This window comes from Paenibacillus lycopersici, from assembly GCF_010119935.1.
GTDB classification, from domain to species: Bacteria; Bacillota; Bacilli; order Paenibacillales; family Paenibacillaceae; genus Paenibacillus_Z; species Paenibacillus_Z lycopersici.
The window spans coordinates 540,001-597,671 of record NZ_CP048209.1 but is presented as its reverse complement, the minus strand read 5'-3'; the positions used below and the strand labels follow the sequence as shown (position 1 = coordinate 597,671).

At 59.0% G+C, this 57,671-nt stretch carries 47 protein-coding genes, 15 tRNA genes, 1 rRNA gene and 1 riboswitch (2 of these 64 only partly in view); of the genes, 15 read left to right on the top strand and 48 right to left on the bottom strand.

Features of this window, described 5'->3' with window-relative positions:
* Positions 1-955 carry the 5' portion of an MATE family efflux transporter gene (locus GXP70_RS02735; protein ID WP_404822306.1) on the bottom strand. The gene continues 437 nt to the left of window position 1, outside the view, so the window shows 955 of its 1,392 coding nt (coding positions 1-955); the start codon lies at positions 953-955; its stop codon lies off the left edge, out of view.
* A 258-nt stretch (positions 956-1,213) separates the two neighbouring features.
* On the opposite strand from GXP70_RS02735, the gene GXP70_RS02730 reads away from it, so the two are divergent.
* On the top strand, positions 1,214-2,131 hold the full coding sequence (locus GXP70_RS02730; protein ID WP_162355047.1) for an aldo/keto reductase: 918 nt from the start codon (positions 1,214-1,216) through the stop codon (positions 2,129-2,131).
* Between the two features lie 163 nt (positions 2,132-2,294).
* On the opposite strand, the gene GXP70_RS02725 is transcribed toward GXP70_RS02730, so the two are convergent.
* Entirely contained in the window at positions 2,295-3,698 is a 1,404-nt protein-coding gene (locus GXP70_RS02725) for an MATE family efflux transporter (protein ID WP_162355046.1), read from the bottom strand.
* Positions 3,699-3,878: 180 nt separating this feature from the next.
* On the opposite strand from GXP70_RS02725, the gene GXP70_RS02720 reads away from it, so the two are divergent.
* Positions 3,879-4,418, top strand: coding sequence for a YecA family protein (locus GXP70_RS02720; protein WP_225442640.1), 540 nt, complete (start codon positions 3,879-3,881; stop codon positions 4,416-4,418).
* Positions 4,419-4,575: 157 nt separating this feature from the next.
* Here the strand turns inward: GXP70_RS02720 and GXP70_RS02715 are convergent, their stop codons facing one another.
* Complete coding sequence (locus tag GXP70_RS02715) at positions 4,576-5,994, bottom strand: transglutaminase domain-containing protein (protein ID WP_162355045.1); 1,419 nt, start codon at positions 5,992-5,994, stop codon at positions 4,576-4,578.
* A gap of 246 nt (positions 5,995-6,240) precedes the next feature.
* Here GXP70_RS02715 and GXP70_RS02710 point away from each other — a divergent pair, with 246 nt between their 5' ends.
* From GXP70_RS02710 to GXP70_RS02685, 6 genes are all read left to right on the top strand, one after another.
* Positions 6,241-7,248: a phosphotransferase gene (locus GXP70_RS02710; protein ID WP_162355044.1), complete on the top strand. Its 1,008-nt coding sequence runs from the start codon at positions 6,241-6,243 to the stop codon at positions 7,246-7,248.
* 272 nt (positions 7,249-7,520) lie between these two features.
* Positions 7,521-8,258, top strand: coding sequence for a polyprenyl diphosphate synthase (uppS, locus tag GXP70_RS02705; RefSeq protein WP_162355043.1), 738 nt, complete (start codon positions 7,521-7,523; stop codon positions 8,256-8,258).
* Between the two features lie 13 nt (positions 8,259-8,271).
* Positions 8,272-8,796, top strand: a complete 525-nt coding sequence (locus GXP70_RS02700) for a P-loop nucleotide/nucleoside kinase family protein (protein WP_162355042.1) — start codon at positions 8,272-8,274, stop codon at positions 8,794-8,796.
* A 35-nt stretch (positions 8,797-8,831) separates the two neighbouring features.
* Positions 8,832-9,485: a zinc dependent phospholipase C family protein gene (locus tag GXP70_RS02695; RefSeq protein WP_162355041.1), complete on the top strand. Its 654-nt coding sequence runs from the start codon at positions 8,832-8,834 to the stop codon at positions 9,483-9,485.
* Positions 9,486-9,551: 66 nt separating this feature from the next.
* On the top strand, positions 9,552-9,737 hold the full coding sequence (locus GXP70_RS02690) for a hypothetical protein (RefSeq protein ID WP_162355040.1): 186 nt from the start codon (positions 9,552-9,554) through the stop codon (positions 9,735-9,737).
* 833 nt (positions 9,738-10,570) lie between these two features.
* Entirely contained in the window at positions 10,571-10,906 is a 336-nt protein-coding gene (locus GXP70_RS02685; RefSeq protein ID WP_162355039.1) for a YrdB family protein, read from the top strand.
* A gap of 28 nt (positions 10,907-10,934) precedes the next feature.
* Here GXP70_RS02685 and GXP70_RS02680 read toward each other — a convergent pair whose 3' ends face one another.
* From GXP70_RS02680 to GXP70_RS02610, 14 genes are all read right to left on the bottom strand, one after another.
* Positions 10,935-11,996 (bottom strand): cation diffusion facilitator family transporter, encoded by a 1,062-nt coding sequence (locus tag GXP70_RS02680; RefSeq protein WP_225442639.1) that lies wholly within the window; start codon positions 11,994-11,996, stop codon positions 10,935-10,937.
* 245 nt (positions 11,997-12,241) lie between these two features.
* Positions 12,242-15,004 (bottom strand): alpha-mannosidase, encoded by a 2,763-nt coding sequence (locus GXP70_RS02670; RefSeq protein WP_162355038.1) that lies wholly within the window; start codon positions 15,002-15,004, stop codon positions 12,242-12,244.
* Positions 15,005-15,069: 65 nt separating this feature from the next.
* Positions 15,070-18,225 carry an alpha-amylase family protein gene (locus GXP70_RS02665; RefSeq protein ID WP_162355037.1) on the bottom strand — a complete coding sequence of 1,052 codons (3,156 nt, stop codon included), beginning with the start codon at positions 18,223-18,225 and terminating at the stop codon, positions 15,070-15,072.
* Positions 18,218-19,543 (bottom strand): glycoside hydrolase family 125 protein, encoded by a 1,326-nt coding sequence (locus GXP70_RS02660; protein ID WP_162355036.1) that lies wholly within the window; start codon positions 19,541-19,543, stop codon positions 18,218-18,220. The genes GXP70_RS02665 and GXP70_RS02660 overlap by 8 nt, the downstream gene beginning before the upstream one ends.
* A gap of 208 nt (positions 19,544-19,751) precedes the next feature.
* Positions 19,752-21,035 carry a GTPase HflX gene (gene hflX, locus GXP70_RS02655; protein WP_162355035.1) on the bottom strand — a complete coding sequence of 428 codons (1,284 nt, stop codon included), beginning with the start codon at positions 21,033-21,035 and terminating at the stop codon, positions 19,752-19,754.
* A 641-nt stretch (positions 21,036-21,676) separates the two neighbouring features.
* Positions 21,677-22,291 carry a glycerol-3-phosphate acyltransferase gene (locus GXP70_RS02650; RefSeq protein ID WP_162355034.1) on the bottom strand — a complete coding sequence of 205 codons (615 nt, stop codon included), beginning with the start codon at positions 22,289-22,291 and terminating at the stop codon, positions 21,677-21,679.
* A complete protein-coding gene (locus tag GXP70_RS02645; protein WP_162355033.1) occupies positions 22,288-23,394 on the bottom strand; it encodes a glycosyltransferase in 1,107 nt (368 codons plus the stop codon). Before GXP70_RS02645 ends, GXP70_RS02650 begins: the two co-directional genes overlap by 4 nt.
* Positions 23,395-23,805: 411 nt before the next feature.
* Complete coding sequence (locus tag GXP70_RS02640; protein WP_162355032.1) at positions 23,806-24,483, bottom strand: FadR/GntR family transcriptional regulator; 678 nt, start codon at positions 24,481-24,483, stop codon at positions 23,806-23,808.
* Between the two features lie 44 nt (positions 24,484-24,527).
* The gene (locus GXP70_RS02635) at positions 24,528-25,703 is read right to left on the bottom strand and encodes a trans-sulfuration enzyme family protein (protein ID WP_162355031.1); all 1,176 of its coding nucleotides are present in this window, start codon (positions 25,701-25,703) and stop codon (positions 24,528-24,530) included.
* 32 nt (positions 25,704-25,735) lie between these two features.
* A complete protein-coding gene (locus GXP70_RS02630; RefSeq protein ID WP_162355030.1) occupies positions 25,736-26,563 on the bottom strand; it encodes a carbohydrate ABC transporter permease in 828 nt (275 codons plus the stop codon).
* Position 26,564: 1 nt separating this feature from the next.
* Positions 26,565-27,494 (bottom strand): carbohydrate ABC transporter permease, encoded by a 930-nt coding sequence (locus GXP70_RS02625; protein WP_162355029.1) that lies wholly within the window; start codon positions 27,492-27,494, stop codon positions 26,565-26,567.
* 82 nt (positions 27,495-27,576) lie between these two features.
* On the bottom strand, positions 27,577-28,917 hold the full coding sequence (locus GXP70_RS02620) for an ABC transporter substrate-binding protein (protein WP_225442638.1): 1,341 nt from the start codon (positions 28,915-28,917) through the stop codon (positions 27,577-27,579).
* Between the two features lie 275 nt (positions 28,918-29,192).
* Positions 29,193-31,154: a cellulase family glycosylhydrolase gene (locus GXP70_RS02615; RefSeq protein ID WP_162355028.1), complete on the bottom strand. Its 1,962-nt coding sequence runs from the start codon at positions 31,152-31,154 to the stop codon at positions 29,193-29,195.
* A gap of 243 nt (positions 31,155-31,397) precedes the next feature.
* Entirely contained in the window at positions 31,398-31,793 is a 396-nt protein-coding gene (locus GXP70_RS02610; protein WP_162355027.1) for a hypothetical protein, read from the bottom strand.
* A gap of 215 nt (positions 31,794-32,008) precedes the next feature.
* Here GXP70_RS02610 and GXP70_RS02605 point away from each other — a divergent pair, with 215 nt between their 5' ends.
* The gene (locus GXP70_RS02605) at positions 32,009-32,638 is read left to right on the top strand and encodes a YfbR-like 5'-deoxynucleotidase (protein WP_162355026.1); all 630 of its coding nucleotides are present in this window, start codon (positions 32,009-32,011) and stop codon (positions 32,636-32,638) included.
* A 110-nt stretch (positions 32,639-32,748) separates the two neighbouring features.
* On the opposite strand, the gene GXP70_RS02600 is transcribed toward GXP70_RS02605, so the two are convergent.
* The gene (locus GXP70_RS02600; RefSeq protein WP_162355025.1) at positions 32,749-33,198 is read right to left on the bottom strand and encodes a YdeI/OmpD-associated family protein; all 450 of its coding nucleotides are present in this window, start codon (positions 33,196-33,198) and stop codon (positions 32,749-32,751) included.
* A 260-nt stretch (positions 33,199-33,458) separates the two neighbouring features.
* Between GXP70_RS02600 and GXP70_RS02595 the strand changes: the two genes are divergently transcribed.
* Both GXP70_RS02595 and GXP70_RS02590 read left to right on the top strand, forming a co-directional pair.
* Positions 33,459-33,878, top strand: coding sequence for a MarR family transcriptional regulator (locus GXP70_RS02595; protein WP_162360260.1), 420 nt, complete (start codon positions 33,459-33,461; stop codon positions 33,876-33,878).
* 5 nt (positions 33,879-33,883) lie between these two features.
* Positions 33,884-34,318, top strand: a complete 435-nt coding sequence (locus GXP70_RS02590) for a flavodoxin domain-containing protein (RefSeq protein WP_162355024.1) — start codon at positions 33,884-33,886, stop codon at positions 34,316-34,318.
* A gap of 68 nt (positions 34,319-34,386) precedes the next feature.
* Here the strand turns inward: GXP70_RS02590 and GXP70_RS02585 are convergent, their stop codons facing one another.
* The 6 genes from GXP70_RS02585 to GXP70_RS02560 form a co-directional block, all read right to left on the bottom strand.
* Entirely contained in the window at positions 34,387-34,896 is a 510-nt protein-coding gene (locus tag GXP70_RS02585; RefSeq protein ID WP_162355023.1) for a GNAT family N-acetyltransferase, read from the bottom strand.
* 38 nt (positions 34,897-34,934) lie between these two features.
* The gene (locus tag GXP70_RS02580; protein WP_162355022.1) at positions 34,935-35,546 is read right to left on the bottom strand and encodes a VC0807 family protein; all 612 of its coding nucleotides are present in this window, start codon (positions 35,544-35,546) and stop codon (positions 34,935-34,937) included.
* A gap of 1 nt (position 35,547) precedes the next feature.
* Positions 35,548-36,195: a DUF2306 domain-containing protein gene (locus GXP70_RS02575; protein WP_162355021.1), complete on the bottom strand. Its 648-nt coding sequence runs from the start codon at positions 36,193-36,195 to the stop codon at positions 35,548-35,550.
* A gap of 16 nt (positions 36,196-36,211) precedes the next feature.
* Positions 36,212-36,793 (bottom strand): TetR/AcrR family transcriptional regulator, encoded by a 582-nt coding sequence (locus tag GXP70_RS02570; RefSeq protein ID WP_162355020.1) that lies wholly within the window; start codon positions 36,791-36,793, stop codon positions 36,212-36,214.
* Between the two features lie 939 nt (positions 36,794-37,732).
* Positions 37,733-38,338 carry a DJ-1/PfpI family protein gene (locus GXP70_RS02565; RefSeq protein ID WP_162355019.1) on the bottom strand — a complete coding sequence of 202 codons (606 nt, stop codon included), beginning with the start codon at positions 38,336-38,338 and terminating at the stop codon, positions 37,733-37,735.
* 4 nt (positions 38,339-38,342) lie between these two features.
* Positions 38,343-38,666 carry an NIPSNAP family protein gene (locus tag GXP70_RS02560; RefSeq protein WP_162355018.1) on the bottom strand — a complete coding sequence of 108 codons (324 nt, stop codon included), beginning with the start codon at positions 38,664-38,666 and terminating at the stop codon, positions 38,343-38,345.
* Between the two features lie 167 nt (positions 38,667-38,833).
* Positions 38,834-38,912, bottom strand: a riboswitch (ZMP/ZTP riboswitch).
* Between the two features lie 128 nt (positions 38,913-39,040).
* On the opposite strand from GXP70_RS02560, the gene GXP70_RS02555 reads away from it, so the two are divergent.
* Complete coding sequence (locus GXP70_RS02555) at positions 39,041-39,436, top strand: VOC family protein (RefSeq protein WP_162355017.1); 396 nt, start codon at positions 39,041-39,043, stop codon at positions 39,434-39,436.
* 113 nt (positions 39,437-39,549) lie between these two features.
* Here the strand turns inward: GXP70_RS02555 and GXP70_RS02550 are convergent, their stop codons facing one another.
* The 7 genes from GXP70_RS02550 to GXP70_RS02520 form a co-directional block, all read right to left on the bottom strand.
* On the bottom strand, positions 39,550-40,209 hold the full coding sequence (locus tag GXP70_RS02550) for a hypothetical protein (protein WP_162355016.1): 660 nt from the start codon (positions 40,207-40,209) through the stop codon (positions 39,550-39,552).
* Between the two features lie 316 nt (positions 40,210-40,525).
* Positions 40,526-41,863, bottom strand: coding sequence for a Gfo/Idh/MocA family protein (locus GXP70_RS02545; RefSeq protein ID WP_162355015.1), 1,338 nt, complete (start codon positions 41,861-41,863; stop codon positions 40,526-40,528).
* A gap of 108 nt (positions 41,864-41,971) precedes the next feature.
* Complete coding sequence (locus GXP70_RS02540) at positions 41,972-42,856, bottom strand: carbohydrate ABC transporter permease (RefSeq protein ID WP_162355014.1); 885 nt, start codon at positions 42,854-42,856, stop codon at positions 41,972-41,974.
* Between the two features lie 20 nt (positions 42,857-42,876).
* Positions 42,877-43,788 (bottom strand): ABC transporter permease, encoded by a 912-nt coding sequence (locus tag GXP70_RS02535; protein ID WP_162355013.1) that lies wholly within the window; start codon positions 43,786-43,788, stop codon positions 42,877-42,879.
* 145 nt (positions 43,789-43,933) lie between these two features.
* Entirely contained in the window at positions 43,934-45,688 is a 1,755-nt protein-coding gene (locus tag GXP70_RS02530; RefSeq protein WP_162355012.1) for an extracellular solute-binding protein, read from the bottom strand.
* A gap of 111 nt (positions 45,689-45,799) precedes the next feature.
* The gene (locus GXP70_RS02525) at positions 45,800-47,482 is read right to left on the bottom strand and encodes a helix-turn-helix domain-containing protein (protein ID WP_162355011.1); all 1,683 of its coding nucleotides are present in this window, start codon (positions 47,480-47,482) and stop codon (positions 45,800-45,802) included.
* A gap of 4 nt (positions 47,483-47,486) precedes the next feature.
* On the bottom strand, positions 47,487-49,232 hold the full coding sequence (locus tag GXP70_RS02520; RefSeq protein ID WP_162355010.1) for a sensor histidine kinase: 1,746 nt from the start codon (positions 49,230-49,232) through the stop codon (positions 47,487-47,489).
* Between the two features lie 588 nt (positions 49,233-49,820).
* Between GXP70_RS02520 and GXP70_RS02515 the strand changes: the two genes are divergently transcribed.
* The 3 genes from GXP70_RS02515 (at position 49,821) to GXP70_RS02505 (ending at position 51,985) form a co-directional block, all read left to right on the top strand.
* Positions 49,821-50,066: a hypothetical protein gene (locus GXP70_RS02515; RefSeq protein ID WP_162355009.1), complete on the top strand. Its 246-nt coding sequence runs from the start codon at positions 49,821-49,823 to the stop codon at positions 50,064-50,066.
* Between the two features lie 219 nt (positions 50,067-50,285).
* Complete coding sequence (locus tag GXP70_RS02510; protein WP_162355008.1) at positions 50,286-51,371, top strand: alanine racemase; 1,086 nt, start codon at positions 50,286-50,288, stop codon at positions 51,369-51,371.
* A gap of 149 nt (positions 51,372-51,520) precedes the next feature.
* A complete protein-coding gene (locus GXP70_RS02505; protein WP_162355007.1) occupies positions 51,521-51,985 on the top strand; it encodes a RidA family protein in 465 nt (154 codons plus the stop codon).
* 86 nt (positions 51,986-52,071) lie between these two features.
* Here the strand turns inward: GXP70_RS02505 and GXP70_RS02500 are convergent, their stop codons facing one another.
* The 17 genes from GXP70_RS02500 to GXP70_RS02420 all read right to left on the bottom strand — a co-directional run.
* A complete protein-coding gene (locus GXP70_RS02500; protein WP_162355006.1) occupies positions 52,072-52,977 on the bottom strand; it encodes a hypothetical protein in 906 nt (301 codons plus the stop codon).
* 216 nt (positions 52,978-53,193) lie between these two features.
* Positions 53,194-53,270: transfer RNA gene (locus GXP70_RS02495), tRNA-Pro, on the bottom strand.
* A 21-nt stretch (positions 53,271-53,291) separates the two neighbouring features.
* Positions 53,292-53,362 (bottom strand) — tRNA-Cys (locus GXP70_RS02490).
* A gap of 11 nt (positions 53,363-53,373) precedes the next feature.
* A tRNA-Gly gene (locus GXP70_RS02485) sits at positions 53,374-53,448 on the bottom strand.
* A 3-nt stretch (positions 53,449-53,451) separates the two neighbouring features.
* Positions 53,452-53,538 (bottom strand) — tRNA-Leu (locus GXP70_RS02480).
* 8 nt (positions 53,539-53,546) lie between these two features.
* Positions 53,547-53,632: transfer RNA gene (locus GXP70_RS02475), tRNA-Leu, on the bottom strand.
* A 12-nt stretch (positions 53,633-53,644) separates the two neighbouring features.
* Positions 53,645-53,717, bottom strand: a tRNA-Lys gene (locus GXP70_RS02470).
* Between the two features lie 8 nt (positions 53,718-53,725).
* Positions 53,726-53,801: transfer RNA gene (locus tag GXP70_RS02465), tRNA-Gln, on the bottom strand.
* Positions 53,802-53,808: 7 nt separating this feature from the next.
* Positions 53,809-53,892: transfer RNA gene (locus tag GXP70_RS02460), tRNA-Tyr, on the bottom strand.
* Positions 53,893-53,899: 7 nt separating this feature from the next.
* Positions 53,900-53,975 (bottom strand) — tRNA-Thr (locus tag GXP70_RS02455).
* Between the two features lie 4 nt (positions 53,976-53,979).
* A tRNA-Asp gene (locus tag GXP70_RS02450) sits at positions 53,980-54,056 on the bottom strand.
* 35 nt (positions 54,057-54,091) lie between these two features.
* Positions 54,092-54,168 (bottom strand) — tRNA-Met (locus GXP70_RS02445).
* 18 nt (positions 54,169-54,186) lie between these two features.
* Positions 54,187-54,262, bottom strand: a tRNA-Val gene (locus tag GXP70_RS02440).
* Between the two features lie 77 nt (positions 54,263-54,339).
* Positions 54,340-54,414 (bottom strand) — tRNA-Glu (locus GXP70_RS02435).
* 72 nt (positions 54,415-54,486) lie between these two features.
* A tRNA-Ser gene (locus GXP70_RS02430) sits at positions 54,487-54,577 on the bottom strand.
* Positions 54,578-54,582: 5 nt separating this feature from the next.
* A tRNA-Asn gene (locus GXP70_RS02425) sits at positions 54,583-54,658 on the bottom strand.
* 207 nt (positions 54,659-54,865) lie between these two features.
* Positions 54,866-57,671: ribosomal RNA gene (locus GXP70_RS02420) — 23S ribosomal RNA — on the bottom strand (it continues 121 nt past the right edge of the window).

Genomic DNA, 57,671 nt, shown 5'->3' with positions numbered 1-57,671 from the left:
CCATGCTCTGGCCGATGATCGTAATTGCCGTCAGCGCCAGCGCGTTGGACGGAATTTGCGTCAACTGCGCGAACGAGCCGCCGATGGCATTGACCGCGATGGCATTCGTCCCCAGACTGACGATGAAGGTTTGGGTAACGATCTTGCCGCCGTTGAAGAACATTTGCTCGGCCGCGAACGGCAGCCCGACGTACAGGATTTTCCGGACCATGGCGAACTTCACGCGGATCATGTCCTTGATCTGCACATGCAGATCCTTGTTCTTCTTGACCAGATAATAGAGCGCGAACGCAGCGGCCCCGTAGCGCGCCGCATTGACGGAGATGCTCATGCCGAGCACGCCCATGTCCAGCCCGTTAATGAACAACAGATTCAACAGCACGTACGAGATGTTCATGACCAGCGACAGCACGAGCGACGCCCGCGACTGCCCGATGCCCCGCAGCGCGCCGCAGACCGCTTCCACCAAGGCGATACCGGCGTAAGACGCGCAGCTGCCAATGAAGTACGTCTTCGCTTTGGCGAATACGTCCGGCGACGCCGACCTGAACAACAGGTGAAGCGCGGGGCCGTGAAGCACGATCATCGTCAGGCTGATGCCGATCGCGAACAGCGTGACCGACGCAACGGAGCTGGCCGCCGCCCTGGATACCATGGAGCCGTTCCCGTTTCCTTTATATTGCGCCACGATGACGGTACCGCCCGTCGACACGGCGACGAAGACGCTGATGAGGAAGAAATTGAGCGAATCAACCAGATTCACCGCGCTGATCGCCGATACGCCCGACGAGCTGATCATGGCGGTGTTGACCACGTTCAGGCAGACGATGAATGCCTGATCGATCAGAATCGGCAAATAGAGCGAAAGCAGCTTCCGGTAATCGTCGATCGCTATGCGGGCTTGCATTTTGGCCAGAAACGTTTGTTTGCGCATTCGATAGGCCGGCTGAACCACGACATCACATTCTTTTTATCGGATTTGGTAGAGCTTCAGGCGAAATGGCTGCATGCAGCCTGCGGCAGAGTGTCTATTGCCATCTATTATAACAAAGATATGTGCGAACGTGACTTCAACTTGCGCCGATTCCTCGATCGACTCGCTTGAAACGGGACTTGTTGTATGTCACAATCAAGAGGATACATAGTTACGCTTCCGTTCATGTCATGCTCAAGGAAGCGATCAAGCCCCATTATTAAGGAGGTATCGTTTATCATGAAAACGATCAAACTCGGCACAAGCAATCTCGAGGTTCCCGTAGTCGCGGTAGGCTGCATGCGCATCAATTCGCTGGATAAAGCCGGCGCGGAACGCTTCATTCAAACGTCGCTCGAGGAAGGCGCGAACTTCTTCGATCATGCAGATATCTATGGCGGCGGCAAATGCGAGGAAATCTTCGCGGATGCCATCCACATGAGCGACGCCGTGCGCGAGAAAATCATTTTGCAGTCCAAGTGCGGCATTCGCCAGGGCCAATTCGATTTCTCCAAGGAACATATCCTTTCGTCCGTCGACAAGATCCTGCAGCGCCTGAGAACCGATTACCTCGACGTGCTGCTGCTGCACCGTCCGGATGCGCTCGTGGAGCCGGAAGAAGTGGCGGAAGCGTTCGATCAGCTGGAAAGCGCCGGCAAAGTACGCCATTTCGGCGTATCGAACCAGAATCCGAACCAAATCGCCCTGCTGAAGAAGTTCGTCAAGCAGTCGATCGTCGCGAACCAGCTGCAGCTGAGCATCACGAACGCCAACATGATCTCGAACGGCGTCAACGTGAACATGGAGAACAATTCCGCGATCAACCGCGACGGCAGCATCCTCGACTACTGCCGCCTGCACGACATCACGATTCAGCCGTGGTCGCCGTTCCAATTCGGCTTCTTCGAGGGCGTCTTCCTGGACAACCCGAAATTCCCGGAACTGAACGCGAAGATCGACGAAGTCGCCAAGAAATACGACGTCAGCAACACGACGATCGCCATCGCTTGGCTGCTCCGCCACCCTGCGAAAATGCAGCCGGTGACCGGCACGATGAACATCGAGCGCATCAAGGATTGCATCCGCGCAAGCGAGATTACGCTGACGCGCGAAGAATGGTACGAAATCTACCGCGCGGCAGGCAACATCCTGCCATAAACGCTTGAACGCTGCGGCGCAAGCCGCTAAAGGGCAGCCCCGGTCCATGATGACCGGTGCTGCCCTTTTTGTTATGGCGTTATGGGAGGGCATCCGGTCGTCAACAATCGGCAGCCCGGACGCCGCTGTCCGATGCTGCCGTCATTCGCTGCGCCGGCTGGCTTCACATGCCGGCGGCCGAGCCCAGCTGCTCCTGCGCGGCAGGCTGCACGAACGATTTCCGCGCCCATGCGCCGCTCTTCCAGCGCCAGAGCATCATCAGGCCCCGCAGCCATTCGTCCACGGTGAACGCGATCCACACGCCGGCCAAGCCCCACCCCAGGTGCACGCCAAGGTAGTATGCCAACGGCACGCAGACGCCCCACATCGAGAAGACGCCCATCAGCACCGGGAACTTCGCGTCTCCGGCCGCGCGGAGCGAGTTGATGACGACGATATTGAAGACGCGCCCCGGCTCCAGGATGATCGAGATGAGGAAGATGCCCGCGCCCGTCGCAATGATCTTGGGATCGTCCGTAAACAGTCCGACGAGCTGGAAACGGAACAGGGCGGTGATGGCGACGACGACGGCCGTCAGCATGATGCTGATGCGCAAGCTGCGCAGCAGCCGGTAGTACGCCGCCTTCTTCTCGCCAGCGCCCACCATATGGCCGACGATGATCTCGGTCGCGATCCCGATCGCCGTCGACAGGGCCATGAAGTACGTGCTGATATTGAACACGTACACATGCGCGCTGAGCGCCTTTTGCCCGATGATGTTGACGAAGCCCATGATCATCATGTACTGGGACTGCCAGGCGATCTGCTCGCCGGCCGCCGGCAAGCCGACGCCCAGGATCGTTCTCACATGCCGCTTGTCGAACGAGACGTAATCCTTGAGCCGGATCGGACTCGGAATGCGGCGGTACAGCAGCGCGATCAGCACGACGATGCCGATCAATCGGCTGAATACGGTCGAGACGGCCGCACCCGTCACGCCCCATTCCGGGAAGCCCATATGGCCGAAGATCAGCAAATAATTGCCCGCCACGTGCAGGACATTGACGCCGAGCGTGACGAACATGACGTCCTGCGTCCGGCCGTTCGCGCGCAGGATCGAGGATACCGCGTACGACACCGCTTCGATCCAGATGAAGCCGCCGATGAGCCGCATGTATTTGTTCGCGATGGCGATCTGCTCCGGCGCCAGATTGAGCATTTCCATGAATTGCTTGCTGAACGCGAACAGCACCAGGCTGACGAACAAGCCGAAGATGACGTTCAGCGAGATGGCCAATGCCGAGATGCGGCTGGCCGTCTCCTTCTTCCCCGCTCCCAGGAACTGCGTGACCGCCACGCTCGTGCCGATGCCGACGAAGCCGAACATCAGAATGCAGAAGACGATGATTTCATTGGCCAAGCCGACCGCGCCGGCAACATTGTCCGAAATGCGGCTCAGCATGAACACGTCGGCGCTGCCCAGCATCATCCGCAGGACGGAATCGATGAGAATCGGCCACGTCAGCGCGAATAAACTTAACTTTTTCCAGGTGGGTACGGTTTCTCCCGTTTGCTCTCTATCTCTCATAAACCGGTCGTTCTCCCTATTCTCCATGTTGAATGTCTCTATCTCTAAGACTATGCCTTCATCATTATGCCATACGGCGGTCAGGTCCCGCTTGTCCAATATTTATGCCTTTTGGTTTTAAATTTGATGAAATGGGAGGCTTTCTGTTACGATGTTTATCGTAAAGGAGCGATTCACCCTATGATCATGACGACAAAAGTGGGACGCAACGCCCCATGTCCCTGCGGCAGCGGATTGAAATACAAGAAATGCTGCCTGCCCAAAGACGAGGCCGTCCGCATCGGAGAAGCCCCCGCGCAAGCGGCGGCGGCGCCTGCTTCGAAGCCGAGCGGCAGCGAGTCCTTATACATCGCCGTACCGGAGTCGCTCGAAGAAATGAATGCGGCCGTCGACCGCATCGCATGGCCGCAGCCGCAATACGGCAGCCTGGCCGCAGAGCTCGTCCCGCATCTGGCCGGTCGTTACTCGTGGGATGAAATCAACGCGACGATATTGATATGGTTCGCTTACGCCAGAGAGCATGCGCCGATCGTGCAGAAGCCGGGCGTCTTCTTCGCCGCGCTGGAATACAGCCTGGCCATGCTGACCGGCCGTCAAAATATGACGAAGGCCGAGGTCGCTAAGCGGTACGAAGTATCCGCCGGCAGCGTGTCCAAACGGATCGGCGAGCTCGCGCCTTTCGTGGAACGCGCGATCGCCGCGTTGAACGACGAGCAATAGCCGCGGGTTCGATCGTCCTCGCGGCTATGCGCCGCGCTGCAGGGGGAGCGGCGCATAGCCGCACGGAGAAGGAGCAGTCCGGGTCATGATGCCATGACCCGGACTGCTCCTTCTTATTCTCCGGATCGTTAGCCGTGCCGATCAGATAGGTGCCTCCTTACGACGCAGGCTGCCAATACCGAAGCTTGAGCGTATAGGCCCGTCCCGAGTAAGAATACGAATAGCCGGACAACGCGTCGCTCGCTGCAAAAGCCTCCGAAATATCCGCTCGCTCATCCCCGTCATAGACTGCTTTGAAGCTCACTTCCGACAGTCGCGAAGCGATGGCGTTCGCAATATACGCCTTCAGCTCCGCTGCGCTGTGCATCGCCCAGCCCTTGTATTCGAAGTAGTCATACTTCACGGCCGTCGCGGCCGGCCATTCCGCTGCGTTCCACGTATGATCTTGGCTTAAAGCGGCATCGGTCACGTTAAAGTAGCTGTACGCGAGGCGGCCTTTCTCGTCCGGCACCGGATCGTCCCAGGTCACGTCCAAATTGTAATATTCGCCGCCGATGTTCACCTTGTTCCAGGCATGGCCGCCGCCGTTCGCCGTGCCGGTCACGATTTGCGAATCGATTCCCGCCAGCTCCAGCATGATGTGCGCCGCGTACGCATACCCTTGGCAGACGGCCGTCCCGCGTACCAGGGAACCGAACGCGCTGTATGAATCGGCAGGTACCGTATCTTTCAGGTAATTGTCGTAATCATAGGCGACATGCAGGACCAGATAATCATGAATGGCGAGTTCTTTCTCGAAATCGCTCATGCCGGGCGCGATGATCGAATCATTCGCGCGCTTGGCCTCTTCATAGATCCGCTTGGATCGATCGTCCTTGAAGATCAGCTCCCGGCCTCTATGCTCGACCGCCTCCAGCAGGTCCGATTCGCCGCGAATGTATAACGGGCCGTATGCCGACGCAACGCGGTACGCGATGGAGAATATCTGCTCCCGGGACGCGTTCGACTTCGGCTGGAACAATACCCCTTCCTTCATCTGCGCGCCTTTCAGGATGCCTGCCGCGGACAAGCGCTCCGACGCTTCCTTCGCCCAGCCGGCGATCGCGCCCGCGTCCCGGAACGACTCCGATGCGAGGCTTGGCAGTTTATCCGCCAGTCCGGCCTTTGCGATCGTATTGTAGAGCATGACCGCCAGCTGCTCCCGCGTGACCGGCGCTTTCGGCGAGAATACCCCCTTCCCCGTTCCTCCGACGAGCTCCAGCGCATACGCCTTGCGCACATCGGCATTATCGGTATCCGTAAAAGGATGCACAGTCGGCGCCGGAACGGCTCTGCCCGTCAACCGCTCGTACAAGCGGACGATTACGGCGCTCAGCTCCGCCCGCGTTATCGGCTTCCGATAATCGTCCGCAAGTTCGCTCGGGATGAGATCGAACGCAAAGGCGCGATCAACGTCCGCTTGCGCCCACGCGCTCGGTTCATAGGCATGCGCCGCTTTCGCGGCAGTCGGCGACAGCAGCAAAGCGTTCGTCAGCAGCATTGCCTTCGCCCCCCGTTTCTTGTTTGCAATGGTCATTGGGTTGTTCTCCTTCTCGTCATGACAGGAATCTGTATCTATCTCTTTATCGGCAGGGGGTTATTGTCATTTAATCCGAAAGAGGCTCTGCGCGGTGGCTCCGCCGCAAGAGACAATGATAGGGCGGCCCCGGCATGATGCTCGGAGCGGGCTTACGAGACAACGCGGAAGGATTCCGGCGTTGGCTGTGGAATTTTCCATTTCAGCTAGTTATTCCATTCTATCGATTAGGAAGGTTGACCTTATATGCCGTTAACGACGGAGGAGCAATTAGTCGATGAAATCGCGGATTGGCTGGACAGGCATTTCGCGGCCAGAATGCTGTCCGCCAGCCGCATAAGACGCGGACTGATGAACGAGAAGTGGATCGTCGAGACGAACAAAGGCAAGCTGTTCGTCAAGAGCTATCACCCCGAACGCTATAAGATGCATGATCCGGCGTTTCGCGGCAAGATCGAAAATGCGCTGCGGCTGCAGCTTCTCCTGTTCCAATCGGGAGGCGCATGTCCGGAGCCGCTGACGCTGGAAGGACGCTGCATGCATAGCCTCCCGTGCGGAAGGTATATGACCGCCATGACATGCAGCCCCGGCGCCATGGCGCCTGCCGGCAAGATCAGCGAGCCGCGGCTGCATGCCCTCGGACGAGCTGCCGCGCATATGCATAACGCCTGGGATTCCGCGGCGTCATTAGGGCTCGGAGCGGCATTGCCTCCGGAGGAACCGCTCTGGCGGTTGTCTCGCGAGGAAATGGAGCGCAGCTGGGAGGCGGGCTGGCATGAGGCCAGGGACTCGTCCGAACGCGTTCGGAGCGCGATGCACGTACAGAAGTCGATCATCGATTCGCTCGGAGAGGAAGATTTTGCGCCGCTGAACGCGGGCTGGACGCATCTTGATCTATGGGCGGACAATCTGCTTTTCGAAGGGGACGCTCTGACCGCCATCGTTGATTTCGACCGGGCACGCTATTCGTTTCCCCTGCTTGATCTCGGGCGGGCCGTCCTATCCGGCGCGCTGGACGAGCGCGGGTTCCGCAGGGATGCGGCAGCCGCTTTCGCCGAAGGCTACCGCGGCGCGCGACCGCTGCCGCCGGGGTCGATCTTGCAAGCGGTCAAATACGTCTGGTGTATTGAATCGTTCTGGTGGATCCGGCCTTCGTTCGAATCGTTCAGCGGGGTCCCTGCCCGCTTCGCCGACGAAATGATAGGCACCGCGGAGCGTTGGGAGCAGCTCGGCGACCTTCTGGGGAACGTCTAGGGAAGTTTGCAACCATCATGCCTTGCAGTCATCCTTGCCGTTAAGCGATCTGAAGCCTTGCGTGATCAATCTCGGCAAGGGCTTCATAGGCTGAATCATTCAGGAGCTTAACCGTGCGTTATAATCGACGATTCGCCATCCATAATATGGTACAATGAAGATCGTCACCGACATTTATGGCATGACTTTCATCGACGGCATCATGACGGGGATGAACCGGATCCGGCAGAACACCTAACGACAGCCATTGGCATTGGAGGCGGCGCAGCCTTATGAGCATGACTGAAGAACTCCTCGTCAAGCCCGCGCATATTGCCATCATGATGGACGGCAACGGCAGGTGGGCGACGAAGCGCGGACTGCCGCGAACAGCCGGACACTACGCAGGCATGACGACCATGCGCGCAATCATCCGGGCCGGCTGCGACATGAACGTCCGCTGCTTGACGCTTTATGCGTTCTCGACCGAGAATTGGACACGCCCGGCCGACGAGGTGAGCTATTTAATTCGTCTCCCGCAATTGTTTTTCCAAAGCGCTATGCTTGATGAACTTCTAAGTCGAAATGTCCGCATCCGCTACCTTGGCGATATTGCGCGTTTCCCGGCAGACGTCCAAGAACTGCTGCGGCATACGGCCGAAGCGACCATGGACAATACGGGCATGATCCTGAATTTCGCGCTGAATTACGGAGGCAGAGCCGACATCATGCAAGCGGTCAGAAGCTGCCTGATGGATGCCGGCTCCGATGAAGACGCCGAATTAAACGAGGAGCGGTTCGAGCGGTATCTCTTCACGAACGATTGCGGCGCGCCCGACCTCGTCATTCGCACGAGCGGAGAGCAGCGGCTGAGCAACTTCCTGCTCTGGCAGGCCGCTCATGCCGAACTGTGGTTTACGCGTACGCTCTGGCCCGACTTTGACAAGGCGCTGCTCCAAGAGGCGATCCGCGATTACGGGCACAGAAAACATCGCTTAGGGGAGCCGAGCCGCGAGCCTGATCACCGATAACAGGAGGTCGACCATGTTCTTTCTGCAAATGTCCGGATTTCCCGGATCGGGAAAATCCACGCTGGCCAAGGAGATCGGAAAGTACACCAATGCGATTATCGTCGACCATGATATCGTGAAATCCGCGTTGGTCGAAGAGCTGCCTGACGACGTCGACCCCAAGCGCGCCGGCGGGATCGCCTACCATATCGAATGGGCATTAGTCGATTATCATCTCTCGCAGCGTCACAGCGTCATCCTCGACAGCCCCTGCTTGTACGATCCGCTGGTCGAGAAAGGAATCGCGCTGGCGGCGAAGCACCGGGCGAAATACAAATACGTCGAGTGCATCCTGAACGATATTCATACGCTGAACGAGCGGCTGAGAGCCCGGGAACGAATGATCACCCAGATCGGTCCGGTCGATATCCCGGAAGACCAATGGCAAGCCGTCATTAACCGCGCCAAGAAACCGTCCGGCTTGCCGTGCATGCAGGTCGATACCTCGCTGCCCTTGGGCGAGTATATCTATGATGTGCTGTCGTACATTCACCAGTAGGCGGAAATAATGCACAATCGGGGGAGGTCGCTGCCTTGGGCTCCAGAATCATGCACGCCATTATCGCCAGTCGGATTGCGGACATGCTGCCGATCGAAGACCGAACGTCGTTCCTGGTCGGCAGCGTTGCGCCCGACGCGGTGACGACGAAGAACGAATCCCATTTCTTCCGCGGCGAGGTACGGGACTACTCGCGAAGCGTGGACTATAAAGGATTTCTGCACAAGTACCTCGCCCGCGCGGAGAGCCTGTACATTCTGGGCTATTTCACGCATTTGATCGCGGACGACGTTTGGCTGAAGGGCTTTAATCTGGCTTGGCTGAAGAACCGGATGGACGCCGACCCGGACGTCTATCCGCGCTATCATAACGACTTCCGCTTGCTGAACGGCAAGCTGACCGAACATTACGGCGTTAAAGATCAATTGCGCGAAACGCTGCTCGACGTCCCCTCGATCCTGGATATCGACGAGGTGAGAGCAAGCGAAGCGGAGGCTTTCATCCCTAGCGTACTGGGCGATCTGGACTACGAGCAGGCAGCGCTGCAGGAGCCGCTGCAGGTGTTTACGTTCGGGCAGATCGTCGGCTACATCGAAACGTCCGTGGACCTGGGGCTGATCCAGCTCCGGCGGGCAGCCCTCCTGTACCGGCTCCCCTATGCCCGCGCTTGGCTGGACTCCGGCCTGTAGCTGCGCCGGCTTCGCTGGTTCAGCCACGGCAGACCGGCCATATACTTTCATTGAGGGAGGGTGTCTATGACGCGCTTTACGGTATTCGCCGGCTGGATCATCATATTGCTGATCGAATTGTTCGCCTTCTACGGCACGATCCATCAAGTGCATGATTCGGAAGACGTGGTGTTCCATATCGTTCTGATTGCCAGCACGCTGGTCGTGGGGACGGTAGCTACAATCGTGACCAAGAATCGGCGACTCGAATAAAAGGGACTGCGGGCTCCTGCGGGCAGACCCTTCTGTGTCGTGGGCCTGATGGTAATTCCCCCTCATTGCCCGGGGCAGCTTGAACCGCCATTCCCAGGTAGTGCGGGCGGGATTCCCGCGGCTTCCCACGGCACCCGCCAGACGCGTTCAGGCTGCTGATTCCCGGCGTAGCTGCCAAAACCGTTTGGAGCAATCGGCTTTGGGGCCGGTCAGGCAGCGGCGCTGCCGCCGAAGCAAGGAAGCGGACAGGAGATGCGTTAATGGCCGGGTTTCGTTGTTTTCCCATGTGCTCGCGGACAGGTGATGCGTTATTTCGCCCAACATGCATACACACGGCGCTTCCCGGAGGCAATAACGGATCCTGTGTCCGAGCGCCAACCCAAAATACCGATTTCGAGCAAAATAACGGAACCTGTGTCCGTAGCCGATAGAGGTTATCTAGCTCAGGCGATGCAATGTCGGGTCCGATCGGCCCCTCTACCCGTAAACCGCTGTACGCGAGGCCATCGGCTGGGTCCGTTCTCCGGGTGACTTGGATCAGAATGCTGGCCCCGGACGACTCCGGCGGGCTGCCGATCCCCACGATTGCGGAGAACTGAACGCGGATGCCCCCGACCCCGACGGGCTCGACGATGTTTTAATCGCCGGGGCAGCTTGATCGGGGCAGGCGTTCATTGCGGGGATCAGGAACCGCAGTCCCGCCAGCGCCGAGTGTGCATGACGGATCCGTACGGAGATCCGCCAATTCTTGTACGTTTACCCCGTCTAGACTGTTTTCGTGCCGCGTATGATGAAGCACGGACATTAAATTCCCTCGGGGAGGATGCAAGACTATGATCCTGATCGACGTTATTTTCTTTCTGCTCGAGCTGTGCGCGCTCGCGGCGTTCTGCTATTGGGGGTGCAAGCTCCCCGGAGCCGCCTTGTGGGTTCGCGCGACGGCAGGCATCGGAACGCCCGTGCTGGTCGCCGTGTTATGGGGCGTCTTCGTCGCGCCGAAGGCCCCTGTCCAGGTAAGCGCCATGCTGCGCTTCGCTATCCAGCTCCTCGTCTTCGGCACGGCCGCGGCCGCCCTGTATGCTGCCGGACTGCATAAACTGGGGACGATCTTCATGCTGATCGCGGTCGTGGAGCTGGTGCTGTCGTATAGGCTGAAGCTGAAGCGGTGAGTCGCCAGGGGATTAAACGTTCACCGCGTTAATGATCATCATGCGGCCCATGAGGATGCGCGTGCCCTGGGTCCTCGCCGTCGCATAGGACCGCGTTGCCATGCGGATGATGATTGTCTTCCATCTGAACCGTACAGTGGCCGATATTGAGGTGGAGCAGCCGATGCTCGATCTCGCGCAGGATCGCCTGGCTTTCTTCGATCGTTATCCGCCCGTCCAGCGTCACGTGGCAGGACAGCGCATTCTTCCCGCTCGTAATGCTCCACACATGCAGATCGTGCACGCCGTGGACGCCGGGAACGGATTCGATCGTCCCCACGACCTTCTGCAGCGACACGCCCTTCGGCATGCCCTCCATGAGAATATGAACCGTCTGCCGGACGATGCCGACGGCGCCGAACGCGATCAGGACGGCGATAAGCACGCTCAGGATCGGATCGACCGCGTACCAGCCGGTGAAACGGATGATCAGCCCCCCTGCGATAACCCCTGCCGAAGCCGCGGCATCGCCCATCATGTGCAGCACGGCGCTGCGGACGTTGATATTCTCTTCCTTGCTCAATCCGAGCCCCAGGTATAAGTTCATGGCAAGCCCGACGCCGGCGCTGATGAACATCCACGTACTCTCGACCTCTTCGGGCGCTTGAAACCGCTTGACGGCCTCCCACAGTATGAGAACCGCGATCAAAATCAGCGACAGCGCGTTGACGAACGCCGCCAGAATGCCCGACCGGTGATAACCGAACGTAAAAGCTTCCGACGGCGCCTTGAGCGACTGCTTCATCGCGTACCACGACAGCCCGATGGCGGCGATGTCGGTCAGCACATGCCCCGCATCGGACAGCAGCGCCAGGCTGTGCGAGATCAAGCCGCCGGCAACCTCCACCACCAGAATGATGAAGCTGAGGAAGAACGCCAATTTCATCTTGCCGATCGGCGCATGCGTATGGAACACATCCCCGTGGCTGTGATCGTGACCATGGCTGTGACCATGGCTGTGATCATGGCTGTGATCATGGCTGTCATCATGGCCGTGATCGTGACTGCGGCCGTGATCGTGATCAGGCCCCTGAGCATGACGATGACTCATCTGCGCGTTCCCCCTTTCATCGATATGTATGTGTAAGCAGGTTTTCGTATGTAGTGCAGCCTATCGGAAGTCAGCGGTGCAGCCGGGGCGCGTCAATCGAACCGTTCGGTACGATACAATACGATGCGCATCAGAGTGCTAGTATTTCCAGAAGGATGCAGCATTACTTCGCGCGTCTGAACCCCGTTATCATATATAAAAGATGGGCCGGCGGCAGCCGACCCATCTTTTATATGACCTTCATGCTATTTATTCGACTGCGCGATGGCGATGCCCGCCGTGAAAATCTCGCACGGTCCCAGCTCCGCCGCGAACGCGGCGTTCCCGCCTTCGGCCGCGATGCGCTCGACGGTGCGCTCGAGCACGTCGCTCTTGTACACGGCGCCGGCCGCGTCAACGTTCGGCTGCGCGTTCAGCTCGGCCGCTGCCGGCTGCAGGTTGAACCAGCGCAGCATGAGATCGCCCGTCGCATCCGCGATCTTGGCCGACGAGAAGGCGATGCCCTCGCCTTCCCAAGCCAGGAAGACATGCGTCGGCGCGAGCGTCCCGGCGTGAACGCCGGTCTGGACGGTCGTCAGCGGCGTCTGATACTGATACGCCTCCGCGAACGCGCCGTTGGCGGCGCCGTCGCCTTGATGCGGCACAATGAGCAGCTCGGCCGCGTGCTCGCCGAGGCACTGCGCTTCCGGCGTCGGGAAGACGCCCCAGTCGCCGAGCTCCGCGCAGGCGCGAAGCAGCGTAACGGCGATCGTATTGCGGCCGTCGCGCAGCACTTCGTACTCGTTCAGCCCTTTGTTGGCGATCGTAAGCCCGTTCGCGCCGTCGCTGACGTCGGCGAACGCTTGCTGATGCTGCGTGTTGCTCGGGTTCTCCCACTCGGCGGCCGGTTCGTTGCTGCGGACCGCCACTTCGAAGATCGCGTCGGCGCGGTGAACGGACGCGGTCAAGTCGGTCGGGAACAGCGCGCGCACGCGGTGATCCTTCGCCTGGTTGTCGAATGTCGTACGGATGCCGACGCCGCGGCCGGAGCGTTCCAGGCTGACGACGGTACGGATCGTGAACGGCACCATTTCTTTCGAACGGCCCGCTTTCCGGTACGGATAATAGACGGCTTCCTGCTTCTCCTGCTCGAACAGCTCGTCGGCCGATGCCGGGATCGACCAGCGGTGCACGATCTCGAACGACGCGCGGTACGCGTTGTCTTCGATCAGGCGGATTTCGGCCGCCAGCCCTTTGGTCGTCAGCGCCGGTTCGTTGTCCGGCTGCTTGTACATGTACTCGTTGCCGATGTCGCCGGTGTCTTCGTAAATCAGCAGATCGGAGTACGTCCGGCCGCTCGCCAGATCCTTCACCGTCAATGTGCCGTCCTCGGCAATCTCGACGTTCAGCTTCGCGTTGCCCATCGAGCGCGGGCCGTTCACGAGCGACGCTTCCGCAGCGGCGCCAGCCGCTCCGAGCACCCACGCGTACGCATGCAGGCCGATCGCCGGCGCAACGGACGCTTCGAACGTCAGTCTTACGCGGCGCGCCCAATACGGCTGGCGGAACTTGTCGTCCGGCAGGTCGTAGCCGAACTGCAGACCGAGGTCCTCCATCGTATACGCAACGGCATTGCCGTCCGCGTCCACGAGCGTGCGGCCGGTAACGTCGACCGCCTTCATCATGCGCGTCATTTCGTTGAAGCCGATGCCGTCACGGAAATATACGCGCGCGACGTCCAGCTCGACGTCGACGACGGCGCTCTTCGCCCAGCCCGTCGTGTTGAAGACGACGATCGGCAGCGCGTCCTGGCCGAAGCGCTCGAACACGCTCGTATCGACGGCCCCTGCAAGCGCATGCTTGCTGTCGTCGACGATCGTTTCCGCGACGTGGCGGCTCTTGTCGAACCGCGTAACCATCTCGCGGTGCACTTCGTCGACGCTGCAGCCGCAGATGCTGTCATGCGGATGGTTCTGCATGAGCGTTTTCCAGGCGTAGGTCAGCAGGTGATGCGGGTAGGAAGCTAGGCCCGCCGCATGCGCGAAGGCGGCCAGCGGCTCGGCGACCTTCTCGAGGATCGTCTGCCCGGCCTGGTTCATCTGCTTCAGGTATACGCGCGCGGACGCCGTGTTCACGAGCGTAGACCAGCCGTCCGTCCGCTGGCTGCGCAGCTCGCCGCGCACGACCGACAGGTCGGTGTCCAGCGACGACCGGAGCGCCGCCAGGTAGTCCGTGAAGTTGGAGTGCACGAAGTCCGTGTCCGGGAACAGCTTGCGAGCCGTGCGGATCGCTTCCGGCAAATCCGTCTGGATCGGCTGGTGGTCGCAGCCGTTCATGAACAGCAGCTGGCCCGTGGAGGCGTATTTGCCGGCGTCGGCCAGCTTGCGCTCCCAATATTCCCGCGCTTCCGCTTCGTCCGCCGGCACTTCGTTGCCGTTGCTGTACCAGTTCGCGAACAGAATGCCGAGCACGCGCGAGCCGTCCGGTCCTTCCCAGATCAGCTCCGAGAACGACGATTCGTAGGCCGCATCGGAAACCTCGTTGTTGAAGCCCGTCGGCTTGACCCCGCGGCCGAACACCGCGTTGTCGATGCCCGCCTGCAGCATGAGCTGCGGCGCCTGGCCGATGTTGCCGAACGTGTCCGGGAAGTAGCCGACCTTCGTGATCGTATTGTACGGCGCGGCGTCCTTATGCCCGATTTGCAAGTTGCGCACGTTCGCCTCGCTGCTCGTCAGGAACGCATCCTGCAGCACGTACCACGGTCCGATGAGAATCCGGCCCTCGCGGATCCATTTCTCCAGCCGCTCCCGCTGCTCGGGACGCACCTGCAAGTAATCCTCGATAATGATCGTCTGGCCGTCGAGATGGAAGCTGCGGTATTCCGTATCCTTCTCCAGCGTGTCCATCAGCGAATCCATGAGGGCGATCAGCCGGACATGGTGCTTCTCGTAAGGCAGATACCATTCGCGGTCCCAGTGGGTATGTGAGATGATATGCGCCGTCGTTCTTTTGTTATCCGCATTTGCCATCGTGAACGTCTCCTCCCTAATCTTACGTCTCCTGATCCATAATCCTCTGCTCCGAACTCCTGCTCCTATGCGCGTCCTGCCGGCGTCGCCCGTACGTTCACTTCGTCCGGACGATATACCGCCGTAACGCGGCCCTCGCGGTCGACGGCGAACAGCACTGCCCGCTCCCGCTCCAGCGTGAACGCATACGACGCCCCGGTCGTAGCCGAACGAACCTCGATCTCCGCGTCGAACGCATACTCGGATACGAAGACGAACAGCTCGCCGTCCCGGAAACGCAAGCGCCGTCCATAGACGCCAGGCAAGTCGCCGCCTTGAAGCCACGTCATGTCGGCCTGGTAGCCGGCCGCCTCGAGCGCATGCTTGTAGAGCGCCGCAACCGGCTCGACGCGTTCGTTCAGCTCGACAGGCAGCGGGCACCAGATCAATCGGCCGCTTCCGCAGGCCGTCTCCAACACCCGGTCCGCCGACACGGCGGCCGCACCGTCTTCGCGGACGGCTTCTTTGGCCAATTGGGCGATTCTGCGCTGCCCGTATGAAACCGGATAGGCTTGCCCGCCGAGCGCCATCCGTTCTTCGCGGACGACGTTGCCCAGCACCCGCTTGCCGAACGCATCCGCAAGCCGGTCCGCCGAGCGCCAATACGCATCGAGTCCGAGCGGCCCCGTGAACAGGAGCGTCGCGCCCGTCCGGCCGACGATGTCGAGCAGCTGCGCGAACGCCTCGTCGGCGAAGTTATGCGCGGACGGCACGATGATCAGCTTCGCCGGCGCCGCGTCCAGCACGTCCAGATGGTATTCCGACACGCCGCGGAACGGCACCTTCAGCTCGTAGCCCAGAATACGCGTCAGCCGCGTCGTCGCGTCGAACGCCAGCTTGCGGTTCGAGAAATCGTTGGAGTACGGGAATACGACGGCCACGTCCTCCAGCTCGCGTTCCCGGAACAGGTCGCGAATCTGTTCCATGAAGCTGCCGAAACGGTAAGAAACGTCCGCCTCCGGCTTCTCCGTTCCGTCGGCGCGCAGCGCGCCGATATGCGACTCGTTCGCGTTGTCCATATAGAAGTTCGTGTTCCAGATCCACTGCACCGCGCCGGCGCCGCCGGTCGAGAACGCGTACGCGTACTTGCGCTCCAGCATCGCGCGCAGCTCTTCCTCGGAGCGCTTCGCGAAGCCGGCCGGCGTCTCCACGTACATGATGCCCGTCTCCTGAATGACGTTCGGCTTGTCCGCCGTCTTGGCGAAAATCCCGTCCCACAGCAGATGGTCGTTCAGCCACCACGAATGGACGGTCGTATAGTCCACCGCTTCGCCGTAGAAGAACGGCGACGGACGCTGCGCGCCGAGCCCCTCGTCCTGGCCGACCGTGACGAGCTGCCCCGGATTGCCTTCCTTAATGGCGTTAACGAGCTCGCTCGCCCAGCGGTTATGCATGTCCATCGAGAACAGCACGTAGTCGAGCCAGCGCGTGCCGCGCTTGCCTTGATGCATGTCCTGCACGTCGAAGTTGATGTCCTCCGGCTCGGGAATCGAGGCCGACGCGAAATCCGGCAGCTCGCCCGGCGTCATGCCCCAGCGCTCGCGCAGCAGCTCGATGTCGCCGTGGCGCTTCGCCAGCCACGCCGCATACGCCTCGCGCTCGAAACGATCGCGGCTCGAGCGCGGGCCGTCGGAGAAGATGCGCGGCGGATCGAACATCGACGGCTCGTTGATCAAATCCCAATCGACGTTCGTCGTCCCCGCGTGACGGCTGACGATGGAGCGGATGAACCGCTTCTGCGCTTCCACGCTGCGCGGATCGAGATACGGATTGACGCCTTCCCACGTCTCCGGCGTGAAGGAGAAGAACGTGAACGTCACCTGCAGCCCGTGCTTCTTCGCGGTCATGAAGAACGCGTCGATCGAGCGCAGCACTTCCTCGGAGGCATGGCCGTCCACCTGCATGATGTTGCGGTACGCCGTCCATACGCCCGTACGAATCCAGTTGATGCCGGCCTTGCGCATCTGCGCCATGTCGCGGTCCCATACCGATACGTTCGGCAGGAACAGGAACTTGCGCGCGACGTCCGAGGTCATGTACGTCATGCCGACGACCGGCATCGGCCGGCCGTCCTTCTCGAAATAGTCGCGTCCGCGCGTCAGCATGCCGCCCGTGCGGAGCAGCTCCTCGTCCGCGCACCAGAAGCCTTGGCGCAGCAGGCGGGTCTCGCCGGCCGCCGATCTCGCGGTGCAAGCGACGACGTAATAGCCCGGCTCCAGCTCGATCGGCATCGGAATGCGCATCAGCTCGATCGGCGCGCCGACCGACGCTTCATGCTCGCAGCGGAACACGACGGCCGCGTCGTCCCGGCGGCTCGCTTCGATCGAGAACGTCCAGCGCGTCGCCTCTCCGCCGACGCGCTCGCCGCTGCGGCCCAGCTTCTGCGCCTGCAGCGTCAGAAGCGGACGCTCGTGCGGCTCATACGAGGCGTAGCTCGGCTTGAGCCACAGCTCCGTCACGCCTGCCGCGCAGAACGCCGCCCACTCGCGCAGGGCGGCTGCGCCGCCGCGCGCGAAGAAATCCGCGCCGAGCGGCTGGTTGACGAACAGCCAGCGTCCGCCGGCGAAATCGCCCTTCGTGTTCTCCCACAGCACGGCCGGCGCCGCAACCTCGCGGCCTTCGGCCGATACGCCTTTCAGCAGCGGGTAGATATGCGCGTCCATCGGACCGGCCGAGCCCATCTGATGCGGCAGGTCGCTCGATTTGGTCACATGCGGCACGAGGTTCCACGTATCCGAGACCGGAAGCAGCGCTTCCCGTCCCTGGAACAGCGGAATCTCGTCCAACGCCGCGAGCGCCGTCGCCGGCGCGGCCTGTACCGGCAGCATCTCGTGGATGCGCAGCTGGCGATGATACGCCGTCTGCTCGGGCTCGATCGTCCATGCGCCGGCTTCCTGCCGCACCGGACGGCGGAACGGCGCCCCGCCAGCGCTGATCAAGCCGCCGCCGCGCTTTAGGAACGCGAGCAGCGAATCCCATGCCGCGCTCGGGAAATACGGCGCATGCAGCGTCATGAATACGCCGCCGTCCGCCGCATCCAGGCGGCCTGCCAGCTCCTCGGCGCCGCATACGGCGCCGATTTCGCGCAGTTGTCCCAGCTCCGCCGCCGAAACGGCCGGAGCGCCGGGAAACGCGCTGTCGAACAAAATAATCGTTGGGGTCGTTGTCGTCTCATTACCCATCGAGAAGTCCCGCCTTCATCGCTTTATAGACCAGCTGCGAGAACAAGCTGTTGGACCACGCGAACCACTTGCGCGTGAACACGGCCGGGTCGTCGGAGTGGAAGCCTTCGTGCATGTAGCCGGTATCCGCGTCCGTCGCTTCGAGCATCGCGATCATCTCGAGCTTCTCCTCGTCCGTCGTCGCCGTCAGCCCTTGCATGGACAGCGCCATATGCCAGACGTAGCCCGGAGGCGTGTGCGGGCTGCCGATGCCGCGCGCGGCTTTGCCTTCATAGTAGAACGGATTTTCTTGGCTCAGGGCGAAGCGGCGCGTGTTCTGGTAGATCGGATCGCTCGCGTCCGTATAGCCGAGGTACGTAATCGACATCAAGCCCGGCGTTCCCGCGTCGTCCATCAGGCAGTGATTGCCGAAGCCGTCGGTCTCGTACGCATAGATCGGACCGAATTCCGGATGCCGGTAGATGCCGTACAGCTTGATGCCGTAGTCGATCTCCCGCTCCAGCTTCGCCATCTCCTGCTCGAACGACAGGTCGCGGAAGACGAACTCCGCGATTTCCCGCATTTGGCGAAGGGTCACGACGGCGAACATGTTGTCCGGAATGTTGTAGTGGAAGTCGCACGCGTCGTCGCTCGGACGGAAGCCCGACCAGACCATGCCCGTGTAGTTGACCGGCATGCCGCGGCCTTCGTTCTGCAGCGTGTCGTGCATGATGCCGTTATCCCGCTCGAAGCGGTACGGCGAGCGCTCGAAGTGGAACTGCTCGCGTTTCCACAGATCGACCGCGGCGCGCATCGCCACCTTGAAATCCGCGTCGAAGATGTCCGCGCGGCCGGTTTCTTTCCAGTAAGCAAAAGCCAGACGCATCGAGAAGCAGATGGAGTCCAGCTCGAATTTGCGTTCCCATACCCACGGCGACATATCGGTCTTGTCGTCGGTGTTCCAGTGCCAATCGTTCGCCACTTCATTGAACGCGTTCGCGTACGGATCGATGACGATATTGCGCATATGGAGCTTGATCAGCCCGCTGATGATGCGCTGCAGATCGGCGTCGTTCTTGGCGAACGGCACGTAATGCATCACTTGCTCGACGGAGTCGCGCAGCCACATCGCGGGGATATCTCCCGTAATGACGAACGTCGTGCCGTTATCGAGCAGCTTGGTCGTCGTCTCCAGCGTGTTCGGGAAACAGTTCTTAAACAATCGAAGCAGTTTCGGCCGGTGCGCCAGTCTCTGCTCCGCCTCGGCCAGAACGTCTTGAACGGCCTGCGGCAGCGGCAGCGCCGGCATATCGATTTTCGGTAATCTGAATTGTTCCATGGTATGGTTTCCTCTCTCTCTTTCTTATCCATAACTGACATTACCTTTATCGCAAACGACTGTCAAACCGCGTCCGGGAACCCCCATGCGGCACGGACTGGGAGGCCGAACCGCCTGTCGCGCAGCCGCACTAAAGAAAGGCGACACCGCCGATCCGCCAAGCGGAGGAGGTGTCGCCCTGAGAAGCGCCGCGAACGGGAAACGGCGATTATTCCACCGGTGCCGGTTCGCTGAACAAATGCTTGTAACGCTCGTAATCCGCCCGCTTGCACTCCATCGTCAGACGGGTGCCGTTCGGCTCGTAATCGGTCGCCTGCACATGCGCGTTTTCATTAAAATACGCGACAAGTCTGCCTTCCGCGAACGGAATTATGACGTCACATTGAACATAATCGTGGAAAATATTTTCTTTGATCTGTTCGACAAGCTCCTCCACGCCCGCTTCTTCCTTGACGGAGAGGTAGATCTTGCGGCCCTCGATCCGCGGATACCGTTCGCCGGTCAGGTCGGTCTTGTTGTAGGCGTACACCATTGGGATATGGTCCGCGCCGAGCGCCTTCAGCGTCTCGTTCGTCACTTCGATCAGCCGCTCGTACTCGAGGTTGGAATAGTCGACGACCTGAACGAGCAGGTCGGCCTCGGCGACCTCCTCCAGCGTCGAGCGGAACGCTTTGACGAGATGATGCGGCAGCTGGCTGACGAAGCCGACCGTATCCGTCAGCAGGAACGACTTGTGATCGGGCAGCTCGATGCTGCGGACCGACGTCTCCAGCGTGGCGAACAGCATGTCTTTGGCCAGCACCTGTTTGTTCGAGTCCGGCATGAAGCGGTCCAGAATCGCGTTCATCAGGCTGGATTTGCCCGCATTGGTATAGCCGACGAGACAGACGACGGGCACGCCGGTCTTCCGCCGCTGCTTGCGCTGCACCTGGCGCCGCGCGACGAGCTTCTCCAGCTCCGAGCGCAGCGCGGAGATCCGCTCTTCGATGCGGCGGCGGTCGAGCTCCAGCTTCGTCTCGCCCGTGCCCTTGTTCTTCATGCCGGAGCCGCCGCCTTGGCGGCCCAGCGATTCGCGCAGGCCGACGAGCCGCGGGAGCATGTATTGCAGCTGCGCGACTTCGACCTGCAGCTGCGCCTCGTGCGTCTGCGCGCGGTCGGCGAAGATATCGAGAATGAGCAGCGTCCGGTCCATGACCTTCTTCTGCAGCGCCCCTTCCAGGTTGCGCAGCTGGGACGGCGACAGCTCGTCGTTGAAGATGACCGTCTGGGCGCCCAGCCCTTCCGCGAGGGCGTTCAGCTCCTCGACTTTGCCGGTGCCCAGGTAGTGGGAGGCGGTGATCTTGACCGCCTTCTGCGTCAGCTCGCCCACGACCTCGATATTGCACGCTTCCGCAAGGTTGCGCAGCTCTTCCATGGAGTAGGCGAAATCGGGACGATCGTTCAGATTCACGCCGACGACGACGGCTTTATTATTGACGGCTTGTTGTTCCATATAGGGGAACCCTCCTTCGTAATGGGGAATATTCGCGGAATAACAATAAAACGCACGGGCTTAAGGGCCTGTGCGTTTCGCGGCAACGAAAGAGAGGAACTGAGGATCCGGCGCGGTCTTCGAACAGCGTTCCGCTATTCGGTCGCGAACGGGCAGAAGGCCGCTTCGGGGCGCGGGTCGACGAAAGAAGACCGCCTGCCGGCGAGTGCTTGCGTTCGATGCGCTTGTCGAAGTGTTAAAGGCTGGCGCGGAAGCCCGCGCCCTTCCGGCGGCGGAGCTTCTCGCGTCCACTGATGCATGGGTTACCTTTAATGGACAGACCTATCCTGAGTCCTCTGCACGCAGGCAGAGCCTTGGCGCTATTCGATTAGCCGCGCAAAGTACGAACCCGGATAAAATCTATCACGCGTAACCCTCCGTTCCATCTGAAATTAATGCCATCTTAACATACGGACAAGCGGGAATGCAAACAACTGGAAAAAGAATCGCGGCGATCGTTCGCGCTTCCAACGGATTGAAGCACGGCAGAAGGGTGCGGCGGAGCAAGAACCTGTTACGGATATTCCGACCTGCCTGAGGATCGTTGACGTCGAAATCGCGCTTATCGGGTTCGCAGCATAGAACCGCCCCCGCCTCTTCGCTCAGGAACGCAGCCGGACGCGGAGCGCGATGAACCGGCGCAGCTCCTTGCGGTGCGTGTACGCCAGCAGCAGCATGCTCGCGAGCCAACAGGCGAGAATGGCGCGGGCATAGCCGGCGACGAGCAGGAAGACGCCCAGGAGCAGCATGCCGAGCACGACCTGGAACCCGTCCGCCTCCGAGCCGGTCGGCCGGCCCCTCGTCAGCAGGCGCGAGCCTGCAAGCAGCACCGCGAGTATGACGGCATAGGCAAGCGAGGCCGCGAAGCCCGTGAGCGCGCTCCATACGCCGAATGTAACCGCGATCGCTTTGCCTCCCCGCCACCGCATGAAGGGCGAGAACGCGTGCCCCATAATGGCGGCCGCGGACGGCAGCACGAGCCCGAAGCCCGATACGGTGCCTGTCGCGACGAGGCAGGCCAGCGGCACGTAGCCTTTCAGGAAATCGAGCGCAACGCCGGCCAGCCCGTGCGCGTAGCCGGCCGCGCGCCATAAATTCAGCGCCCCGGGGTTGCCGTCGCCGACTTCCTTCAAATTCTGCTTGGCCTGCAGGCCGAGCCAATAGGAGAACATCAGGGAGCCGGACAGAAACGAGACGAGCGTCCACAGAATGATCATTTGCCGCGGCCCCCTACCTCGATGCGCCTGCCTTTCCAGGCGACGCGCCTCAGGAACACGACCTGGAACGCCGAGTACAGCATCACGAAGAGGAAGAACGCGGTGCTTAGGACATGCAGCAGCGGCATCCAGCGGCCGAACCGGCCTGTATAGCGGACGAAATAATAGATCTGCGCGGTATACAGCGCGAACCCGATAACAAGCGGCAGCCACAGGGAAGTCCAGAGAAGGAACGGCGCCGCCTCGGATACGATCAAGCCGATCAGCCACACGGCGACGAGCAGCGTCGTGCGGACGTTCAGCCTGCCCGTGCTGAGCACGGCCCCTTTGCCGAAGCCTTCGATTTCGCTGCGAATGCCGCTCGGATACATGCGGAAGGACACCATGCCGCGCCCGATAAAATTGGTGACCGGTATGCCGGCCTCCCGGTACTTGGCGCCGAGATTCAGATCGTCGAGCAGCTCGGAGCGGATCGCTTCATGGCCCTGCGCCCGCTCGTAGTCCGCGCGGGTCGTGAGGATGCAAGAGCCGTAGAGCCCCTTCCTCGGGTTCGTCCGTTCGAACGGCGACGTGAAGGCGAACAGGCCCAGCAGGTTCGGAATGAGCGCCAGCTTCTCGTGCGGTCGCTCCGTAACATGGAACGGCACGACGGAAATCACGCCTCCCTCCTGCTCTCTCGCCGCGAGAAGCGATTCCAGCGCGGCCGGGGCGAGCCGGACATCGGCGTCCAGGAACGCGATCAGATCGCCGGATGCCTGCTTATACCCGTTCCAGACGGCCCAATTCTTGCCCGTCCAACCCGGCGGCAGCGGCGCGCCCTCGACGACGGTCACGCCATAGAGCTCCGCGGCGGCTCTCGTCCGGTCCTCCGAATGGTCGTCGACCACGATGATCTCGTACGGCTGCGCGGTTTGCTCCCGGAGAGAGGCTAACAGATGGGGCAAATTGCGTTCTTCGTTCCTGGCCGGAATAATGACGGACAGCTTTGGCTCCTCCTTCAGCCGAGGATCGCTGCGGCGGCGAAAGGGGATCGTACTGCGGCGGAACAGGATCAGGCCCGTGGCGCATGCGCCCGCGAGCAGCGCGGCGATCAGCAGGTTCATCCTCTCACCTCCTTCATACTTTAGGATATGAATCTAGCATTCCGGATATGGCCTTCAGGACTAGAAACTTATGTAAAGGGTCAGGGAGACGGAGCATTCTTCATGATTCCATTGCCGTATTCGCGTCCGATGGAACGAACGGACTCCTATGAGCCGCACGACCTATTCGGGCAGCAAATGTTCTTCCTCTTCCGTTCGACACGCTCGAGGCGAATCCTGCAACCGCCCCGCGGCTGCGGGCAGCAAACACGCGCCGCGCCAAAAACCTCAACCGCATCCGGTTGAGGCTTGCTCGTTCGTCGGTTATTGCGGGAGCGCGCAGGCAATCGGCAGATCGGACTTGCGGACGTCCATGCCCTTCTGCAGCTTCGCCTTGCTATGGCCCCCCCCTTGCATGTCAGCTCTCTGCGATCAATAGGTGCGGATGATATTCTCGATGCAATCCATGAGCTTATTGAATTCGGCCAGCGCCTGCTCGGGGTCATGCGCCGCGATGCCCGCAAACATCGTATGATGGTACTCGTAGGTGGCGTCGAACAGCTTCCCGTCGCCGAGCGGTTCGTTGAAGAATCGCTCGTACAGGCTGGATATCGATTCGAGCACGCTCGCCAGAATCGGATTGGCGGCCGCCTTCATCACGCCTTTGTGAAAGTTCAGGTCGATCCGGGAAGTCGGCTTGCCCGCTTCCTTCAATTTACGGTACTCTTCCAAGCAAGCCGTCAGCTCGCTGATCTGCGCCGGCGTAATCTGCTTCGCCGCCAGCTCGACCGCCTTCCCTTCCAGCGCCCGGCGCACGTCCAGGATCGAGAGCAGGAACCGCTTCTCCTTCTCGATCTTGATCTTGCCGCTGAACCGGTATGTATCCACGTCGCGGACGTAGATGCCCTTGCCGTTAATCACGGTAATGATCTCCACCGCCTCCAAGTAGCGCAGCGCCTCGCGGAGCGAAGAGCGGCCGACGCCGAACAGCTGCGTCATGACCTCGACCGATGGCAGCTTGTCGCCTTCCTTCAGCCCTCTTTCTTCAATCAGGTTCTGGATTTCCTGCGATATCAATTCCGGCATCGTTTGCCGCTGGACTTTAGCCATGTCGCTCTCCTCCCCGTCTCACGGATCCAGCATCGCTGGTCTGGTTATAGCTGCAAATCTTGCACGTCCGCCCAGGCCTGCTCCAGATCCCGGATCAGATCGTCCGCGCTCTCCAAGCCGATATGCAGCCGGATCAGGCTGCGCGCCCCGGGCGAACACAGGTCGCCGGCGGGATTGACCGTCACGAGCGATTCGAACCCGCCCCAGCTGACTCCGATCTTGAAGAAGCGGAGCCGGTTCGCCCATTCCCGCATCTTCTCCGGCGATTCGGCCGACTCGAACGAGAACAGGCCGCTGGAGCCGCCCATCTGCCGCGCGGCCAACTCGCGCTGCGGGTGCGAGGGAAGGCCGGGGTGGTTGACCTGCTGCACGTAAGGGCGGCCGAGCAGATGCGTCGCGACCGTCAGCGCGCTGCGCTCGTGCCGCTCCATCCGGAGCGGCAGCGTCCGCAGGCAGCGCGTCAATTGGGCGGCCGTAGCCGCCGTCATGATGCCGCCGAACAGCATGTATTCGTCCTCCGCGATCCGGCTCATGAGCCGCTTGGCGCCCATTACGACGCCGGCGACGCTGTCGCTCTGCCCGGAAATGTACTTCGTGACGGAATGCACGACCAGATCGATCCCCAGCTCCAAGGGCCGCTGGAATACCGGCGTCGCCCAAGAGTTGTCGACGATGGTCGCAATGCCCCGGCTGCGGGCAAGCTCGGCGCAGGCCCGCAGGTCCTGCAGCTGGAACAGCATCGACGTCGGGCTTTCCAGGTAGATCAGCTTCGTCTCCGGCCGAAGGGCCGCGCGGATGTTATCCACCGAACGTCCGTCCACCAGCGTCGAGTCGATGCCGAAGCGCTTCACGTACTGGGTCACGAACATGCGCGTCGGGCCGTACGCCTGATTGACGCAGACGATATGGTCGCCCGTCTTGACCGCCGACAGAATGGCGGCCGTGATGGCGGCCATGCCCGAGGCGAAGCACTTCGCCATCTCCGCATGCTCCAGCTCGGCCAGCTTCTCCTCCAGGTAAAGCACCGTCGGATTGCTGCCCCGCGAATAAACGTGATGCGTCTGCGCATCCTGCGCCGCCTGCGTGAACTTGTCGTACGTCTCGAAGGCGAACAGGCTCGTCTGGTAAGTCGGTACATTGATCGATCCATGATGGCGTTCATCGACGGCATCGTGGGCTACCGACGTATAATGCCATTCCCGGTCGTTCCTCTCGTTCATCGTTCATGCTCCTCTCCTTCGCCTTCTCGGGCTTAGCCTTTGACGGCCCCCTGCGTCAATCCGTCCACGATGAAGCGCTGCGCGATCGCGAACAAGGCGATGGTCGGAATGACGGACAGCACCGTTCCGGCCGACATCGCTCCCCAATCGACGTCGAATTTCATCACGAACGAATTCATCGCCACGGGCAGCGTCTTCAAAGACTCGTCGTCCAGGAACAGCACCGCCATGAACAGCTCGTTCCAGTTCTGCACGAACGCGAAGATGAACGTGGCCGTGATCCCGTTCACCATCACCGGCATGATGACGCGGACGAGCGCCGACAGCCGGGAGCAGCCGTCGATCATCGCGGCCTCTTCCAGACTCGACGGAATCCGTTCGAAGAAGCCCTTGAGCAGGATGGTCGAGAACGGAATCAGCCCGACGGTATACATGAGGATGAGCGAGGATCGCGTATTGATTAGATCCATCTTGGTCATCAACAGGTACAGCGGCGCGAGCGACACGAACCCGGGCAGCATCTGGGTCAGGAAGAAGCCGAGCATCACGTTGCGGTGGCTGCGGAATTTGAACCGGGCCAGTACGTAAGCGCTGAGCACCGCGATGCAGACGACGATCGCGGCGGCGCTGAGCGAGATCAGCAGGCTGTTGGCGATATAGATGTGGAACTTCGAGATCTTAATGATGTTCACGTAGTTCTGGAGCGTCATGTGATCCGGCCAATAGCGCAGCGGGAAGGAGAAAATCTCCTTCTGCGGCTTCAAGGACGTAATGACGATCCAATACAGCGGGAACACCATCACGACCAGATAGAGCGCCAGGAAGACGACCTTCGACCCTTTCAACATTTGTCGTTTCATGTTAAAAGTCCCCCAGTTTCTCGGATCGCGTAATCGTGAGATAGAAGATCGTGTAGAGCAGCAGGATGCCGATCATGACGATGCCGATCGCCGAGGCCGCGCCGTAATCGCCGCCGTACATGATTTTGTCCAGCATGAGCGAGGACAGAATATGCGTCGAACCGGCCGGGCCGCCGTTCGTCAAGCCGTAGATGATCGACGGGTCGTTGAAGATCCAGATCGCGCGCAGCAGCGTCGTCGTAATGACGGTCGGCATGATGTAAGGGAGGGTAATGTTGAGCAGCTTGCGGGCGCCGCTCGCGCCGTCCATGCTTCCCGCTTCGTAGAGCTCCGACGGCACCGATTGGAGCGCCGCCAGCAGCATGATCGCGAAGAAGGCGATCCCGTACCAGACGTTCGCGATGATGACCGACGACATCGCCCAGCTGGGGTCGGACAGGAAGCCGATGCGCTCGTGGATGATGCCCAGCTGCAGCAGCAAGTCGTTGATGACCCCGATCTGCGAGTTGAACATCCACTTCCAGATCAGGCCGATCAGGAAGCCTGACAACGCCCATGGATAGAAGACGAAGCCTTGGAAGATCCCGCGGCCGCGGAACCGCTTGTTCAGCAGGAGCGCGACGGTCAGGCCGACCGTAAACTGCAGAATGAGCGAGATGAAGACCCAATAAGCCGTATTAACGGAGGCATGCTTGAATTTCGCGTCCTGAAACATCGTCTTGAAGTTGTCGAGCCCGATAAAATGCACGTTGGTCAAATCGAATAGCTGGTAGTTCTGAAACGCCATGACGATACCGCGCAAGAACGGGTAGTAGGTGAAAACGAGCACCAGCACGAGCGCGGGCAGCAAGCTGAGAAAGATGAATCCACGCGGCGAATTGCGGAAGCCGCTCCGCATTCGCTCGATAACGGAAGCCTGATCCCCTTTCATGAACCGCACCACCTTCTTAGGAGGATTAAACCGTAACGATGGGTGGCTGCGCGCCACCCATCGTCCACGAATCATCGCTTACTTATTTCAAATTCGCCCGCTGATCCGCCCAGAACTGATCCCACTTCTTGAGCGTGTCGTCGATCGATACGTTGCCGAGCAGCAGCGACTGGCCGGTTTCCATGGCGACCTGGCCCCATTGGCTCGTGCCCGGATACTTGGTGTTGGCTTTCAGGTTGACGAATTCGTCCGGCTTGGCGGACATCTCGAGCAGCGACTTGTACATGTCCGTCTGGAAGAACGGATCCTCGCTCGCCGTACTATGAATCGGGATGAGCGCCGTCTTCTGGGCGAAGTACGTGTTCTGTTCCGGACTCGACAGGAAGGCGATCAGCTTGAACGCTTCGTCCTTGTGCTTCGAGTAGGACGTAATGCCCCAGCCGCCGCCGCCCGTGGCGGTGAACGCCTTGCCGCTCGGACCTTTCGGCATCGGCGCCGTGCCGATCGTGTTGACATCCATCTTCTCCATCAAGGCCGGAATGGCGTCAGGATCCTGCAGCAGGATGCCGGTAACGCCCGACGTGAACGCCTGCACCTGCTCCTGGTAGCCCCAGTTGATCGAATCCTTCGGCGAGCCTTCCTTGTACAGCTTGACGTACAGCTCCAGCGCCTGCTTCGCTTCCGGCGTGGAGAACATCGTCTTGCCGTCCTTCAGGAACATGGAGTCGTCATGGTCGATGTTATTGAAATTGTAGTTCAGGATGATCGTGTCCGGAACGCCGTTCGCGCCTGCGCCGCCGCGGAACGAGAAGCCGTAGCGGTTCTTGCTCGGATCCGTCAGCTTGATCGCGGCCGCCACCATCTCTTCGTAGTTCGTCGGCGGCGCTATGCCCTTCTCCTGGAACCAATCCTTACGGTAGAACATCTGGCGCTGATACATGCCGTTCGTGATGAAGTACAGCTTGTCGTTCAGCGTCGCAACCGTTTTGGCGACGTCGACCTCGGTCGCGTAATCCGGCCAGTTCTTCACGTAATCGTTAAGCGGCTCGAGATAGCCGTTATTGGAAAATTCGGAGACGGTCAGGTCCCGCACCTCAAGCACGTCGAGGTCTTGCTTGGCTCCGAGAATCGTCTTGATCTTGTTGTCGGCTTGGTCGAACGGAGGCGAGATCAATTCCACTTTGATGTTCGGGTTGGCATCTTCGAACTTCTTGATCATTTCGTTCAATACGGTCGTACGCGCCGGGCTCGTCAGACTCTCGATCATCCGCAGGGTGACTTTCTTCCCTGTGTCGCTCTTGCCGCCATTGCTTTCCCCGCTGCTGCTGCCGGCGTTGTTGTCGCCGCAGCCGGCCAGCACGCCCATGAGCAGAATGCCCGCCGTCGCGCCGAGCAACATCGTTTTCTCTTTTTTTGCCGCCATTGAAATAGCCTCCTTTTCGAATAACAAGCCGTCAAACCAGACTGTCATGAATCCCCTCGTCATCCAAGCATATACTCCGCCTGTCTGATAGGTTTATTGTAAATGAAAGCGCTTTATTCTACAATACCGTTTTCTTTTAATTTCGAATTTTATTTTTTTTCCGACTTCGCCGGAGGCGTATCGGCAGGGACGCCAAGAGGCAGGGAGCGTCTCCGCCCCTGCCTCTCCATGATCGTTCCGTCCGCATTCCTGGTCTCTCCCTCATGGCTGCGTGTCTAGAACCGCTTGGAACGCCTCAGCACAAGGCCGGAAACCGCGAGCACGAGCAGCGCGCAGCCCACGATCGCAAGCGCCTCGTTGCGCCGGTTCCGGTTATGCTCGGCCCCGTCCGCTTTCGATGCGTCCGCGTTCTCGGCCTCGGCGGCGGCCGCCGGCTTCGCATCTGGCCGGGCGTCGTTCATCACGGCCGGGTCGCCTCCGGGCGCGTCCGCATCCGCCGAAGCGCCAGCCGGCATGCTTGCCGGCGCTTCGCCCTGCGTCGAGATGCCGGTCACGGTGGAGGACGTCTTCTTCAGCTTGTAGGGAACCGTCTCCCCGCTCCAGAAATGGAAATTCAGCGTCACTTCCTCGTCATCCTTCAATTGACCGAGAAACTCCGGCTTCAGCTCAATCTGTCCGCTCTGGTAATCGGGCGTGAACGCCAGGTCGAACTCCTTGTACGGCGTCCAATCGTTGGGTCCGGCGTTGCCGCCTTCCTCGTAGGTCGCTTCCATCGTCGCCAGCCGGTCCCCGTTGAACTGCGCCGGAATGCCGACGAGCGAATCCGTGCCGTCCGTGCTTTGCAGCACCGGCGTATCGTACGTAATGACGCTCAGCTTCCAATCCGCGCCCGCGGAGAAGGAGCAGGTCAAGTTGGCGTTGACGCCCGTCGCTCCGTTCATCAGCGACTGCAGCAGGCTCGCTTTCAGAATCAAATCCTGGCCTTCGAGCGCATAATCCGTTCCGTTAACCAGCGTCTTGCCGCCGTTCTTCAGCGCGGCAAAGGTATTGCCGTTCAGATTGAGCGGGATGCGGATATCCGCGGGCGCCGCGTTCGCCTTCATGAACACCGCATCGGTTTGCGCCGTGGAGGAACGGCTCTTCATCCCCGCCATGATGATGCGGTACAGCTCTTCATCCGACCACGTATAGCCCCGTCTGTCGAAATGCTGGCCGTTGTCCCACAGCATGAGCGGGAAGCCTTTCTCTCTCGCATAGTAGGTCATGTATTCAAAGAACTTCAGCACTTCCCCGTGCTCGACCGATTGCAGCGACTTATCGAAGCCGAGGAGGCCGAATTCGCCCACGACGACCGGAATGCCCTTGACGGACAGCGTGTTCGCTACGCGATCGAACGTGTCGATAAGATCCGTCTGCGCTTCTTGGTCGAACGTCGTCGCTCCCGCGATATTGACGCTGAATTGCCAATAGCCGTAATAGTGGAACGTCGCGATGAGGTTCTTGTCCTTCAGGCTCTCGATTGTCTTGAGCAGCTCGTCGAGCCTGTCGCTCTGCGAGGCAGAGGCCGCTATGGTGGGCAGCACGAGCGGCCGCTTCGCATTATGGCTTCCGGAAGCCCGCACGGTATGAACGAACGTCGTATTCAGCTCGTTCAGCATCGCGAAATAGACCGGCGAGTCCTTGTTCCAATCGTCGGAGAAGCGCGGCTCGTTGATGCTCTCGAACATCAGCTTCTCGGGATAATTCTCGAAATACGCGGCCACCTGCGTCCAGATTGCCTTGAATCGCGCCAGCACGTCGTCATGCTGCGACTCCATGTTCATGACCCAGCCGGAATCGTGATGCATATTGACGATGACGTACAGGCCGGCGTCGAGCGACCAGTCCACCACTTCTTGAAAATGCCGCATGAACGCCGGATCGATCGCGTAATCCGGTCCCGAGCCCAAACGCTGCTCCCAGGTGACCGGAAGGCGGATGCTCTTGAACCCTGCGGCGGCGATGCCATCGATCAATTCTTTCGTTACGGCCGGATTGCCCCAGGAGGTTTCGTCGCCGCCCGTGGCATCGAACGTGTTGCCCAGGTTCCAGCCGGGCTGCATCGCATCCACGGCGGTTTGCAGGGCGCTTGCCTTCGCCGCGGGAGCCGCTGCCGCGGCAGGCTCTTCCGCGAACATGGAAAGCAGCGTAACCGATGCCAGAACAATCGTAAGAATGAATGGCGCTAAACGTTTCATGGATGGAAGGGCCCTCCTCCGCATTGAATTGTATCCGCTTACAATGGATAGGTTAAGTGTACCGCCTGGGAGGGTATTTTGGAAGGTGATTGCTGTCATTTTATTGGAAACTGCCGCATCGGTCGCCGGATGCCGACCCTCGGCACTTAACGTCGGGACACCGCCTCGCCGCTTCGCGACATACGAAAGCCCGGCCGCGCGGGACCGGACTTTGCTGCGGCTTATCGGCGATCCGTAATCGCTTCAACGCCTGTTCTTCGATAAGAATACATGCTCGCGCTTGGCCTTCTGCTTCTCCCGGTCCTGTTCGATCTCTCCCTTCAGCCGGTTCAAACAAGACGCGCACAGTTTCCCCTGCCGGGTCGGCTCCGCGCACAAGTCGCACGCATCGGCCAAATTCGGGTACTCGTACAGCTTCAGCCGGCCCTTCCGGATCAAGGCACGGATGCGCTGCACGGAAACCGCCGCCTTCTCGCCCAATTGATCGTTAGCCAGATAACGGTCGCGCCACAGCGCCTTCTCGATCGCTTCGATCTCCCGGTCCTCGCTCGCCGTGCAGCTCGCGCACAAATTGCGCAGGTTCTTCTGAAACACGTTTCCGCATTCGGGACAATGGGCAATATTTAGTTCCTTGGACATTTTCATCGCCTCGCCATTACTGGTTCTATTGGACCAATAATAGCATGCGCAGGAACGGTTTTCCTATCTTTTTCTCCGCTTGCGAGAGCCGATCAGCCCATTGCACGGAATCCAGTTCTTCACAAGCCCGAATTAACGATCCGCTAACAATTCGCCGTTATACTGATCCTACGGCAGCAAGCCAAACCCTTCATCGCAGAAAGGACCGAGGCATAATGGGCATTCATGCATATTTCCAATCGCTGACCGACTTGGAGCGGATCATCCGTTGTCCGGGCAAATTCAAGTTCCAGGAGCACAGCGTTGCCGAGCATTCCTGGAAAGTGGTCCAATATGCGAAGACGCTGGCCGATATCGAAGAAAGCCACGGCGTCGCCGTCGACTGGAAGAAGCTCTATGAAATCACAAGCAGCCACGACTACGGCGAAATTTTCATCGGCGATATCAAGACGCCGGTCAAGCACTACTCCCTGGAGCTTCGTTCCATGCTGCAGCAGGTCGAAGAAGGCATGGTCGCGCATTTCATCGACGAGCATATTCCCGAGACGTTCAAGTCGATCTTCCGCAGACAGCTGCGCGAAGGGAAGGACGATTCCGTCGAAGGGCAAATTCTCGAAGTCGCCGATAAAATGGATCAAATCTACGAGGCGTTCGCCGAGCTGCAGAAAGGGAATGCCGAGCAGGAGTTCATCGTGATGTACCGGTATGCGTTGATCAAAATCAAAGGCATCCGGCTGCACTGCGTCGATTACTTCCTGCAGCACATTCTGCCCGACTTGGTGAGCGAAGGGGCGCGTTCCCCGATCGACATCGAGCGGATTACGAAGGAAGCGCTGGCTTCCTGAGCCGGACGCGTCGATCCGCCGCCCTCGGAGCATCCTCCGCGGGCGGCTCCGGCTCAGAACTTGGACCCAAATTCAAGGGCGCTCCGTCAGACGCCCTCCATTCGGTATCATCACTGAAGCTTGCCTTCGCGCAGCAATTCGACGGACTTCTCAATGCGCCGCTGCCTTGTTTCGGCGCTTTTGGCACCTTCGATATTCAATACGAACCGACGCTTGTTGCTGTACGACATCCCTTCGAAAAACTGCCAGGCACCTCCGTGGCGTTTGAGCGCCTCCGCAAAATCATCCGGCACGCTAACCTCGCGCGGCGCGGTGTCCAGTTCGAGTTCGACCTCAATTTCATCCCCTGCCTCGATGCCTGCCCCTTCGCGATTCTCCTTGCTGACCCCCAGCATGAATTTCCCGCCCATCGATGCAATCGAGCTGCGATAGGTATAAGAGCCAATCGACACTTTGACTGCCGGCTTCTTCCCCCCTCCGAGCGCCTCCACGATTTCATCAGGGACGTGAATGCCGGTAGCTGTTTTCTTGCTGAGCTGAAGCGTAGTCATAAATTTCATGATCGAGCCCTCCTCGGTTCATTTTCATTGCGATAAAGATGAATAATCATCCTCCAGTATAACGACGATCATCTTCTAAATTATACCCTATCGACCAAAAGGGTGGATTCAAGCGGGCAACGAAGTTGACATCACAAGTGAAATCATTTATTTTGATCATAGAGTATCTTGATTGTCGAGATAAATATAAGGAGGATTCGCTTTTGTCAACCACGGAATCTGGGCAGCCCACCGAGCAGCAGGAAAGCCTAACGATAGGTATGCGCGGCATGGGAACAAGAACGGTACTCTACCAGCAGCGTGTCGCTGCCGCTTTAGGACTTTACAATAATGATTTTTTGTCCGTTGACATTCTGTATGAGAAAGGGCCTGTCACCGCCGGCGAGTTATCCAAACTAACCGGACTCACGACGGGCAGCGTCACCGCCTTGATCGATCGACTGGAGAAAAGCGGCTTTGTGCGCAGGCAGCCCGACCCCAATGACCGTCGCAAAGTAATTATCGTCCCGCTGTACGAGGATCAAGAAGCGGTCCGCAATATATACCTGATGCTCCACGAGGCCATGATCAAACTGGCTTCGTCCTATTCGGATGAAGAGCTTGCGCTCATTACCCGGTTTTTGCGCAGAGCCAGCACCGTTCTGGAGGAACAAATTCATATTCTAAACGATAAGGGTTGAGTCCAATGGCAGTACTGCTTCTATACGCTACGAAGACAGGAGCAACGGCGCAATGTATAAAGGTTCTATCGGAAGAGATTCCGCAGTGTACGATTTGCAATCTAGAAGCGGACAAGGCAGCTATCGAGGATTTTGATCGTATTATATTAGGTGCCGGAGTCCGGGACGGAAGAATATACAAACCGCTTCGCGACTTTATCAAAAAAAATCATGCTGCATTGCTGAATAAAAGAGTGGGGGTTTTTATTTGTAACGAGAAACCCAAAGAGACCGAAGATATCCTAGAGCGGAATATCCCCGCCGCGCTGAAAGAAGCCGCTATCTGCATGGAATCGTTTGGCGGTTATAAGGCTTATGCCGCGCCGAAAGAAGGTGCCGATCCATTGAAGGGGATTTTCGTAGATCGGATAAAAGCTTTTTCCGAAAAGTTTAAAACATAATCTTGTACAGATTGACTATTAAGGGCCTGCCTGTGTCGGCAAACCCTTCGTCCTTGTGTCCACATTGCCTATTCGCCTAACAACAATTTCTCGAAGCAGAGATACGGCAGCTTCCGCATCGGATAACGGATCGCGCCGACTTCGGAATAGCCGGATCGCCGATACATGGCAACGGCTCCGGGATTGCCGGTATACACGTCGAGCCGGACGCTGGTGCCGCCCGAGCGCATCGCATGCGCCTCGGCGAACCGCAGCAGCCGCTTGCCGAGGCCGTGCCCCTGGCGGTCGGGATGCACCGCGAGCCGGTGAATGCACGCCGGATTGCCGGCCATGTCGAGCCATGGCAGGGCGTTATATTTCCCGCTCTGCCGGCGGTCGACCACGACGGCTCCGATGATCTCGCTCCCGTCATGGATGCCGAACGCCGTTCCTCTCCGCACGTCGCCGCCGATCACGAACCGGTTCGGATAGAACCGGTCCCATTGCTTCACGCCCGCACGGATCAGCGCGGCGGACACTTCGCGGTACAATAAGGCCAATCGCTTCGAATCCCGCAGCGTTAGCCGAACGATCTCCATTCGTTCCCCTCCTTCTTCTTCCCTGTGCGCGATCCCGGTTACGCTCCGTTCTGCTTGATCGCCGTCAGCCTGGCCGCGGCATGCCTGCGATATACGACGGTCCAGAGCACGGCGGCGCCGATGAAGCCGTACAGCACGATGTTCGAGAACGCCAGATAGCGCTCCGTAGACATATGGTAGACCATGTATACCCGCACGATGGCCTCCCCCGTGAGCATGATGCCCCATACGACCGTCATCAGCCGCATGACGAAGCGGAAGTATCCATACATCCAGTTAGCCTGGAAATCGGCGCCGCTAATGAAGCGCGCGGCCAGATGGTACATGAACGGCCGGCGCAGCGCGAGCGAACCGAGGAAGACGAGGCCGACGCCCGCCGTAATCAGCGATTCCCGGATTAGCAGCATCTTCTCGCTGCCTCCCAGCAGGACGAGCGCCATCGTCAGCAGGAACGTGAAGAGCATGAGCGCCCCGAACGCGTCCAGCTTGCGGTGTTTGGCCAGGTGGACGATGTTGTCGGCGAGCGGGACGAGCGTCGCGATCGACAGCGCGGCCAGACTGCTCATGTAATCGGACAGCCAGACGTACAGCGCCCAAGGCACGACACCGTTGATCAGAAGCGTGAAGACGACTAGCATTCGTTTCGACATTTCATCCGACTCCTTCGATGGATTGGGCGGCGCTGCGGCTGCGCTTGCCGAGGTACGTTTCGGTGATGCCCAGGTTCAACGCGATGGCCAGATAGACGGCGAGCGGAAACGTAACGCTGCGCGGCGCATCGATCGTCAGCTGGACGATGCCCAGCACGATGCGGAAGGTGACGAAGACGAAGGTGATCGCGTAGCTGCGGAGCATCCATCGCCGATGGCGCGCCACGTTGCGCTTCAGGATGTATCCGATGCCGATGGCCGTCGTCCCGAACCAGAACACGTCCAGCACGAGGAAGGCGATCGTCGACGGCGTGCCCCCGGTCGCATAGAGCGCGATATAAGGGACGACGAGCACGTTCAGAAGAATGGCCGCTCCGTAGAGCCTGCCCAGCAGCTTATGCCTTACCGGATGGCGGCGGCTGCGGTGCGTCAGTTGATATGCGCCGATCAGCAGCGCGGCAATCCCGAGCAGGATGTGGGGATAGAAGAATAATTTCCATACGGCGTACGGGAACGAGGCATCCTGCAGCTTGGCGGACACCATGCCCGCCTGGCTCGGCTTGAAGATCGCATATTGAAGCACGATATAGAAAGTCAGTACGTACGCAAGCACGTAGAGAACGGGTAAAATGATTTTCCTGTTCAGCATCGTCATCGAACGCTCCTTATCCCAATGCTTTGGTCATAAAAGCAATCAAGTCCTGCACCGTCATGCTGCCTTGCTCTCGCAGAATCGTATTCTGCACCCGCATGCCGTAGGTGAACATCACGAGCATATGCGCTACTTGCGCGCCGTCGACCTCTTTCGGAATCACCCCATGCATCTTGCCGACATCGATCCAGCCCGCGCATGTCTGCAGCGTGAACCGGTACATGTCCTGCACGATGGCCTCGACCTTCTCGTTGTCCATCTGGCTGAGCAGGTAGATGAAGATTTTGTTCGTCACGTCCTGCGCGTTTGCGGAGCGAACCATGCCTTCGGCGATAAGCTGCAGCGGGCTGCCGAGGCCCGACGTATTCGGACTCGCCACCACTTCGGCGAACCGCGCATTGATTTGCTCCACGCGCGATTTCAGCACGAGGCCGAACAATTCGTCTTTGCTGGAGACGTAATGGTAGATGGCGCCTTTGGACAATCCCGTACGCGCGATAATGTCCTGCAGCGTCGTCTGCCTGCATCCCTTCTCTTGGATGAGCGCCTCGGCGGCATCCATGATCGTTTGAAAGCTTGCTTTGACAGCTGACATAATGTGTACACTCCCTTTTTTAAACCGACCGTCGGTCTCTTTAAGAAAAGACTACCATACCGACCGACGGTTTGTAAATAGGCTGCTTTGCGGTTTTTGCAAGCTGCCTTCTCGTCGTCGACCTGCCGCATACGAAAGCCGCATCCTTGTACGGATGCGGCCAGGCAGTCCCATAAGTCATCTTAGGTGACTGTGGGAAGCCCCTTCTTAAGGATAGGATTCTTCATTCTATCCGCAGACTGTTGAAAAATGTTCGGGTCGAGGCCCGCGGCTGACCGCGTTAGCGCTAGGGCACCATGCATCGTCAGACGTGTGCCTCCTCCACCAACGGACTCAGGCAGGCGGACAGACGATCCGCTATTTGATCGCCATCGGCGTTTTGGAAGCAACGATCGGACACAGGATGCGTTATTGGCTCCTGGATGCAGCCAAAAACCGGATTCCGGCATTAATAGCGCATCTCCTATCCGGCAGTGAGCAAATAATCGATGCCTACGAGCAAATAAAGGATCTCATGTCCGTTGCCCATGGACGTTCTCGACATGCAGCGACCAGTTGCGGTGCTTGATGCAGAAGAAGGCGGTACGCGAGAAGCTTTCCGACGAGTAGGGCAATGCCCTTGCGGTCCGGAGGGTGCATGAGCCGGAACGTCTATTCGGACAACTGAAGAGCAACCTGGGAATTCCGGCGGTTCCTGATTCGAGGTTTACCGGAAGCACGCTTAGGGGCGGGTGGCGGTCGGTCGCTCACAATCTGCTAATAGTGGCGGCGGTCGATGCAAAAGACCCAAGACGATGCAGAGCCAGGTCTGCCCTTCTTGGGTCTGTGCGGTTGTACGGTGTTTGGAGCCTCTCCTAACTTGCTTACGGGACAGCCCCTAGGCCGGCGGAGGCGAACCTCGCCGTTAGACATTCGGCATGGCATTAGTCATTCGGCGCATTAGTCATCGTCATCAGGCAGGTATACGTCCGATAATTTGCCCGGCCGATAGTAGGGATAATCCAGTTTGCGCTGAATCGTCCGCGCCGTCTCTTCGTTCGTTAACGATTCGATCAGGTACAAGCCCAGATCGATCGAGGCCGATACGCCGCCGCCCGTAAACGTATCGCCGTCCCGCACGCCGCGTGCTTTCACGACCTCCGCGCAATAAGGAGTCAGCAATTCATAGGCGGAAGGATTGGTCGTCGCCCGCTTTCCGTTCAGGAACCCCGCGGCCCCCAGCAGCAGCGCCCCCGTGCACACCGATACTTTGTACCGCACGTCGCGGGCGCTCCGGATCCACGTCACGAACGCCGGATCATGCCGCAGCTCTCTGGTAGGCATGCCGCCCGGAATGAAGATCATATCGTAGCCGGACAAATCCGGATTAACCCGATTCATCATTACTGTCATGCCCCGATCGTCCGTGATCGTTTCCTTGTTCGCGCACAGATCCCATGAGACCCCTTCGATGACATTCAGAATGCCCAGCCAGGATACCGCTTCATGGAAGCCGATGAAATCCAGCGTCGTCATCTTGTCGAACAGGATATACGCAATCTTCATCCCGTCACCCGCCCTTTCGGAAGAAGTCCGCGCGCTCCATGAAGTACTCCTCGACCTTCGCTACGATCGGACCTCCGTCCGCTTCGGACTGCCGCTTGGCCTCCATCCATTCCGGGTCTTGCCTGAATCGCTCCCATAGCCGCTGCCGCTCCGCGATGTCGGCATACGCCATTAAGTAATAGAGCTTGGGCTGGCCGGCGGCATCGATCCAGAAATCGACCACCTTCATGCCCAGCCGCTCGAAAATCCCGAGCGTATGATCGGCGAAACGGTCCCGAATCGCGTTCATCCGGCCCTCGTGTATCGTATAGATGCGTAATTCGAACATGTTCTCATTCGCTCCTTCGGCTCATTCATCGTCATTCATGATCATGATTCGGTATGATTCGGTATGATGCATAAATTCGCCAAGATGTATAACGACAGGACAGGCTTGCGAACGTCGCTGCTGGCATCCCCCCTTACAAGCACAAAGAGGCAAGGGATACGATCCCTTACCTCTGCCCAGGCGTACGGCGTACCGATCCGCATGCTCCCCCGCGGTTCGCCGCGTTCGCCAGTTACATGCAGTCGTTAAATTATCTGAATACTATCACGATTCCCAAATGTTAGTCAATCGGTTCTTCATTCGGTTTAGATCAGGCAGGAAAGGATAGCCTACGAACAGAACAAATAGCGATGTCCCATACTTAGGAGGCGAACATGGGAAAAGTCGTTCATTTCGAGGTTCATGTCGATGATATGGAACGCGCGAAGACATTTTACGGGGAAGTATTCGGATGGACGTTCGAGAATTGGAGCGAGTATGCCGGCATGCCTTATTTCGGAGCCGTTACCGGCGACGCCGACGCCATGGGCATCAACGGCGCTTTGGTACAGCGCCGCGGTCCCGCTCCGCAGCCCGGCCAGCCGGTGAACGGCTTCGCGTGCACCATGGGCGTGGCGGATTACGACGCCGTCGAAGCGAAGATCCTCAGCCTGGGCGGCAAAGTCGCCCTGCCGAAGTACGCGCTGCCCGGCATGGCGTGGCAAGGGTATTACCTCGACACGGAGAACAACGTCATCGGCATCCATCAGCCGGACGCGAACGCGAAGTAAGCTTCGCCGCGCGGCATGTCCCCGAATAGACAGACGGAACAACCGCATCCCGACACGGATGCGGTTGTTCGGTTATTGGCATTCATGGAATAGCTAGGCTTCCTTTAGAATCATTAATTATTGCTGGCATAATGCAATTCCCAGGGAACGTCCGTACTCTGCATTTCGATGACGTCCGTATAATCGTTAAGCTGATAATCGCCCCGCTTACGGTCGGACAAATATGTAAAATGCACTTCGACCCTCGTCGGATCCTCGAGACTTACCTTGGCGTCGGTCAGCTCGAAGCTCGTTGCCTGAACGAACAGGTCCACCGCGGCCGCATCGTCTCCCTGATCGAGGTATTGCCCGAACTTGTCATACACGTCTCGATCGCGGTAGATCCCCGATTCCGCATCGTCGTCGAGATCGAAGACGATCGCCTGCACGAGCTTGTCCCTGTCATGCTTGAAAATCAATCCTTCGCCCAAATACCGCTTCGCCGTCGACGCGTATTTCAGGAAATTGGGTAGATTGCCGCTGACCGCGGCTTCCGCGCTGCGGTCGAGCGCCTCATACAGCTCATGCTCGCCGAAGGACAACGCATCGTCATTGAACTCCGGGTTCACGTCCAGGTCTAGGAACGGCGAGAGCGTGCTTGTCTTGATCGTCAGCCATTCATCGGAGGTTATGGTCTGCTGCCCCCTGTTCTTCTCGTCGAGCTGCGCCATCACTTCCTTGCCCAGCTTCAACAGTTCCGGCCGGATGTCTTCGTCGCTCTTACCTGGCTGCATGCGGAACGTTAATGCGTCTCCGGTCTCTTGAGCGGCTGCACTCCCGGAACTGCCGGAACTATCGGAACGCTCCTGATGCCCGGACATACCGCGGATCTGAGCCGAGCATGAGGTCAATAAGCATGCGCACAACAGCAAAGCGAGAACAACTAACGGTTTCATTTTCAATTGCAAGTCTCCTTCAACATGGGGTTCACGCGGATGATCGCTATCCCTGGCCGTTCCACATGTATATCGGATCGTCACAGCCGATTTTCAACCCTCGCGGCACAAAACCCAGTCCCCTTGCGGACTGGGTTTTGCATGCATTCTATCCTTAAGCGAAGCGCATAATCTGCTGCCGGAACCGATCCAGTTCGACGACCTTGCCTTCCAGCCTCGACTGCTCGGCGGCGAACGCCATCAGATGGCTCTGCACCGAATGCACGGCCGAGGTAAGGCCTACTCCTGCCCGGCCTGCCCCATTATCCTGGTCCCTCCCATTGTCCTGGCCTGCATCATTGTCCCGGCGCGCGCGCACGAGCTCCGCGAAGTCGCGAATGAGGCCAAGATCGCCGCCCCCGTGGCCGATATGCCCGCCCGGCATTTCAAGCCCGATCCGCTCCGGCTTGCCCGCGCCGAACCGGATCAGCTCGATTTCGTTCTTCTCCATGGCGGCGCGGATTTCGCCCTGCGTCCCCATCAGCTTGAGCGTCCGGCTGCATTCCTGCGTGAAGGCGCTCATCGTGAACACGGCCGTCACCGCATTCGCGAATTCCATGTTCACGACCTGATGATCGACGACGTCGTTGTCGCAGCGGTACACGCACCGTCCGTATGGGCCCGTCCGCAGCGCTTCCATGCGCGCCTCGCGGCTTGGATCGTCGCTGATCGCGAGCGCCATCCAGCCCGGCTCGTCGCCCAGATAGACGTTCGGCGCGTAATACAGGCAGTTGTCCGCGGCCGGACAGCCGTCGGTACAGCGCGCCGGCGCGCCGGCAGGCGCATGCTCGGCCCGGAAATGCGACAGCGCGCCGAACGACGACAGCCGCACGCAATCCGCTCCCGCCAGCCACAGGAGGATGTCCATGTCGTGGCACGACTTCGCCAGAATCATCGGGCTGGATTCCGCCGCATTGCGCCAATTGCCCCGCACGAAGCTGTGCGCCTGATGCCAGTAGCCGACATTCTCGTTATGCTGAATGGACATGAGCTGTCCGATCGCCCCGTCATCCAGCAGCCGCTTGAGCGTGCCGAAGAACGCCGTGTACCGCAGCACATGGCATATCGAGAACACGAGGCCGGCCTCCGCCGCCTTCTCGCCCATGCGCACGCACTCTTCCGGGTCGGGCGACATCGGTTTCTCCAGCAGCACGTGGTAGCCCGCGTCCAGTGCCTTCATCGTCGGCTCGTAATGCATCTTGTCCTGCGTGCAGATCACGACCGCGTCCGCCAGTTTCGGCCGGGCCAGCAGCTCGCGCCAATCGCGGAACACCAGGCTATCGCCGATGCCGTGACGCCGGCTGAACGCCTCCGTCCGCGCCGCGTTCGGATCGGCAACCGCCACGACCTGCATCCGGTCCGGATGGTCAATTGCGTAATTCGTATAAATCTGCCCGCGCAGCCCGGCGCCGATCAGCGCGACCGTGATTTTCCCGCTCTTGGTCTCCCCCATTGCCCGCTCCACTCCTTGCGTATACGGCTTTGCAAATGCCGACTCTCAATTCCGCCTATTCCTTTACTCCCCTTACTTCCATTACTTTCTTTACGTCATGCTCCCGCGCTATTCCTTCACGCTGCCAACCGTAATTCCCTTGATGAAGAACTTCTGCAGGAACGGGTACACCAGCATAATCGGCAGCGCGCCCAGGAAAATTTGCGCCGTCCGCAGCGTCTTCTCGCTGATGCTCTCGAGCCGCTTCAGGTCGTCGAGCGATATCGCCTGCTTGTTGATGGACGTCACGAGCGTCGACAGGTAGCTCTGCAGCGGATAGTGCGCGGGCGAATTCATATACAGAATCCCGTCGAACCACGCGTTCCAATGCCCGACGACGGTGAACAGCGTTATCGTGGCCAGCGCCGGCAGCGAGACCGGCAGATAGATGCGCCACAGCAGCGTCCAATGGCCGGCGCCGTCGATCGTCGCGGCTTCGTCCAGCTCCTTCGGGATGCCTCGGAAGAAGTTGAGCAGCATGACCGCGTTCCAGACATTCAGCGCGCCGGGCAGGATGAGCGCCCAGATCGTATCGAGCAAATGCGTCTCTTTGACGATGACATACGTCGGAATAAGCCCCCCGCCGAAAAACATCGTCACCGCGAAGAACCACACGTACAGCGTCCGGTGACGGAATTGCGCGTTGCTCCGCGAAAGCGGGTAGGCCGTAATGACGACGAACAGCATATTAATGGCCGTACCGAGCACGACCCGTTCCACGGATACGCCCAGCGAATGGATGAATTCCGCCTTCTGCCCGAGATACCGGTACGCTTCCAGCGAGAAGCCGACCGGCCACAGGCCGACCTCCGCCGCCGCGGCCGCCGTCGTCGAGCTCAGCGAGATCGCGAGCATATGGATGAACGGCAGGATGCCCAGCGCCAGAATGACGGTCAAGAATACGACGTTGAAGACCGTGAACAGCTTACGGCTCCATGATGCTTTGTAGACCATGCGAATGCTCCTCCCGCCCGCTAGAATATCCGATAATTGCTGAACCGGTAGGCGAAATAATAGGACACGGACACCATGCCGAGCGAGATGATCGACTTGAACAGCCCGATCGCCGCCGCCGGCGAGAACTGCTGGCTGAACAAGCCAAGCCGGTACACGTACGTGTCAATGACATCCGCTTTATCGTACACGATCGAATTATACAGAATCAGAATTTGGTCGAAGCCCGCGTTCAGCACGTTGCCGAGGCTCAGCGTGGCGAGCAGAATGATAATCGGCGCCATGCCCGGCAGCGTAATGTGCACCATCTGCTTCCACTTGCCCGCTCCGTCCATTTCCGCCGCCTCGTACAAGTTCCCGTTGATCCCCGCGATCGCGGCGAGGAAGACGATCATGTTGTACCCCATGCCCTTCCACACGTCCGAACCGATAATGATGCCGCGGAACCAATCGCCGTCGCCCATGAACATGATCTGCGGGATGCCAAGGCCGTGCAGGATGGCGTTAATCGGCCCGTTCAGCGAGAAGAGATCCAGCAGGACGCCGCCCAGCACCGTCCATGACAGGAAGAACGGCAGGAACACGCTCGTCTGCACGAACCGCTTGAACCAGTCCTTCGTCAATTCGTTCAGCAGCAGCGCCAGCGCCAGCGGCACGATCAGCCCGAATACCATCTTCAGCACGGAGATGACGACGGTATTCCAGAACACCTGATCGAACTCCGGCAGATGGAAAATATAATCGAAATTTTTCATGCCCGCCCATTTCGACTTGAAGAAGCCCTGCAGCGGCTGGAATTTCTGAAACGCCATCACGATGCCGAACATCGGCCCGTACGCATACAACAGCGTGATGATGACGCCCGGCAGGAGCATCAGATGGAGCGGCAGCTCCCGAAAGGGACGTTTGTTGCCGATCGCTTCGTCCTTCATGATCAACGGCCTCCAGTGAGATGTTTTATCGCCCCGCCCGGGACATGCATGCACAAGGGAAAAAGGGAGCGGGCCGCAATGGGAGCTCGCCGCGTCCCATCCTCCCGCTCCCCTTCTCCGGCCGCGGGTTCTCTATGCTGCAGGGTTACTTGTTCTTGTCGTACCACGCGTTTACTTCGTGCGTAATATCGTTGCCGCCGAGCGCTTTCCAGCTGCTGACGAACTTGTCGAACTCGTCGATTTTGGCCGAGCCCATGATGATCTTCACGAAGGTTTCGTTCACCAGCTTATCCAGCTGGGCGCCTTTGTCGATCTGCGTCTCCGTTGCCGGGCCGTAGTATTCGTTGTACACGAACTGCTTGCTGTCGCGGATTTGCCGGGTCAGGCCCCAGCCGCCGTTCTTGTCGACGCGGCTGTTATACAAGCCCCACACGGCGCCGCTCTTATCGCCGGACAAATATTTGTTCGCCGCCTCGAGCACCTGCTGCGAGTTCGTATAATACGGCGTCTCGGTATCCTCGACTTCCTTCAGCTGCTTGTCGAGGGCGTTGTTCACGTTGACGTAGATGTTCTCGATATCCGTCGGGTTGTAGATCCGCGGCACGAACCAGTTGTACACGTAGCCGTTCTCCGGCTTGTTCGTCTCGAAGTTCTTCTTCGTGTTCTTCTCGATGTAGAAGTTGGCCATCTTCACGACGGCTTCGGGATTCTTGAATTTCTTGTTGGCGGCGACGATATGCCCCATGCGCACGGTCGGAACGAGCGATTTGCCCGGTTCGCCGCTAAGCGATGGAATTTGCAGGGCGATCCAGTCCGCGTTCGGATCTTTGTCCTTGTTCAAGTTGAGCGGCCAGTTCGCCACCCACCATTCCCCGTAGGCGATGCCCACTTTGCCGGCGATGATGTCCTCGCTGATTTTGGTCTCGTCTTTCAAGCCGAATTCTTTGTCCAGCAGCCCCTTGCCGTACCACGCTTGCAGCCGGGCGAGCGCGTCCTTCGTCTCGGGCTGGATTTCGCCGGCCGCGAGCTTGCCGTCCGCGTCCTTCGTCCAGCCGCCGACGTACGAATTGAAACCGTTGAAGAAGCCCCGCGCATCGAATGCCCAGCCGACGACCGTCTTCGGCAGCGTCATGCCGTACGTGTCGTTCTTGCCGTTCTTGTCCGGGTCGTTCTTCGTGAACGCTTCGGCCACCTTCTCGAGCTCGTCGATGGACTTCGGCGCCTGCAGGCCGAGATTGGTCAGCCAGTCCTGGCGAATCCACAGCAGCTGCGTCGACAGGAACGGCTCCTCGAAGCCGGGAAGCGCATACAGCTTACCATCCTGGGATACCGACTTCATCGCCGCGCCGCCGTCGGACTCCATGAACTGCTTCAAGGTCGGGGAGGCATACTTCTCGTAGGCTTCGGTTAAGTCGGCCAGCACGCCTTGATTCTTGAACTTCTCGAAATTGCGCTGGTCCAGGTCCATCACGTCCGGCAAATCGCCCGAGGCGATCGCGATCGAGAATTTCTGTTCGAATTGATCCGCGGGCACCGTCCACAAATATTTGATGTTGATGTTCAGCTCGTCCTTCAGGTCCTTCAAATACGCATTCTTGTCCGGCGTCAGGCCGGCCGGCGTCTTCGGATCTTCCGGCGGGTTGTAGCCGAGCACCTCGGTCACCGTAACCGGCTCCGCGTATTTGCCGAGCGGATCGTTCGCCGCGGCGGCGTCATTCGTGGCGTCCGAGCTTGCCGCAGAGTCGTTAGCGCCGTTCCCGCTGCTTCCTTTGTTGCCGGCATCCGCGTCGGATGCGGCCGGCGCGGGTTCATTCGCCGCGTTGTCGTTCCCGCATGCGCTTAAAGCCGCGCTTGCCGCCAGCATGCCTAACAACACCAAGCTTGCTTTGCTCTTCCCCATTCAAGCTCCCCCTTTTTCTTATCGACGAAGGTGATTGCGCTTTACTGTTTCATCATATATGCCGGCCTATCGAGGGAACAATGCCAAGATCTTTACCTGCTTCCGTTCTGTTTACTTCCTGCTCTCAAGTCCGTAGGCGTCCCGGTATTCCTGCGGCGACATGCCTGTCATCTTGCGGAAGAACGCCGTGAAATAGGAAGGGGATTCGAATCCGAGCCGCAGCGCGATTTCGCCGATCTTGGCCGGCGATTGGACCAGCATGCCGACGGCCGCCTCGGATTTCGCCGTATTGATATAGTCGGAGAGGTTCCGGCCCGTCAGCTGCTTGTAGCAGCGCGATAAGTACGACGGATTGAGGAAGACCGACTCGGCGATGCGCGCCAGGGACAAGTCGCCGCCCAGATTGTCATGAATGAACCGGTGGATGCGCTCGCATAGCAGATTCTCGCCCCGCTCCACCCGCTCCCGGCGGCGCAGGCAGATCGACGCCGCCAGCTGCGCGAAACGCCGCTGCGCGTCCTCCCATTCGGCGGGCAGCTCCGCGCCGGGGAGACTCGCCAGCAGAAGGCCGCTGTCGGCTTTGTCGGGGTAATCGGTATCGTTCATATGCGCCGCGACCGTATGCAGCAGCGCGTAATACCGCTCCAATCCCAGCATGTAATGGCCGGCCATATGGCTTCTCAAGCAGCCGAACAGCTCGGCGGTCGTCTCGGCCGCAGCCTGCTCGTCTCCCGCCTGAAGATGCTTCTGCAGCGCGGCGACGCTCTTGTTGAAATCCGTCGCGCTTGCTGCCGCCGGCCTCGCCGTCTCCGGCTTGTAGACGTCGGAAATGCCGAGGTCGAGAATGGCCATCTGCTGGCCGTAATACGCGAGCTGCTTCATGGCGGTCTTCAATTGCTCGTACTGTCCGCCGATATCGGTCCATTCGGACGCGCTTCCGCCGATGCCGAAGGACACCGACAGGCCGAACATGTCGCGGCAGTCGTTCTGCACCGTTTCCAGAATCCCTTTCATGTAGGTGATCACGCCCCGCCAGTCCGTTCCGCCCGCCGCATCCGCGAATGCGGCAGCCGCCTTCTCCGGTTGAATGAACCAGACGAGCTCCGAATGATGGAACACGACCCGCTCTTCCCTCAACAACGCGGACAGACGATGCGCGAACAGATTCTGAATGGAATAGAGCACGTCCATCTTCTTCGTGTAGGACAGCTGTTCATCCCACGCGTCCGCCCTGCCGATGACCATCAATACGGGCCTCCCTCGGTCAAGCCGCAGCTCCAAGCCTGCAAAATGCCACTCGCCCGCGATGTCCGCCGCCTGCTCCCCGAGGAGCAGCGCTTCGAAGAACGCCTTCTTAAGCAGCGGTTCCGCGGCGGTCATCTGCTGCTGCGCCCGCGCAAGCAGCGCCCTTGCGCCGTTCTCCTCCTCCAGCTTGACGATCGCCGCGTTCACGGCGGCCGACACCGGCTCAATGCCTTCCGTCTTCAATATATAATTGTCCACGTTCCGGCGGATGGCCGTATGGACATACTCGAACTCGCTGTGGCCGGTCAGCAGGATCATCCGGCAGCCCGGCCAGTACAATCCGATCTCGTCGATCAGCTGCAGCCCGTTCTTGCCGGGCATGCTGATGTCGCTGATCAGCAGGTCGATCTTCGTACGCTTGGCGATATCGAGCGCTTCGTCCGCGGAATACGCCTTGCAGATATCGAGCTCCGGCTGCGTCTCCTGAAAATGCTGCATCAATCCGTCCACGATCGACGGCTCGTCGTCGACGAGCAGTAGTCTGTGCATGACATCAAACCCCTCTCTCGCTGAAATGGATGACCAATTCCGCCTTCAAGCCGCCATGCTCGCTGCGCGTCACGAACACGCCGCTCGATTCCCCGAACTTCAGCCGGATTCGCCTGCTAACGTTGACAAGCCCCGTTTTCTCGTGCGCCTGCGTGGCATTCGCCAGCTTGGCCTGCAGCGCGCGCAGCGCCTCGTCGGGCAGTCCGCCCCCATCGTCCTCGACGGCAATGCGCAGCACCTCGCGTTCGAACGTCGGCCGCACGTACACATGGCCGCGGCGCCGGCCGTTATCGAAGGCATGCTCGAACGCGTTCTCGACGATCGGCTGGACGATCAAGCGCGGAACCCCATAGGCGCAGCTCGCTTCCGGCAGCTCGCCGGCTTCCACCTCGATGCGGTTGGAGAACCGGATGCTCTGAATTTCGCAATAATCGAGCGCGTGCTTGTATTCGTCGGCGAGGGTCGCTTCGTCCTTCCCGCTGCGGGTGATGAACTGATAATAGCTGCCGAGCCTTCGCGCCATTTCGGACGCCTGCTCCATGTCGCCGCTGCGGCAAATCATGTAGATGTTGAAGAAGCTGTTGTACAGGAAATGAGGATTGATCTGCGATTGCAGCTGCTTCAGCTCCGAATGCTGCAGCGCGATCTTCTGCTCGTAATTCTCGCGAATGGACTGCTTCAGCCGCTGCACCATCTGGTCGAGATTGCGGTACAAATAGCCGAACTCGTTGTTGGGACGGGAGTCGATCGGCAGCAGCAGGCTGTCCGCCTCCAGCAGTTTAAACGGCACGATAAGGCGCTTCAGCGGTTTGTGGATCATGAGGTTCACGGAGAACGAGAACAGCACGATGATGGCGATCGAGACGACGGACAGGACGATGTACCAGACGTTGAACGTTCGGAGCTGACCTGTCAGTTCGTTCTGATTGAGGTAGGTGTACAAGGTAAGGCCCTGCTTGCTGATGTGGCTGTAGGTGACGACGTAGATTTGCTTGCCGCTGCGCACGGTGAAGCTCTCTTCCGGCGCTGCCGGCTTCCGGGCGGCGATGGCGGAGATTCGCGCTTCGATCAGCCGGACAACCTCATCCTTCGTCTTGAAGGAGATCCGGTTGCGGAACGTCTCGTCCGCGAGCAGCGCTCCCGAGTCGCCGTAACGATCGACGAGCGGCCGCAGCGTCTCCTCCAGCTTGTCGACGGACAGCTGGAAATAAGCGATGATCCCGCCATTGTTCGCCGAGGCGAGGAAGAAGAGCTTGCCCCCGCTGTAATAGAGCGGTCTCGTGGGCGCCAGCTCGCTATATCCGGAGATGATGCGGTATTCGGCGTTCGGCACCGGCGTGATGCCCGTCTGGGTCGAAATCGTCCTGCCGAAGGACTTGATGTACACGCCGACATTCACGAGGTAGTCGCTGGCGTTCAGGTTGGCGACAAGCCTGTCCTTCACGCGGTTAACCAATTGAATGCTGTCGAACTCGTTGATCTGTTTGCCGAGAAAATTCAGTTTCTGCAGCTCGGGGTCGTTCAGCAGCTGCAGCTGCAAATTGCGGATGAACGACATCTGGTCGTCCAGCTGACGCGAATAGAAGCTGACGTTGGTCTGGTTGGAGCTCGTGATGTCGCCTTTGACGACCTTCTGCCCCTCCGCGTTCATCCATAAGTTGATCAAGCAATACGGAATGACCAGCGCCACGAATACGCAAATGACCTTCTGATACACATGCAATTTCGCCCATTCCGCCAACGGCTTCACGGCTCGTCCCCCTTTGTCGGCCATCATTTAGGATGATTAATTATACAATAGGGTGAAATATTCGAGTAGATGTTCGGACGATGGACAGGAACCGAGATTTTCCGCATACCGCTAAAACAAATTCATCTGGACTTTCAACCGATTATCTCAGATGAATACCTTCTTCCGTTTTCCAAAAGCCGACCGTATCGTCGGCTCAGCATGTAGAGAACTCATGTTTGATGACACGGAATGGCTCGTAAAACCTGAACGGCTGACCTCGGACTGTTCTGGCGACCGCATCCCCGTTCCCCGGCTTAGACAGCTCTAGCTGTTTGGCTCACATCGCTTCAGGAGCGATAGGCAGCGGCACTGTCTGCGAAAAGCAACGAAAAGCATTGCATCCGGGCAGGAGATCCGCTATTCGCCTGTTTTCATGGCTTTTTAAATGCTCGCGGACATAGGATCCTTTATTTCGTCAAAAAGGCAGACTTTCGATACTCTCCGGAGGCAATAACGAATCCTGTGTCCGTTCGCCATCCCAAACCTGCCGATTTCCACCAAATAACGGATTCTATGTCCGTTGCCCCTGAAGACGATCTAGCCGGCATGGGCAATGGCGAAGAACCGGGTACTTTCTCGTCAGCCAGAGCCAACCGTATGGTCGGCTTTTTTGACTTCGTTTTCATTCTCTTTCCCTGCAACTGCATGCACGAGAACGCGCCGTTCATTCGGAAACGCCGCAGGAACGGGCATCCCGAAATCCTACAGCTTGGCAACGAGGCCCTTAACGAAGCGGAAGAGATGAACCACCGGGCCTCCGGCGTCTTCCGCCGCTGCCTGATACCGGAGTGAACGGGAACGGTATCCCCTTCCTCAATTGCGCGTTTAACCTCCAGCACTTTGTGCGGATCGTTGGGCGTCCTTTTATCGTATCGGCCCCCATGCCGCGCTAAGCTTATGTTACACTACACTTGTACAGCCCAGAAGGCTTGAGTTCCTTGGGCCTGCCGGGTGATTCGCCTGCTTGAAATCGATCGCCATTTGCCTCACAAGAAGGAGGATGCGCCGACAATGGAGACGCCATGCTTAATCATCGACGCGAGACGGACGAGACGCAATATCGCGCGGATGGCCGCCCGAGCCCAAGCGCTGCATGTGCGGTTAAGGCCGCATGCCAAGACCCATAAGCTCCCCTCGCTCGCCGCCGAGCAGATCGCGGCCGGCGCGGCCGGCATTACGGTGGCCAAAGTATCCGAAGCCGAGGTCATGGCGCAGCACGGCATCGGCGATATTTTCGTCGCCTACCCGCTCGTCGTGCCGAGCAAGATCGAACGGGCCGCGAAGCTCAGCCGCCAAATCCGGTTGATCGTCTCCGCCGATAGCTACGAGGGCGCGCTGCGCCTGTCCGAAATTGCCGGGCGGCAAGGCATCGTCCTCGAGGTGCGCCTGGAGGTCGATACCGGGCTCCGGCGCACGGGGACGCCGCGCGAGCAGGCCGTGCAGCTCGCCTCCCGCATTCATGCGCTGCCGCATCTTCGGCTCCAGGGCATCTATACCTTCCGCGGCCCGCTGCTTGACGGCCGGTCCACGCTGGAGCTGGAACGCGCGGGCGTTGAAGAGGGGATGTGGATGGCGCAGCTTGCGGACGAAATGCGGGCGGCGGGCATTCCCGTCGAAGACGTCAGCGTCGGCTCGACCCCGACCGGCCTATATGCCGCATCGGTTCCGGGCATCACCGAAATTCGCCCCGGCACGTATGTCTTCAACGACGCGATGCAGACCAGGCTCGGCGTGTCGTCCTGGGAGGATTGCGCCGGCTCGATTCTGGCCACGGTCGTGAGCCGGCCAAGCCCGGATTACGCGGTCATCGACGGCGGCAGCAAGACGTTCGCCACGGACGTGCAGCCGAATACGGAACCGCTTCTGCTGCAGGGCTTCGGCCGCGTGGTCGAATGGCCGGATGCGGTGCTGGAACGGATGACCGAGGAACACGGCATGCTGCGCCTCCTCCCGCATCACGAGCTGAACGTGGGCGATCAGGTGCATATCATCCCGAATCATATTTGCAGCACGCTCAACTTGCACAACAAGCTCTACTGGGTGGACGGCGACCTTATCGAGGAACGGCCGATCCTGGCCCGCGGCATGCTGGAATAATCATTGCGGACCTGGCATGCTTGGGATCGGCTGTCGAAGCAAGCTTATTGAAACAAACAAGCTGTTGAACGGTCGTGCCCGGTAGGCCTAATTGGTACTTATACGGTGCGATTATATGTGATTATCCTTGATCAGGAGGAACACCAACCATGTCTATTATCGAGAACCGCTTAAAAGAACTCGGCGTCGGGCTCCCAGCCGTCGGCAAGCCGAAATTCAGCTATATTCCGGCCAGCCAGACCGGCAGCCTGCTCTATCTGTCCGGCCAAGACTGCCGCATCGACGGCGTGCTGATGCACGAAGGCAAGCTGGGCGCCGAGCTGACGATCGAGCAGGGCCAGGCGGCGGCGCGTCAAGTTATCATCAACTGTCTCGCCGTCATGAAGCATCATCTCGGCGACCTGGACCGCGTCGTCAAGATCGTCAAAATGCTCGCCTTCGTCAACAGCGCCCCCGGCTTCGCCGATCAGCCCTATGTCGTCAACGGCGCCTCCGACTTCTTGATCGAGGTGTTCGGCGAGCAAGGCAGACACGCGCGATCCGCGATCGGCACCAGCGACCTGCCTTTTCATACGCCCGTTGAAATCGAGCTCATCGTCGAAGTTCGCGACTAACCTCGCGGCTGCTTCCGCGATGAACAACGAATCCCTCCTGGCATGGCCAGGAGGGATTCGTTGTTCACACCTCGTAATGAACGACATTAACTGTCCGACGACCGCGGCACGTAAGCCGTAAACCCGAATTGATCCAGCAAAAACTCGCCGCCCGCAGCGTACGTGACATTCGCCTTGATTTCACCGATATACTGCGGCTCCAATACCCCTTCAACGGCAACCCCGACAGCGGCAATGAGCTGCAGCCCCTGCCGATCCGCTGTGAACATGACGACATTGCCGTACCCAAGCCGGTCTTGAATATGGTCTGCGCCGAAGTCCGCCTGATACGCCTTCAAGCTCACCTCATGCGGCTGGCCGTCCAGCGTCAACTGCCCGAACAGCTCGCCGTTCCGGCTCGTTTTCTTGAACTGAATCGCCTTCTCCAATTGGTTCAAATAATCTTCGGGAACAAAACGATGGTCCAGCACCTGCTGCCCCGCGGGCATGTCGACCCCGCGATACTCGACGACATGCAGCTCGTAGAGACTAATTCCGGTGCCTGACCCGAGATCCAGCACGGCCGCAAGCTCCTCCTGCCCATCTCCGTCGTAATCCTGTGCCTGAAGCACGGGCATGACATTCCTCGGGGTTTTGTAGGTCCAATCCATCTGCTGCCGGAGCTCGCCGATCTGCAGTTGCGCGTTGCCCTCCGAGTCCGTGTACAAATAAATGCCCTTCTCCGGCAGCGAGGCATCCGGCTCCCTATTCGTTGGTTCGGGGTCATGCTCCACTTTCGCCTCACTGGCGGTAGCATCGTCCGTAATCGTCATTCCGCTTACGCCTTCATGACTCGCAGCTTCGTCGGTAGTTGCGGCTGCGGCGTCCTGCTGCCGTACCGTTTCCGGTGAGTGACTTCGCTCTTCCTCGGATGCACAGCCGCCCAACAGCATCAAGGCCGCCGCGCCGATCGCGGCAACGGCCCGGGCTGCTCCCTCATTGTGCCTCATCATGCTTCTGTCCCACCATCCTTCTGCATGCCTTTCCCTCTTAACGCTGCGCTGCGGCTAATAGTTGCAAGCGCACAGCAAATCCACTTCCCGCCGTAAACGACAAAAAAGCCCCTATCCGCGCGGATAAAGGGCTTCTACATACAAAAAGCTGCATCAGGATTGGCATCTGCGACAGCTAGCTAGGAAGTTGAAACGATGTAAGGATACTAAAATGAATGGTCGGGATGACACGATTCGAACATGCGACCCCCTGGTCCCAAACCAGGTGCTCTACCAAGCTGAGCTACATCCCGCAATCGACATTGAACCAAGCAAGGCGCCACCCAGATTCGAACTGGGGGTCAAGCTTTTGCAGAGCTATGCCTTACCACTTGGCTATGGCGCCGAAATAAATAATGGAGCGGAAGACGGGAATCGAACCCGCGACCCTCGCCTTGGCAAGGCGATGCTCTACCGCTGAGCCACTTCCGCAGATGGTGCGGTCAAGAGGACTCGAACCTCCACGTCATTGCTGACACTAGAACCTGAATCTAGCGCGTCTGCCAATTCCGCCATGACCGCATATGTGTTGGTGCGGTTGATGGGACTCGAACCCATACGCCCGGTGGGCACTACCCCCTCAAGATAGCGTGTCTGCCAATTCCACCACAACCGCATATATGAAAAGTGAGCCATGTAGGACTCGAACCTACGACACCCTGATTAAAAGTCAGGTGCTCTACCAACTGAGCTAATGGCTCAAAGCAAATGGCTGGGGATCTAGGATTCGAACCTAGGGAATGACGGAGTCAAAGTCCGTTGCCTTACCGCTTGGCTAATCCCCAATGAAGATGGTGGAGGATGATGGATTTGAACCACCGAACCCGAAGGAAGAGATTTACAGTCTCCCGCGTTTGGCCACTTCGCTAATCCTCCATAAAACTGGTGCCGGCGATAGGAGTCGAACCCACGACCTACTGATTACAAGTCAGTTGCTCTACCAACTGAGCTACACCGGCAAAATGGCGGAGCCGACGGGATTCGAACCCGCGGTCTCCTGCGTGACAGGCAGGCATGTTAGGCCTCTACACCACGGCTCCGCGTGAAAATATTTCGGCATGATGCCGAAGGTAATTGGTTGCGGGGGCAGGATTTGAACCTGCGGCCTTCGGGTTATGAGCCCGACGAGCTACCGGGCTGCTCCACCCCGCGATAGTCTAAAGGATTTCATGGTGGAGGCTGAGGGGATCGAACCCCCGACCCTCTGCTTGTAAGGCAGATGCTCTCCCAGCTGAGCTAAGCCTCCATGAAAAGTTAATCCCAGGTTCTCCGAAAAGACGTCGGATTAACCTTCAAAGCGCTTCTGCGCCTTATGGGAAGTTATGGTGACCCGTAGGGGACTCGAACCCCTGTTACCTCCGTGAAAGGGAGGTGTCTTAACCACTTGACCAACGGGCCTTATTATTAGGGGCTGTCCGAAATAGAACCGGAACAACCTTCAAGCGCCACTTCACTTTTCAGGGGTGAGTATGGCGGAGAGCGAGGGATTCGAACCCTCGATACGCGGTTAACGTATACACGATTTCCAATCGTGCTCCTTCGACCACTCGGACAGCTCTCCAGAAATGGCTCCCCGAACAGGACTCGAACCTGTGACAACTCGATTAACAGTCGAGTGCTCTACCAACTGAGCTATCAGGGAATAATGAGTAACAATGATGGCGGAGCCCAGCATGATCGAACCGCTGACTTCCCGCTTACAGAGCCGGCTCTGTAGCCACTTGAACTAAAGGGCCAATAAAAAACCCACTGCAAGGTGGGATGTCTTCAATCGTATTGAGATGACACCATAAAAAACTGAATATGATTTCATGCAAAACCTTTAGCTGGCGTCTCTGGCAAGAGACATTAGGATAAGCCCTCGACCGATTAGTATTCGTCAGCTCCACGCATTGCTGCGCTTCCACCTCGAACCTATCAACCTCGTCGTCTTCAAGGGGTCTTACATACTGGGAAATCTCATCTTGAGGGGGGCTTCACGCTTAGATGCTTTCAGCGCTTATCCCGTCCGCACTTGGCTACCCAGCGGTGCTCCTGGCGGAACAACTGGTACACCAGCGGTGCGTCCATCCCGGTCCTCTCGTACTAAGGACAGCTCCTCTCAAATTTCCTACGCCCACGACAGATAGGGACCGAACTGTCTCACGACGTTCTGAACCCAGCTCGCGTACCGCTTTAATGGGCGAACAGCCCAACCCTTGGGACCTACTTCAGCCCCAGGATGCGATGAGCCGACATCGAGGTGCCAAACCTCCCCGTCGATGTGGACTCTTGGGGGAGATAAGCCTGTTATCCCCAGGGTAGCTTTTATCCGTTGAGCGATGGCCCTTCCATGCGGTACCACCGGATCACTAAGCCCGACTTTCGTCCCTGCTCGACTTGTAGGTCTCGCAGTCAAGCTCCCTTATGCCTTTGCACGCTTCGAATGATTTCCAACCATTCTGAGGGAACCTTTGGGCGCCTCCGTTACATTTTAGGAGGCGACCGCCCCAGTCAAACTGCCCACCTGACACGGTCCCTGTACCGGATCACGGTACCAGGTTAGAACTCCGATACGATCAGGGTGGTATCCCAACGATGCCTCCACCGAAGCTGGCGCTCCGGCTTCCTAGGCTCCCACCTATCCTGTACAGATCGTACCAAAGTCCAATATCAAGCTGCAGTAAAGCTCCATGGGGTCTTTCCGTCTTGTCGCGGGTAACCTGCATCTTCACAGGTATTAAAATTTCACCGGATCTCTCGTTGAGACAGCGCCCAAGTCGTTACGCCATTCGTGCGGGTCAGAATTTACCTGACAAGGAATTTCGCTACCTTAGGACCGTTATAGTTACGGCCGCCGTTTACTGGGGCTTCGGTTCATAGCTTCGGGTTGCCCCTAACCACTCCCCTTAACCTTCCAGCACCGGGCAGGCGTCAGCCCGTATACTTCGCCTTACGGCTTCGCACAGACCTGTGTTTTTGCTAAACAGTCGCTTGGGCCTTTTCACTGCGGCCCCCTCGGGCTATTCACCCTACCGAGGCACCCCTTCTCCCGAAGTTACGGGGTCATTTTGCCGAGTTCCTTAACGAGAGTTCTTCCGAGCGCCTTAGCATACTCTGCTCGCCTACCTGTGTCGGTTTGCGGTACGGGCACCTTCACCTGGCTAGAGGCTTTTCTTGGCAGCCTGAACGCATGACCTTCGCTACTGCAATTTTCGCTCCCCATCACAGCCCAGCCTTAACGATGCGCGGATTTGCCTACGCACCAGCCTCACTGCTTGGACGGGCATCCATCAGCCCGCGTCACTATCCTTCTGCGTCACCCCATTGCTCGTAACGGCTTACGGTGGTACAGGAATATCAACCTGTTGTCCTTCGACTACGCCTTTCGGCCTCGCCTTAGGTCCCGACTTACCCTGAGCGGACGAACCTTCCTCAGGAACCCTTAGGCTTACGGCGGACAAGATTCTCACTTGTCTTTTCGTTACTCATACCGGCATTCTCACTCGTGTATTGTCCACCAGTCCTTACGGTCTGACTTCAACCCATACACGACGCTCCCCTACCCCTGATGCAAAGCATCAAGCCATAGCTTCGGTGGTGTGTTTAGCCCCGTTACATTTTCGGCGCAGAGTCACTCGACCAGTGAGCTATTACGCACTCTTTAAATGGTGGCTGCTTCTAAGCCAACATCCTGGTTGTCTTTGCAACTCCACATCCTTTCCCACTTAACACACACTTGGGGACCTTAGCTGATGGTCTGGGCTGTTTCCCTCTTGACAATGGATCTTAGCACTCACTGTCTGACTCCCGGTTATAAGTACATGGCATTCGGAGTTTGACTGGACTTGGTAACCCTTGGCGGGCCCCGCACCCAATCAGTGCTCTACCTCCACGACTCTTGACACCGAGGCTAGCCCTAAAGCTATTTCGGGGAGAACCAGCTATCTCCGAGTTCGATTGGAATTTCTCCGCTACCCCCACCTCATCCCCGAATTTTTCAACATTCGTGGGTTCGGGCCTCCAGTGCGTGTTACCGCACCTTCACCCTGGACAGGGGTAGATCACACGGTTTCGGGTCTACGTCCACATACTCATTCGCCCTATTCAGACTCGCTTTCGCTGCGGCTCCGGCTCTTCACCTTAACCTTGCATGGGAACGTAACTCGCCGGTTCATTCTACAAAAGGCACGCCATCACCCCTAAATTGGGCTCTGACTTCTTGTAAGCGCACGGTTTCAGGTTCTGTTTCACTCCGCTTCCGCGGTGCTTTTCACCTTTCCCTCACGGTACTGCTTCGCTATCGGTCGCTAGGGAGTATTTAGCCTTGGCAGATGGTCCTGCCGGATTCCCACGAGGTTTCACGTGTCTCGCGGTACTCAGGATCCGTCTCGGAGAGTGCAACATTTCAAGTACAGGGCTTTTACCTTCTTTGGCCGGCCTTTCCAGACCTGTTCGTTTACACTACACCTTTGTAACTCCATGTGAGACGTCCTACAACCCCAAGGAGCAAGCTCCTTGGTTTGGGCTAATCCGCGTTCGCTCGCCGCTACTGACGGAATCACTATTGTTTTCTCTTCCTCAGGGTACTTAGATGTTTCAGTTCCCCTGGTATGCCTCCTTGTTACCTATGTATTCAGTAACAGGTGACTGGACATTACTCCAGCCGGGTTTCC

Excerpts from the sequence above, each read along its gene's own strand:
- GXP70_RS02730 (WP_162355047.1), top strand. The coding sequence starts at position 1,214 with ATGAAAACGATCAAACTCGGCACAAGCAATCTCGAGGTTCCCGTAGTC.
- GXP70_RS02725 (WP_162355046.1), bottom strand. The coding sequence starts at position 3,698 with ATGAGAGATAGAGAGCAAACGGGAGAAACCGTACCCACCTGGAAAAAG.
- GXP70_RS02720 (WP_225442640.1), top strand. The coding sequence starts at position 3,879 with ATGATCATGACGACAAAAGTGGGACGCAACGCCCCATGTCCCTGCGGC.
- GXP70_RS02715 (WP_162355045.1), bottom strand. The coding sequence starts at position 5,994 with ATGACCATTGCAAACAAGAAACGGGGGGCGAAGGCAATGCTGCTGACG.
- GXP70_RS02710 (WP_162355044.1), top strand. The coding sequence starts at position 6,241 with ATGCCGTTAACGACGGAGGAGCAATTAGTCGATGAAATCGCGGATTGG.
- uppS (WP_162355043.1), top strand. The coding sequence starts at position 7,521 with ATGAGCATGACTGAAGAACTCCTCGTCAAGCCCGCGCATATTGCCATC.
- GXP70_RS02700 (WP_162355042.1), top strand. The coding sequence starts at position 8,272 with ATGTTCTTTCTGCAAATGTCCGGATTTCCCGGATCGGGAAAATCCACG.
- GXP70_RS02690 (WP_162355040.1), top strand. The coding sequence starts at position 9,552 with ATGACGCGCTTTACGGTATTCGCCGGCTGGATCATCATATTGCTGATC.
- GXP70_RS02685 (WP_162355039.1), top strand. The coding sequence starts at position 10,571 with ATGATCCTGATCGACGTTATTTTCTTTCTGCTCGAGCTGTGCGCGCTC.
- GXP70_RS02680 (WP_225442639.1), bottom strand. The coding sequence starts at position 11,996 with ATGAGTCATCGTCATGCTCAGGGGCCTGATCACGATCACGGCCGCAGT.
- GXP70_RS02670 (WP_162355038.1), bottom strand. The coding sequence starts at position 15,004 with ATGGCAAATGCGGATAACAAAAGAACGACGGCGCATATCATCTCACAT.
- GXP70_RS02665 (WP_162355037.1), bottom strand. The coding sequence starts at position 18,225 with ATGGGTAATGAGACGACAACGACCCCAACGATTATTTTGTTCGACAGC.
- GXP70_RS02660 (WP_162355036.1), bottom strand. The coding sequence starts at position 19,543 with ATGGAACAATTCAGATTACCGAAAATCGATATGCCGGCGCTGCCGCTG.
- hflX (WP_162355035.1), bottom strand. The coding sequence starts at position 21,035 with ATGGAACAACAAGCCGTCAATAATAAAGCCGTCGTCGTCGGCGTGAAT.
- GXP70_RS02650 (WP_162355034.1), bottom strand. The coding sequence starts at position 22,291 with ATGATCATTCTGTGGACGCTCGTCTCGTTTCTGTCCGGCTCCCTGATG.
- GXP70_RS02645 (WP_162355033.1), bottom strand. The coding sequence starts at position 23,394 with ATGAACCTGCTGATCGCCGCGCTGCTCGCGGGCGCATGCGCCACGGGC.
- GXP70_RS02640 (WP_162355032.1), bottom strand. The coding sequence starts at position 24,483 with ATGGCTAAAGTCCAGCGGCAAACGATGCCGGAATTGATATCGCAGGAA.
- GXP70_RS02635 (WP_162355031.1), bottom strand. The coding sequence starts at position 25,703 with ATGAACGAGAGGAACGACCGGGAATGGCATTATACGTCGGTAGCCCAC.
- GXP70_RS02630 (WP_162355030.1), bottom strand. The coding sequence starts at position 26,563 with ATGAAACGACAAATGTTGAAAGGGTCGAAGGTCGTCTTCCTGGCGCTC.
- GXP70_RS02625 (WP_162355029.1), bottom strand. The coding sequence starts at position 27,494 with ATGAAAGGGGATCAGGCTTCCGTTATCGAGCGAATGCGGAGCGGCTTC.
- GXP70_RS02620 (WP_225442638.1), bottom strand. The coding sequence starts at position 28,917 with ATGGCGGCAAAAAAAGAGAAAACGATGTTGCTCGGCGCGACGGCGGGC.
- GXP70_RS02615 (WP_162355028.1), bottom strand. The coding sequence starts at position 31,154 with ATGAAACGTTTAGCGCCATTCATTCTTACGATTGTTCTGGCATCGGTT.
- GXP70_RS02610 (WP_162355027.1), bottom strand. The coding sequence starts at position 31,793 with ATGTCCAAGGAACTAAATATTGCCCATTGTCCCGAATGCGGAAACGTG.
- GXP70_RS02605 (WP_162355026.1), top strand. The coding sequence starts at position 32,009 with ATGGGCATTCATGCATATTTCCAATCGCTGACCGACTTGGAGCGGATC.
- GXP70_RS02600 (WP_162355025.1), bottom strand. The coding sequence starts at position 33,198 with ATGAAATTTATGACTACGCTTCAGCTCAGCAAGAAAACAGCTACCGGC.
- GXP70_RS02595 (WP_162360260.1), top strand. The coding sequence starts at position 33,459 with ATGCGCGGCATGGGAACAAGAACGGTACTCTACCAGCAGCGTGTCGCT.
- GXP70_RS02590 (WP_162355024.1), top strand. The coding sequence starts at position 33,884 with ATGGCAGTACTGCTTCTATACGCTACGAAGACAGGAGCAACGGCGCAA.
- GXP70_RS02585 (WP_162355023.1), bottom strand. The coding sequence starts at position 34,896 with ATGGAGATCGTTCGGCTAACGCTGCGGGATTCGAAGCGATTGGCCTTA.
- GXP70_RS02580 (WP_162355022.1), bottom strand. The coding sequence starts at position 35,546 with ATGTCGAAACGAATGCTAGTCGTCTTCACGCTTCTGATCAACGGTGTC.
- GXP70_RS02575 (WP_162355021.1), bottom strand. The coding sequence starts at position 36,195 with ATGCTGAACAGGAAAATCATTTTACCCGTTCTCTACGTGCTTGCGTAC.
- GXP70_RS02570 (WP_162355020.1), bottom strand. The coding sequence starts at position 36,793 with ATGTCAGCTGTCAAAGCAAGCTTTCAAACGATCATGGATGCCGCCGAG.
- GXP70_RS02565 (WP_162355019.1), bottom strand. The coding sequence starts at position 38,338 with ATGAAGATTGCGTATATCCTGTTCGACAAGATGACGACGCTGGATTTC.
- GXP70_RS02560 (WP_162355018.1), bottom strand. The coding sequence starts at position 38,666 with ATGTTCGAATTACGCATCTATACGATACACGAGGGCCGGATGAACGCG.
- GXP70_RS02555 (WP_162355017.1), top strand. The coding sequence starts at position 39,041 with ATGGGAAAAGTCGTTCATTTCGAGGTTCATGTCGATGATATGGAACGC.
- GXP70_RS02550 (WP_162355016.1), bottom strand. The coding sequence starts at position 40,209 with ATGCAGCCAGGTAAGAGCGACGAAGACATCCGGCCGGAACTGTTGAAG.
- GXP70_RS02545 (WP_162355015.1), bottom strand. The coding sequence starts at position 41,863 with ATGGGGGAGACCAAGAGCGGGAAAATCACGGTCGCGCTGATCGGCGCC.
- GXP70_RS02540 (WP_162355014.1), bottom strand. The coding sequence starts at position 42,856 with ATGGTCTACAAAGCATCATGGAGCCGTAAGCTGTTCACGGTCTTCAAC.
- GXP70_RS02535 (WP_162355013.1), bottom strand. The coding sequence starts at position 43,788 with ATGAAGGACGAAGCGATCGGCAACAAACGTCCCTTTCGGGAGCTGCCG.
- GXP70_RS02530 (WP_162355012.1), bottom strand. The coding sequence starts at position 45,688 with ATGGGGAAGAGCAAAGCAAGCTTGGTGTTGTTAGGCATGCTGGCGGCA.
- GXP70_RS02525 (WP_162355011.1), bottom strand. The coding sequence starts at position 47,482 with ATGCACAGACTACTGCTCGTCGACGACGAGCCGTCGATCGTGGACGGA.
- GXP70_RS02515 (WP_162355009.1), top strand. The coding sequence starts at position 49,821 with ATGGGCAATGGCGAAGAACCGGGTACTTTCTCGTCAGCCAGAGCCAAC.
- GXP70_RS02510 (WP_162355008.1), top strand. The coding sequence starts at position 50,286 with ATGGAGACGCCATGCTTAATCATCGACGCGAGACGGACGAGACGCAAT.
- GXP70_RS02505 (WP_162355007.1), top strand. The coding sequence starts at position 51,521 with ATGTCTATTATCGAGAACCGCTTAAAAGAACTCGGCGTCGGGCTCCCA.
- GXP70_RS02500 (WP_162355006.1), bottom strand. The coding sequence starts at position 52,977 with ATGATGAGGCACAATGAGGGAGCAGCCCGGGCCGTTGCCGCGATCGGC.